The 57671-nt window shown below is 53.2% G+C and carries 49 protein-coding genes, 1 tRNA gene and 1 other RNA gene (1 of these 51 running past the window's edge); 35 read left to right on the forward strand and 16 right to left on the reverse strand.

Annotated features, from left to right (window positions below; all coding sequences use genetic code 11):
• Nucleotides 1–234 precede the first annotated feature (234 nt).
• Nucleotides 235–591, forward strand: coding sequence for a DUF4870 family protein (locus tag QWY30_RS09585; protein ID WP_290240484.1), 357 nt, complete (start codon nucleotides 235–237; stop codon nucleotides 589–591).
• A gap of 99 nt (nucleotides 592–690) precedes the next feature.
• Here QWY30_RS09585 and QWY30_RS09590 read toward each other — a convergent pair whose 3' ends face one another.
• Complete coding sequence (locus QWY30_RS09590; RefSeq protein WP_290240486.1) at nucleotides 691–1086, reverse strand: SWIB/MDM2 domain-containing protein; 396 nt, start codon at nucleotides 1084–1086, stop codon at nucleotides 691–693.
• A gap of 219 nt (nucleotides 1087–1305) precedes the next feature.
• Between QWY30_RS09590 and QWY30_RS09595 the strand changes: the two genes are divergently transcribed.
• Nucleotides 1306–2493 (forward strand): M20 aminoacylase family protein, encoded by a 1188-nt coding sequence (locus QWY30_RS09595; RefSeq protein WP_290240488.1) that lies wholly within the window; start codon nucleotides 1306–1308, stop codon nucleotides 2491–2493.
• Between the two features lie 64 nt (nucleotides 2494–2557).
• On the forward strand, nucleotides 2558–3613 hold the full coding sequence (gene pyrC / locus QWY30_RS09600) for a dihydroorotase (RefSeq protein WP_290240490.1): 1056 nt from the start codon (nucleotides 2558–2560) through the stop codon (nucleotides 3611–3613).
• Here the strand turns inward: pyrC and QWY30_RS09605 are convergent, their stop codons facing one another.
• Nucleotides 3614–5503: an ATP-binding cassette domain-containing protein gene (locus QWY30_RS09605; RefSeq protein WP_290240492.1), complete on the reverse strand. Its 1890-nt coding sequence runs from the start codon at nucleotides 5501–5503 to the stop codon at nucleotides 3614–3616.
• An 83-nt stretch (nucleotides 5504–5586) separates the two neighbouring features.
• On the opposite strand from QWY30_RS09605, the gene rnpB reads away from it, so the two are divergent.
• From rnpB to lpxC, 16 genes are all read left to right on the forward strand, one after another.
• Nucleotides 5587–5996: RNase P RNA component class A (gene rnpB, locus QWY30_RS09610), an RNA gene on the forward strand.
• Between the two features lie 231 nt (nucleotides 5997–6227).
• On the forward strand, nucleotides 6228–6656 hold the full coding sequence (gene mraZ, locus QWY30_RS09615) for a division/cell wall cluster transcriptional repressor MraZ (RefSeq protein ID WP_290240494.1): 429 nt from the start codon (nucleotides 6228–6230) through the stop codon (nucleotides 6654–6656).
• 3 nt (nucleotides 6657–6659) lie between these two features.
• Nucleotides 6660–7727: a 16S rRNA (cytosine(1402)-N(4))-methyltransferase RsmH gene (rsmH, locus tag QWY30_RS09620; protein WP_435433386.1), complete on the forward strand. Its 1068-nt coding sequence runs from the start codon at nucleotides 6660–6662 to the stop codon at nucleotides 7725–7727.
• Nucleotides 7727–8074 (forward strand): cell division protein FtsL, encoded by a 348-nt coding sequence (gene ftsL / locus QWY30_RS09625; RefSeq protein ID WP_290240496.1) that lies wholly within the window; start codon nucleotides 7727–7729, stop codon nucleotides 8072–8074. The genes rsmH and ftsL overlap by 1 nt, the downstream gene beginning before the upstream one ends.
• Nucleotides 8071–9801: a peptidoglycan D,D-transpeptidase FtsI family protein gene (locus QWY30_RS09630; RefSeq protein WP_290240498.1), complete on the forward strand. Its 1731-nt coding sequence runs from the start codon at nucleotides 8071–8073 to the stop codon at nucleotides 9799–9801. Before ftsL ends, QWY30_RS09630 begins: the two co-directional genes overlap by 4 nt.
• Nucleotides 9798–12629, forward strand: a complete 2832-nt coding sequence (gene murF, locus QWY30_RS09635) for a bifunctional UDP-N-acetylmuramoyl-L-alanyl-D-glutamate--2,6-diaminopimelate ligase MurE/UDP-N-acetylmuramoyl-tripeptide--D-alanyl-D-alanine ligase MurF (RefSeq protein WP_290240500.1) — start codon at nucleotides 9798–9800, stop codon at nucleotides 12627–12629. The genes QWY30_RS09630 and murF overlap by 4 nt, the downstream gene beginning before the upstream one ends.
• Entirely contained in the window at nucleotides 12619–13791 is a 1173-nt protein-coding gene (gene mraY, locus QWY30_RS09640) for a phospho-N-acetylmuramoyl-pentapeptide-transferase (RefSeq protein WP_290240502.1), read from the forward strand. The genes murF and mraY overlap by 11 nt, the downstream gene beginning before the upstream one ends.
• A complete protein-coding gene (gene murD, locus QWY30_RS09645) occupies nucleotides 13788–15320 on the forward strand; it encodes a UDP-N-acetylmuramoyl-L-alanine--D-glutamate ligase (RefSeq protein WP_290240505.1) in 1533 nt (510 codons plus the stop codon). The genes mraY and murD overlap by 4 nt, the downstream gene beginning before the upstream one ends.
• Entirely contained in the window at nucleotides 15317–16510 is a 1194-nt protein-coding gene (ftsW, locus tag QWY30_RS09650) for a putative lipid II flippase FtsW (protein WP_290240507.1), read from the forward strand. Before murD ends, ftsW begins: the two co-directional genes overlap by 4 nt.
• Nucleotides 16507–17583, forward strand: coding sequence for an undecaprenyldiphospho-muramoylpentapeptide beta-N-acetylglucosaminyltransferase (gene murG / locus QWY30_RS09655; protein WP_290240509.1), 1077 nt, complete (start codon nucleotides 16507–16509; stop codon nucleotides 17581–17583). The genes ftsW and murG overlap by 4 nt, the downstream gene beginning before the upstream one ends.
• On the forward strand, nucleotides 17580–18977 hold the full coding sequence (murC, locus tag QWY30_RS09660; RefSeq protein WP_290240511.1) for a UDP-N-acetylmuramate--L-alanine ligase: 1398 nt from the start codon (nucleotides 17580–17582) through the stop codon (nucleotides 18975–18977). The genes murG and murC overlap by 4 nt, the downstream gene beginning before the upstream one ends.
• Entirely contained in the window at nucleotides 18974–19930 is a 957-nt protein-coding gene (locus QWY30_RS09665) for a D-alanine--D-alanine ligase (RefSeq protein WP_290240514.1), read from the forward strand. Before murC ends, QWY30_RS09665 begins: the two co-directional genes overlap by 4 nt.
• A gap of 12 nt (nucleotides 19931–19942) precedes the next feature.
• On the forward strand, nucleotides 19943–20749 hold the full coding sequence (locus tag QWY30_RS09670) for a cell division protein FtsQ/DivIB (RefSeq protein ID WP_290240516.1): 807 nt from the start codon (nucleotides 19943–19945) through the stop codon (nucleotides 20747–20749).
• A gap of 4 nt (nucleotides 20750–20753) precedes the next feature.
• Nucleotides 20754–21980, forward strand: coding sequence for a cell division protein FtsA (gene ftsA / locus QWY30_RS09675; protein ID WP_290240518.1), 1227 nt, complete (start codon nucleotides 20754–20756; stop codon nucleotides 21978–21980).
• A gap of 168 nt (nucleotides 21981–22148) precedes the next feature.
• Nucleotides 22149–23309 carry a cell division protein FtsZ gene (gene ftsZ, locus QWY30_RS09680; protein ID WP_290240729.1) on the forward strand — a complete coding sequence of 387 codons (1161 nt, stop codon included), beginning with the start codon at nucleotides 22149–22151 and terminating at the stop codon, nucleotides 23307–23309.
• Nucleotides 23310–23471: 162 nt separating this feature from the next.
• On the forward strand, nucleotides 23472–24395 hold the full coding sequence (lpxC, locus tag QWY30_RS09685; RefSeq protein WP_290240521.1) for a UDP-3-O-acyl-N-acetylglucosamine deacetylase: 924 nt from the start codon (nucleotides 23472–23474) through the stop codon (nucleotides 24393–24395).
• Here lpxC and QWY30_RS09690 read toward each other — a convergent pair.
• The gene (locus tag QWY30_RS09690; RefSeq protein ID WP_290240522.1) at nucleotides 24334–24873 is read right to left on the reverse strand and encodes a DUF721 domain-containing protein; all 540 of its coding nucleotides are present in this window, start codon (nucleotides 24871–24873) and stop codon (nucleotides 24334–24336) included. The genes lpxC and QWY30_RS09690 overlap by 62 nt on opposite strands.
• 17 nt (nucleotides 24874–24890) lie before the next feature.
• Here QWY30_RS09690 and QWY30_RS09695 point away from each other — a divergent pair, with 17 nt between their 5' ends.
• The 3 genes from QWY30_RS09695 (at nucleotide 24891) to ydiK (ending at nucleotide 29836) form a co-directional block, all read left to right on the forward strand.
• Nucleotides 24891–25880 carry a M23 family metallopeptidase gene (locus tag QWY30_RS09695; RefSeq protein WP_290240524.1) on the forward strand — a complete coding sequence of 330 codons (990 nt, stop codon included), beginning with the start codon at nucleotides 24891–24893 and terminating at the stop codon, nucleotides 25878–25880.
• Nucleotides 25881–25969: 89 nt separating this feature from the next.
• On the forward strand, nucleotides 25970–28729 hold the full coding sequence (secA, locus tag QWY30_RS09700) for a preprotein translocase subunit SecA (RefSeq protein WP_290240525.1): 2760 nt from the start codon (nucleotides 25970–25972) through the stop codon (nucleotides 28727–28729).
• A 36-nt stretch (nucleotides 28730–28765) separates the two neighbouring features.
• Complete coding sequence (ydiK, locus tag QWY30_RS09705) at nucleotides 28766–29836, forward strand: AI-2E family transporter YdiK (RefSeq protein ID WP_290240527.1); 1071 nt, start codon at nucleotides 28766–28768, stop codon at nucleotides 29834–29836.
• Here the strand turns inward: ydiK and QWY30_RS09710 are convergent.
• Nucleotides 29824–30285 (reverse strand): Lrp/AsnC family transcriptional regulator, encoded by a 462-nt coding sequence (locus QWY30_RS09710; RefSeq protein WP_290240731.1) that lies wholly within the window; start codon nucleotides 30283–30285, stop codon nucleotides 29824–29826. The genes ydiK and QWY30_RS09710 overlap by 13 nt on opposite strands.
• Nucleotides 30286–30419: 134 nt before the next feature.
• Between QWY30_RS09710 and QWY30_RS09715 the strand changes: the two genes are divergently transcribed.
• Nucleotides 30420–31037 carry a cysteine dioxygenase gene (locus QWY30_RS09715; protein WP_290240529.1) on the forward strand — a complete coding sequence of 206 codons (618 nt, stop codon included), beginning with the start codon at nucleotides 30420–30422 and terminating at the stop codon, nucleotides 31035–31037.
• Here the strand turns inward: QWY30_RS09715 and mgtE are convergent.
• From mgtE to QWY30_RS09730, 3 genes are all read right to left on the reverse strand, one after another.
• Nucleotides 31029–32495, reverse strand: coding sequence for a magnesium transporter (gene mgtE / locus QWY30_RS09720; protein WP_290240530.1), 1467 nt, complete (start codon nucleotides 32493–32495; stop codon nucleotides 31029–31031). The two genes, QWY30_RS09715 and mgtE, sit on opposite strands and share 9 nt — an antisense overlap.
• 19 nt (nucleotides 32496–32514) lie before the next feature.
• Nucleotides 32515–33558 carry a YeiH family protein gene (locus QWY30_RS09725; protein ID WP_290240531.1) on the reverse strand — a complete coding sequence of 348 codons (1044 nt, stop codon included), beginning with the start codon at nucleotides 33556–33558 and terminating at the stop codon, nucleotides 32515–32517.
• A 75-nt stretch (nucleotides 33559–33633) separates the two neighbouring features.
• Nucleotides 33634–34830, reverse strand: coding sequence for a M20 aminoacylase family protein (locus tag QWY30_RS09730; RefSeq protein ID WP_290240532.1), 1197 nt, complete (start codon nucleotides 34828–34830; stop codon nucleotides 33634–33636).
• Between the two features lie 86 nt (nucleotides 34831–34916).
• Here QWY30_RS09730 and QWY30_RS09735 point away from each other — a divergent pair, with 86 nt between their 5' ends.
• From QWY30_RS09735 to QWY30_RS09755, 5 genes are all read left to right on the forward strand, one after another.
• Nucleotides 34917–36587 carry an AMP-binding protein gene (locus QWY30_RS09735; protein ID WP_290240533.1) on the forward strand — a complete coding sequence of 557 codons (1671 nt, stop codon included), beginning with the start codon at nucleotides 34917–34919 and terminating at the stop codon, nucleotides 36585–36587.
• The gene (gene mnmC1, locus QWY30_RS09740; RefSeq protein WP_290240534.1) at nucleotides 36584–38290 is read left to right on the forward strand and encodes an FAD-dependent 5-carboxymethylaminomethyl-2-thiouridine(34) oxidoreductase MnmC1; all 1707 of its coding nucleotides are present in this window, start codon (nucleotides 36584–36586) and stop codon (nucleotides 38288–38290) included. Before QWY30_RS09735 ends, mnmC1 begins: the two co-directional genes overlap by 4 nt.
• Before the next feature lie 48 nt (nucleotides 38291–38338).
• Nucleotides 38339–40507, forward strand: coding sequence for a glycoside hydrolase family 31 protein (locus QWY30_RS09745; RefSeq protein ID WP_290240535.1), 2169 nt, complete (start codon nucleotides 38339–38341; stop codon nucleotides 40505–40507).
• Between the two features lie 125 nt (nucleotides 40508–40632).
• Nucleotides 40633–41934 (forward strand): amidase, encoded by a 1302-nt coding sequence (locus tag QWY30_RS09750; protein ID WP_290240536.1) that lies wholly within the window; start codon nucleotides 40633–40635, stop codon nucleotides 41932–41934.
• Nucleotides 41935–41979: 45 nt separating this feature from the next.
• Nucleotides 41980–42056: transfer RNA gene (locus QWY30_RS09755), tRNA-Lys, on the forward strand.
• 51 nt (nucleotides 42057–42107) lie between these two features.
• Here QWY30_RS09755 and QWY30_RS09760 read toward each other — a convergent pair.
• Together QWY30_RS09760 and QWY30_RS09765 are read right to left on the reverse strand one after the other, a co-directional pair.
• Complete coding sequence (locus tag QWY30_RS09760) at nucleotides 42108–42419, reverse strand: addiction module antidote protein (protein WP_290240537.1); 312 nt, start codon at nucleotides 42417–42419, stop codon at nucleotides 42108–42110.
• The gene (locus QWY30_RS09765) at nucleotides 42420–42566 is read right to left on the reverse strand and encodes a type II toxin-antitoxin system RelE/ParE family toxin (RefSeq protein WP_290240538.1); all 147 of its coding nucleotides are present in this window, start codon (nucleotides 42564–42566) and stop codon (nucleotides 42420–42422) included.
• Nucleotides 42567–42947: 381 nt separating this feature from the next.
• On the opposite strand from QWY30_RS09765, the gene QWY30_RS09770 reads away from it, so the two are divergent.
• Nucleotides 42948–44444, forward strand: coding sequence for an acetate and sugar kinases/Hsc70/actin family protein (locus QWY30_RS09770; protein ID WP_290240539.1), 1497 nt, complete (start codon nucleotides 42948–42950; stop codon nucleotides 44442–44444).
• Nucleotides 44445–44456: 12 nt separating this feature from the next.
• Here QWY30_RS09770 and QWY30_RS09775 read toward each other — a convergent pair whose 3' ends face one another.
• Nucleotides 44457–45617: a nucleoside hydrolase gene (locus QWY30_RS09775; protein ID WP_290240540.1), complete on the reverse strand. Its 1161-nt coding sequence runs from the start codon at nucleotides 45615–45617 to the stop codon at nucleotides 44457–44459.
• Nucleotides 45618–45927: 310 nt separating this feature from the next.
• Here QWY30_RS09775 and QWY30_RS09780 point away from each other — a divergent pair, with 310 nt between their 5' ends.
• Complete coding sequence (locus tag QWY30_RS09780) at nucleotides 45928–46839, forward strand: Bug family tripartite tricarboxylate transporter substrate binding protein (RefSeq protein WP_290240541.1); 912 nt, start codon at nucleotides 45928–45930, stop codon at nucleotides 46837–46839.
• A gap of 33 nt (nucleotides 46840–46872) precedes the next feature.
• Nucleotides 46873–47781 (forward strand): allantoinase PuuE, encoded by a 909-nt coding sequence (locus QWY30_RS09785; RefSeq protein ID WP_290240543.1) that lies wholly within the window; start codon nucleotides 46873–46875, stop codon nucleotides 47779–47781.
• 4 nt (nucleotides 47782–47785) lie between these two features.
• On the opposite strand, the gene QWY30_RS09790 is transcribed toward QWY30_RS09785, so the two are convergent.
• From QWY30_RS09790 to QWY30_RS09800, 3 genes are read right to left on the reverse strand one after another with little or no spacing between them, the layout of a single operon-like run.
• The gene (locus QWY30_RS09790; RefSeq protein ID WP_290240545.1) at nucleotides 47786–49117 is read right to left on the reverse strand and encodes a ClC family H(+)/Cl(-) exchange transporter; all 1332 of its coding nucleotides are present in this window, start codon (nucleotides 49115–49117) and stop codon (nucleotides 47786–47788) included.
• Entirely contained in the window at nucleotides 49114–49995 is an 882-nt protein-coding gene (locus tag QWY30_RS09795; RefSeq protein ID WP_290240547.1) for an SMP-30/gluconolactonase/LRE family protein, read from the reverse strand. Before QWY30_RS09795 ends, QWY30_RS09790 begins: the two co-directional genes overlap by 4 nt.
• Nucleotides 49992–51152 (reverse strand): NADH:flavin oxidoreductase/NADH oxidase, encoded by a 1161-nt coding sequence (locus QWY30_RS09800; protein ID WP_290240549.1) that lies wholly within the window; start codon nucleotides 51150–51152, stop codon nucleotides 49992–49994. Before QWY30_RS09800 ends, QWY30_RS09795 begins: the two co-directional genes overlap by 4 nt.
• 221 nt (nucleotides 51153–51373) lie before the next feature.
• Here QWY30_RS09800 and QWY30_RS09805 point away from each other — a divergent pair, with 221 nt between their 5' ends.
• Nucleotides 51374–52369: a Bug family tripartite tricarboxylate transporter substrate binding protein gene (locus QWY30_RS09805; RefSeq protein WP_290240551.1), complete on the forward strand. Its 996-nt coding sequence runs from the start codon at nucleotides 51374–51376 to the stop codon at nucleotides 52367–52369.
• Nucleotides 52370–52434: 65 nt separating this feature from the next.
• On the forward strand, nucleotides 52435–53409 hold the full coding sequence (locus tag QWY30_RS09810) for a Bug family tripartite tricarboxylate transporter substrate binding protein (protein WP_290240553.1): 975 nt from the start codon (nucleotides 52435–52437) through the stop codon (nucleotides 53407–53409).
• On the opposite strand, the gene QWY30_RS09815 is transcribed toward QWY30_RS09810, so the two are convergent.
• Nucleotides 53396–54289, reverse strand: a complete 894-nt coding sequence (locus tag QWY30_RS09815; protein ID WP_290240555.1) for a LysR family transcriptional regulator — start codon at nucleotides 54287–54289, stop codon at nucleotides 53396–53398. The two genes, QWY30_RS09810 and QWY30_RS09815, sit on opposite strands and share 14 nt — an antisense overlap.
• Before the next feature lie 95 nt (nucleotides 54290–54384).
• On the opposite strand from QWY30_RS09815, the gene QWY30_RS09820 reads away from it, so the two are divergent.
• Nucleotides 54385–55209, forward strand: a complete 825-nt coding sequence (locus QWY30_RS09820; RefSeq protein ID WP_290240557.1) for a TauD/TfdA dioxygenase family protein — start codon at nucleotides 54385–54387, stop codon at nucleotides 55207–55209.
• A complete protein-coding gene (locus tag QWY30_RS09825) occupies nucleotides 55206–55943 on the forward strand; it encodes an SDR family oxidoreductase (protein WP_290240558.1) in 738 nt (245 codons plus the stop codon). The genes QWY30_RS09820 and QWY30_RS09825 overlap by 4 nt, the downstream gene beginning before the upstream one ends.
• A 120-nt stretch (nucleotides 55944–56063) precedes the next feature.
• Here the strand turns inward: QWY30_RS09825 and QWY30_RS09830 are convergent, their stop codons facing one another.
• Complete coding sequence (locus QWY30_RS09830; RefSeq protein ID WP_353958801.1) at nucleotides 56064–57038, reverse strand: Bug family tripartite tricarboxylate transporter substrate binding protein; 975 nt, start codon at nucleotides 57036–57038, stop codon at nucleotides 56064–56066.
• Between the two features lie 160 nt (nucleotides 57039–57198).
• A protein-coding gene (locus tag QWY30_RS09835; protein ID WP_290240562.1) for a Bug family tripartite tricarboxylate transporter substrate binding protein crosses the window boundary here: on the reverse strand, nucleotides 57199–57671 show its final stretch. Its footprint extends 538 nt past the window's final position; only the last 473 of its 1011 coding nucleotides appear in the window; the start codon falls outside the window, past its right edge; its stop codon occupies nucleotides 57199–57201.

The following is a 57671-nucleotide window of genomic DNA, read 5'->3' on the forward strand; positions in this document are numbered from 1 at the left end:
CCGTGAAACACCTTAGCGCCGATGATAGTGGACGTACGTCTGTGAAAGTAGGTCATCGTCAAGCTCTTACCCTCAAAACCCCTCAGGCCTCGCCTGAGGGGTTTTGTCTTTGCTGCTTTGTCTTTGAGCGCGTGTTTCAGAATCGTTCTATACACTACGCCAATCATGTAAGATTCTCACCGTGGGTTGATACGTACTCGCACTCGCTGGCTGATCATCAAAGGAGCACTTTAAATGTCAAACGAACAGAGTCCTGAAGGCAAATCACCGATCGATTTGCGTACTCTTACACATGTGGCATACGGACTTTTTGCGCTTGGTCTGCTGAGCGGAGGTGTATTCGGCGTGGCGACTGTCGCAGCGATGGTATTGCTTTATGTCAAGCGTCCAGATGCAGCCGGGACTGTTTATGCCTCACATTTTGATTGGCTGATGCAAACTTTCTGGTGGGGCTTGCTTGCTTTGGTGATAAGCGGAATCGCGACCTATATTTACATTGGCTGGATTGGGGTCTTGGCAACGGGAATCTGGATTTTGTACCGTTTGATCAAAGGCTGGCTTGCGTTGCTTGAGTGGAGCGCACCGAATTAAAAGCTTAAAGAAGTTAATTAAAAAGGGCACTCACAGAGTGCCCTTTTTTGTACTGATCATTTGAAAAATCTCAAATGTTTTCTTCAGCACGAAATCTCTTTACTTCAAGTGACCGCTCACGATTTTGGTCAGTTCGAACATTGAGACTTGAGCTTTGCCAAACAGAGGCTTGAGCTTTTCGTCAGCATTGATGTTGCGACGATTCTTTGGATCCTGGAGGTCGTGCTTTTTAATGTAATCCCAAATTTTCTTGGTCACTTCAGTGCGTGGCACAGCGGCGGCACCAATCACGGCAGCCAACACAGCGCTCGGTGTCAACGCTTTCATAAATGCGGCATTGGGTGTACGCGCCACTTTTTTAGCAGCGGGTTTTGCTGCGGCAGTTTTCTTAACCGCAACTTTCTTCACTGCGGGTGCCTTCTTTGCAGCAACTTTTTTTGCGGCAACTTTTTTGACAGCGACTTTCTTTGCGGCAGGTTTTTTGGCGGTGGCCATGTGGGCTCTCCTAGGGAACGGATTAATGTGCACAACGGGCGCAGCATAACGCTTCTCAGAGTGAAAGACAAAGAATTTATATAGAAAGTCGCGAAATTGTCTCAAATGGCGCAGTTTTATCTAACACGGGTAAACTCACGAAAATGATCCAGGATGAGTAGAAAGCTGATGTAGCACACTGGATTTCACTTGGTTTTATCCTTTTTAATATCAAAGATTATGTACCCAAGATCTCCGCTTGCAGCGATCCAACAATTTCACAAAGAACTCGTCGCTGTCCGTCGAGATTTGCATGCCAATCCTGAAATTGGCTTTCAAGAGTTGCGAACCTCCGGGATTGTCGCGGGCGCTTTGACCGCACTTGGCGTCGAAGTCCATCGAGGGATTGGACGGACCGGCGTGGTGGGTGTTATCAAAGGTCAGAAGACTGACTCCGGAAAAATGATCGGTCTACGGGCGGATATGGATGCCTTGCCGATGAGCGAGGAGAGTGACGTTGAATATTGCTCGACGGTTCCCGGGATGATGCATGCGTGTGGCCATGATGGACACACAACAATATTGCTGGGCGCAGCTAAATATTTGATGCAGAACAGAAATTTCAACGGTACCGCCGTATTGATTTTTCAGCCTGCGGAAGAAGGTCTTGGGGGAGCCCAGGCCATGGTGGAGGACGGCTTATTCGAGCGTTTTCCTTGCGATGCCATTTATGCGCTCCACAACTGGCCCGGCTTGCCCGCTGGCATGATTGGCATTAATCCGGGTCCGATGATGGCGGCTTCTGACAAATTTGAGATCACAATCAAAGGTCGCGGTGGCCATGGCGCGCACCCGTACCAGACCATCGACCCGATCGTGGTGGCAGCAAACTTAGTGACTGCGCTTCAGACGATCGTATCCAGAAATGTACATCCTTTGGAGGCGGCGGTTTTGTCTTTTGGCCATATCAATGCGGGCCATGCCACGGCAGCAAGCGTGATCCCCGGTCAGGCAAAACTTGTAGGTACAGTTCGTACTTTTAGTGATGCTGTGCAACAACTCGTAGAAACGCGGATGCGTGCTTTGATACATTCGGTGGCCGAGGCGTTTGGCGCCACGGTGGAGTTTCACTATCAGCGCAACTACCCCGCGACCATCAACACAGCTGCCAACGCCCATTTTGTGGCGGATGTGGCGACTGAGCTTTTCGGATCGGAGCGCGTGGTGCGTGATATGACGCCCTCCATGGGATCGGAGGATTTTTCTTTCATGTTAAAGAAAGTGCCCGGTGCTTATTTCAGGCTTGGCCAAGGCGGAGCGGAAGACGGCAGGTATCTGCATAATCCGAGATTCGACTTCAATGACGAGGTGATTCCCGTCGGCAGCGCAACATTTGCCGCGCTTGTTGAGCGAAGCATGCCTTTGTAGAGCACTATCAATCTTCATAGCGCCCTCAGCCATCACAACAACCCACACCTCATAAAGCATCAGCATGACACAAAATACCCTCACGATCACACGTCCTGACGACTGGCATTTGCATTTGCGCGATGCCGAAGCCCTCAAGGCTGTCGTCGGTGATACTGCTCGGCAGTTTGCGCGCGCAATCATCATGCCCAACCTCAAACCACCCGTCACGACCGCAGCGTTGGCAGTCGCTTATCGCGAGCGTATCGAGCAGGCGTTAGCCGAAGTCGGTGTGGCACCGGGCGTTTTTACACCTTTGATGACCTTGTATTTGACCGACAACACGCAACCCGATGAGGCTGTTCGAGCTTACGAATCGGGTGCCGCAGTGGCGTTCAAGCTATACCCAGCCGGCGCGACCACGAACTCTGATGCTGGCGTGACGGACTTGCTGGCACGTTGCAGCGCCGTGCTAGAGGCGATGCAACGCATTGGCATGCCACTGCTGGTTCACGGTGAGGTCACCGATCCATCTGTGGATGTGTTTGATCGCGAGGCTTTGTTCATTGATCGCGTGATGATTCCCTTGCGAAAATCTTTCCCCGCCTTGAAGGTCGTCTTTGAGCACATCACCACCAAGGAAGGCGCGGAATATGTGCGTGATGCAGAGGGACCTGTGGCGGCAACGATTACCGCGCAACATCTGCTTTACAACCGTAATGCGATTTTTCAGGGTGGCGTACGACCGCATTATTACTGTTTGCCTATTTTGAAGCGCGAAGTGCACCGTCGCGCGTTGGTCGAGGCTGCTACGAGTGAGAGCCCACGTTTCTTTCTAGGTACCGATAGTGCGCCGCACTCCAAAGGCCTCAAAGAGCATGCCTGTGGGTGTGCGGGTTGTTATACAGCGCACCATGCAATGGAGTTGTATGCAACGGCTTTTGATGCCGCAGGGAAAATCGACAGACTCGAGGCTTTCGCAAGTTTCAGAGGTCCGGATTTTTATGGGTTGCCGCGCAATACTGGCACCATGACTTTGGAGCGAGCGGATTTCACGATCCCAACGGAACTCCCGTTTGGAAAGGAGACGATTGTTCCGCTCGCCGCAGGTGAAACGCTGAAGTGGCGCGTGAGAGCCTAATCAGGATTGTCTGGCTTCAAGCGCTTCCCAGCGCGCGAAGTGCTTGACCAGCAGGGCTTCGATTTCGGTCAGCCGAGTCTGAATTGTTGTCAGCTTGGCTGGATCGTTTTTGTAAAGCTCGCTGTTGCCCATTTCCGCAACGAGGGCTTCTTGCTCTTGCTCAAGCTGTTGAATTTCAATTGGCAGCTGTTCGAGCTCTTTCACCTCCCAGGGCGCAAGCTTGTTCGGACGCGCTTTGCTACTGGACGTCGCTGCAATGCCCGGAGCGGCTTGACTTGAGCCCCCCCGAGGCTGATTGGCGGAACCTGTCGCCACAGGCGTTTGGTCGGGAGCTTGACTGGATGGTTGTGGCGCAGCTTTCAGCTGGGCAATGGCGGAAGGGCCTTGCGTGGTTTTGCGCTGACGTTCCCAATCCGCGAATCCACCTACATAATCTTTCCAGCGGCCATTTCCTTCGCTGGCGATAGTTTGTGTCACGACGTTATCCAGAAAGGTTCGGTCATGGCTGACTAGCAGGACTGTGCCCGGATAGTCTTGCAAGAGCTCCTCGAGTAATTCGAGCGTTTCGATATCAAGATCGTTGGTCGGTTCATCCAGCACCAGAATATTGGCCGGGCGGGCGAACAGTCTCGCCAGGAGTAATCGGGCGCGCTCGCCTCCCGAGAGGCTTTTCACAGGTGAGTGGGCGCGCGCAGGCGCAAATAAAAAATCACCGAGATAGCTCATGACATGTTTGCGTGTACCACCGATTTCAATCCATTCGCTTCCAGGGTTGATGACATCGGCCAGCGATGCATTCTCATCGAGCTGACTACGCATTTGATCGAAATATGCCACGCTCAGATTGGTGCCGAGTTTGACTGTGCCGCTGTCGGGCTGCAGGGTCCCAAGAATCAGCTTGAGGAGCGTTGATTTGCCCGCACCGTTGGGACCAATCAAGCCAATGCGGTCACCGCGCATGATGGTGGTCGAATAATCACTCACTACGCACCGGTCGCCAAAGGACTTGCTGACGTGCTCGAGTTCGGCGACGAGTTTTCCGGAGCGTTGTCCGGCGTCAAGTGCGAGCTGAACATTGCCTTGGCGGTCACGTCTGTCGGCGCGCTCGCGGCGAAGCTGTTCGAGTCTGCGCACGCGACCCTCGTTACGTGTTCGGCGCGCTTCAACGCCTTTGCGTATCCAGATTTCCTCCTGAGCCAGAAGCTTGTCGAAGCGGGCGTTTTCCAGACGCTGGGACTCGAGCCATTGGGCTTTGCGAACTTGCCACTCTGAAAAATTACCCGGAAAGCTCAGCAGCGCGCCCCGATCGAGCTCAACGATACGCGTGGCGATTGCATCCAGAAAGCGCCTGTCGTGTGTAATGACAATCGCGCTACCTGGCCATTGCTTGAGTGTGTTTTCGAGCCAGTTGATCCCGTCGAGATCCAGGTGGTTGGTCGGTTCATCCAAAAGCAACAGACTGGGCTCATTGGCCATGGCGCTGATCAGTGCCACGCGCTTGCGCATGCCGCCCGAAAGGGTGCCGACGATCGCTTCAGGAGGCAGCCCCAGTTTGTCGATGAGGGCGCGTACGCGAGAGGCCCGATTCCAGTCTTCACTATCCGGATCGTATTCTCCAAACACTGCTTGTTCGATTGTGAGGGTCTCGTCGAGTTCTGGCTCTTGTTCGACCGTCGCGACTTTGACATGTCCTGCGATATTGATGGTGCCATCATCCGGTTGTGTGCGGCCGTCGAGCAAACGAAGTAGTGAGGATTTGCCGGCGCCATTGCGCCCAATCAAGCCAATGCGTTCGTGCGCGTGAATGGCTAGATCCGCTCCGTCAAGAAGCGGGTGGTGACCATAAGCGAGGTGAACGGCGTTGAGGGTAATCAGGGCTTGGCTAGACATGTTTGATGCGGCTGGAAAAAGAAGTTGAGTCCGCTATTGTCGCAGGAGTTGGCTTGGCCGGTATGGCCTTACAATGCAAGCGCAAGACAGATCGGGCAATCGCGGTGCTTCGTGCATCGAGGAAGGTCCGGACTCCACAGGGCGGGATAACGGTTAACGACCGTCCGTCGTCCCATGCGCAAGCGTGTGGACGGCGAGGACTAGGGCCACAGAGACGAGTCTGCAGTGAGGGTGTGCCGCAAGGCGCGCACCGCCACGGTGTAGCCGTGGTGTAGGGTTCGCTTGTCGAGCCTGGCATTGCAGGGTGAAACGCGGCAACCTCTATCCGGAGCAACACCAAATAGGCATGCGTGTGGTTTCGGCCACGACGGGCGGCTCCGTCCAAGTATGCGGGTAGGTGGCTAGAGCATTTCAGCAATGAAATGCCCAGAGGAATGATTGCCGACCCATGCAAATGGGTTTACAGAATCCGGCCTATAGATCTGTCTTGCACTTCTCTTGCACTCTCCTCGGGGTTATCCCTATGTTAAGTGTTGATATTCAACATTTACTAGATGTCCCAATCGCATGATTTATTTGATTATTTCGTTTTTGTGACTTGTGCAAAAACGACTCTAAGTCCTTGTCGCCATTGAAAAAAATCCTATTTCCAGCTTGACCAGAATTAATCATTCACTTAGAGTGGTGAAAAGTGCATATTTGTGCAACTAAGTGGGGTAATTCGGTGTTTCAAGGAAGTAGTGCGCTCACGCTGGATGCAAAAGGTCGGATCAATATCCCGACCCGGCATCGCGACGCTCTGGTCGAGCAGGCGCAAGGCTGTCTGACGATTACACGACACCCCGACGGTTGTTTGCTGGTCTATCCACGGCCCGAGTGGGAGCAAAAGCGGGAACAAATCGCCGCATTTCCCATGTCGGCGCGTGCGCTTCAGCGTTTGCTGCTCGGTAATGCTCAAGACGTCGAGATTGATGGCTCTGGGCGTGTGCTTGTGGCGCCTGAGCTCAGGCTGGCAGCGGGTATGTCGCGTGACGTCATGTTGTTGGGGATGGGTGCGCACTTCGAATTATGGGATGCCGCTGCTTTGACGCGCCGAGAGGCTGCTGATTTGTCGCAAGGCATAGGTGATGTTTTAAATCAGTTTTCGTTTTAGTCCGTGACTGTGTTCAGCCATCGGCCCGTGCTGCTCGAGCCGACTGTCGAATCCTTGGTGTTGCCTGAGTATGGTAAGCGCGCATCGAAGACTTCGGCCAACACGGATTTCCAGACGACACGATTGTCTGGGATTTTTGTTGATGGCACGTTCGGACGTGGCGGGCACTCGAGATTGTTGCTGGAAAAGTTAAATCCGGACGCAAGGCTGTTTGTATTTGATAAGGATCCGCAGGCTATTGAGGTGGCGCAAGAGTTGGCTCGTCAGGATCGTCGTGTGACGGTCATCCACGAGGGCTTTGGTGACATGTTGAGTGCCTTGTCGGCTCTGGGCGTGAGTGAAGTAGATGGGGTGATGTTGGATCTGGGGGTTTCTTCACCGCAGATCGACGATGCCGCAAGAGGGTTTTCTTTTATGCGCGAAGGTCCGCTCGATATGCGGATGGACACGACGCGCGGTGAGACAGTGGCGCAATGGTTGGCGCTGGCTAGTGTTGATGAGATGCGGGAGGTCATAGTTCGATATGGCGAAGAACGGTTTGCTTTTCAGATTGCAAAGGCGATTGCTGCTCGCCGCGCAACAAGTCCGCTGCTTACCACGCTCGACCTCGCCGAGCTCGTGTCAAGCACCGTTCGCACGCGCGAAAAGGGCCAGCATCCGGCTACACGCACCTTTCAAGCTTTACGGATTTACATCAATCGGGAGCTCGAAGAGCTCGAGGGCGCCCTCCAGGCAACTCTGACATTATTGAAAACAGGCGGACGTATGGCCGTGATTAGCTTCCACTCTCTGGAAGATCGCGTCGTCAAGCAGTTCATCACCGCAGCATCCCGTCCGGAAGCTGCGTACGCCCGCCTCCCCCTTCGCGAAAGCGAAATGCCTCAGCCTGTACTGCTCGCCTTAGCGCGTGTGCTGCCTTCGGACAGTGAAATCAGTGAGAACCCTCGTTCGCGTTCTGCTGTTTTGCGCGTGGCTGAGCGGACTTCAACGGCTTTGCCATCAGGTGGCGCGGCGACCTTTTCGCCCGCACCGATCGAGTCGGGCTCTCGACACAAACGGGGAGGACGCTGATGGGTCGAGTCTGCGTCCTGGTTGGTCTGGTCTTGATGGCGTCGGCTTTGTCTCTCGTGACGGCTCGGTATCAGGCCCGGCAACTCTACGATCAACTTGATCGCTACAAGGCGCAGTCGCGCGAACTTGAAATCGAATGGAGAAGACTCCAGCTGGATCGCGCCGCCGAGTCGAGCAATTCCAAGGTCGATCGTCTGGCGCGCGAAGAGCTCAAGATGACGGGGATTGTGCCTGACCGCACTGTTTATGTGTCGCAGCCTTCGCTCGGTCAGTCGACTCATGCTGCGCCAGCAAGAAGTGCCGAACAGAACAACGCGCAGACAAGTTCGCGTGGAGGCGTGCGATGAAACGTATGCCTTTCTTTAAGAATCCAGTGCTTCAGATCAGCTATCCGATGTGGCGCGGACGGTTGTTGCTGATTTTGTTTGGCATAGGATTTTTGGCTTTAGCCGGACGCGCGATTTACTTGCAGGGCATTACAACGGAATTTTTGCAGCAACAAGGCGAGAAGCGCTACGAGCACACACTCACCCTGCACGCAAGCCGTGGAAAAATCCTCGATCGCCATGGCGTCGTGTTGGCGGCCAGTATTCCGGCCAACGCTATTGCGTTTCAGCCACGGCAATACCGCGAGGCTTCTGCCGCAAAGTTGCAAAGCCTCGCTGATTTGCTTGAGATGCCAGTCGCTGAATTACGCAAAAGAATCGCTGACGAGAAAAGAAACTTCATCTATCTCAAGCGACAAGTTCCGCTCGATGTTGCTAAAAAGATCGAGAAACTCAATATCGCGGGGATCAGTCTGCATCCGGACAATCGTCGCTTTTATCCAGAGGGAGTGGTGACGGGAAACATCGTGGGCTTGAACAACCTCGATGACAAAGGACAAGAAGGCGTCGAACTCGCTTTTAACGATCAGCTTGCTGGGCGCGCGGGAAGCCGACGCGTCATGAAAGACAGGATGGGTCGAAATATTGACGATGTCCGCGAAATCGATACTCCCGAAGATGGCCGTGACATTAAGTTATCAATCGATACCCGAATTCAGTATCAGGTCTATCGCGCGCTTCAGGACGTAATGGCCAGCACAAAAGCCAAAGGCGCCGCAGCGGTCGTGATCGATGTCAAAACAGGTGAAATACTCGCGCTTGGAAACATGCCGACCTATGATCCGAACAAGCGTGAATCTTTCCGAAGCGGAAACATGCGGAATCAGGCGCTGACCGATACCTTCGAGCCTGGTTCGATCATGAAGCCATTCACGGTTGCGTTGGCTCTCGAGCTCAATCGTATTACGCCGACGACTCAGTTCAGAACAGGCAACGGAAAGTTCGCCTATCAGGGCTCGACAATCAGCGACGTCAAACCAAATGGTGTGCTCGACACGGGTGGTGTGTTGTTGAAATCGAGCAATATCGGCATGACCTTGATTTCCGAAAAACTCGAATCTCGTGAAATGTGGGCGCGCTTCAATGATCTGGGACTTGGTCAAGTTCCCCAGACAGGTTTTCCCGGTGCTGCGGCGGGTCGACTCAGACCCTGGGAGAGATGGCGTTTGATTGAAAAAGCCACCATGTCTTATGGCTATGGCTTGTCGGTTTCATTGCTGCAGATGGCGCGCGCCTATACCGCTTTTGCGCGTGATGGCGATATGGTCGGTTTGTCTCTGGTCAAGCGTGAGACACCTCTCGCGACGACGCGGATTTACACGCCTGATGTGGCCAAGAAAGTGCGTTTGATGCTCGAGGCAGCAGCTGGACCTGATGGCTCCAAGGCCGCCGCCGTTCAGGGTTATCGTGTTGCGGGCAAAAGCGGTACCGCTCGAAAAATCGTCGATGGACGGTATAGCACGAGCAGATATCGCGGTTCGTTTGTGGGTTTTGCACCAGTTTCTGATCCTCGCATCGTAGTGGCCGTGACGATCGACGAGCCGAGCGCCGGTGTCTACTACGGTGGCTTGGTTGCTGCACCAGTGTTTTCCTCGATTGTGGGTAGTACGCTCAGAATTATGGGCGTACAGCCGGACGCGCCGTTTACTTCTGCGGTCGTCGCGACAGGTCAGGGAGGCGCACGATGACACGCTCCGTGCTAATCGATGATCGCACCTCTGACGAGAACCTGATTGCCCTGCTGCGACGGACGGTTGAATGTGGCGCGCACTTGCATGCCGACTCTCGCATGGTGTCGCGTGGCGATATATTTGTGGCATGTCCGGGCAGAAAAGGTGATGGCCGCGCTTTTATCGAAGCGGCGATTGAGCATGGCGCTGCGGCCGTTTTGATGCATGGCGATACAGTCGAGGGCTGGCAGCCCTCTGAATATGCGGTCCCGCTTTTTGTCGTGCAGCACTTGGTCAGACGTTTAGGTACGCTGGCGGACCTTTGGTATGAAAAGCCCTCGGCCAGTTTGACGGTTTTGGCTGTCACGGGCACAAACGGCAAGACAAGCTGCGTGGATTGGGTCTCGCAGGCTTTGAAGCATGATGGTCAACGCGTCGGTGTGATTGGAACGTTAGGCGTGACTTATCCGGATGGACGACTTGTTCCAGGTCAGTTGACGACACCTGATGTGATTTCGCTTCATCGAACATTGGCGTTGTTGCGCGAAGAAGGCGCAACGCATGTGGCGATGGAGGCTTCATCCATCGGTATCGACCAAGGGCGTCTCGAGGGTGTCCGGATCCACGTTGCAGGATTTACGAACCTGTCGCGCGATCATCTTGACTATCATCAGACCATGCAGGCCTATGAAAGCGCTAAAAGCAAGCTTTTCGCATGGCCTGGCTTGCGTTTCGCTGTGCTGAATCTTGACGATCCTGTCGGTGTACGGCTTTCCCACAGCGTGAATTGTCAGGCACTGACTTACAGTATTTCCAAACAGGCGGACTCGGCAACACTTACAGCGAGCGAATTGAGGACCGAGGCAGCGGGCATGTCTTTCTTGCTCAAGTCACAAGGCTTGCAGAAGCAGGTACAGAGTCACGCTTTAGGTACCCACAACGTTTCTAATTTGCTTTGTGTCGCCGGCCTTTTGCAAGCGTTAGGCTGGAGCTTGGAAAAAATCAGCCGAACAATTGAACAACTCGCCCCTGTGGATGGAAGACTCGAACGTGTCTTGCCTGTCATGCAAGACGCTCCTGTCCCCCTTGTGGTGGTGGATTACGCGCATACGCCAGATGCACTTGAACGCGTACTCAGGACGCTGCGTCCAATCGCGCAGAGCAGACAGGGAAGACTCTTGTGCGTGTTTGGTTGCGGTGGAAATCGTGATGCCGGCAAGCGCCCCATCATGGGCACGATCGCTCAGCGCTTGGCCGACCAGGTGATTGTGACCAGTGATAATCCTCGTCAAGAGGATCCCGCTTCTATTGTGGCGGATATCATCGCAGATATTCCCGGCCAATCACAACATGTACGGATCATTCAGGATCGGGCCGAGGCAATTCTTCAGGCTATTTTTGGCGCAGAGCCTTCGGACGTCATCCTGATTGCTGGAAAAGGACATGAGACCTATCAGGAAGTGCGTGGTGTTCGTCATGCGTTTGATGATAGGCAGTGGGCTCAGGCCGCATTTGTTCTGATGCAAGGCAGGCCGGTACAGACTGATTCACGCAAATTGGACTCCGGCGCCGTATTTGTTGCCTTGCGCGGCGAAAATTTTGATGGACATGCGTATTTGAAGCAGGTCGCCGAGGCGGGCGCGTGCGCAGCCATTGTCGACGCGGTCGACGCATCAGTCGACTTGCCTCAAGTTGCGCTGGGAGATACACGTGCGGCCTTGTTGGCGCTCGGTCATGCTTGGAGAATGCAATTTTCCATTCCGATGATCGCGGTGACAGGCAGTAATGGGAAGACGACCACCAAGGAAATGATCGCGGCGATTCTAGCTGCCTGGCTGGGAAATGAAGGTCGTCTGGCCACTGTGGGTAATTTGAATAATGAACTGGGTGTGCCGTTGACACTGATGCGTTTACGCAAGAGTCATCAGGCCGCTGTCATTGAACTCGGGATGAATCACCCCGGAGAAATCGAAGTGCTTGCTGCTCTTGTTGAGCCGACGGTTGCGCTTGTGAATAACGCGCAGCGCGAGCATCAGGAGTTCATGGAAAGCGTGGAGGCCGTCGCGCGAGAGAATGCTGCTGTGTTTGGTGCATTGCGTGCAAAGGGTGTGAAAGTTTTTCCTGCGGACGAGGAGTTTTCGCCCCTTTGGGAAAGTCTCTGCGCACAACACGCTTGCCTGCGGTTTGGCATGAGCGCTCAGGCCGATGTCTGGCCGAGTGACGTTGAGGCCGATGCGTTGGGTTCGTCTTTTACGCTGAACATTCCAGGCGGATCGTGCCGGATCAGTTTGCCAGTGCCCGGCTTGCATAATGTACGTAATGCGCTTGCTGCTGCGGGGTGCGCCCAGTCAGTCGGTGCGCCCTTGCAAGCGATTGTTGACGGGCTCAATGGATTCCAGGCTGTATCGGGCAGGATGCAAACACATCGGTTGTCCGGGCAACGGGTTTTAATCGACGACACTTACAACGCCAATCCGGATTCAGTACGTGCCGCCATTGATGTGTTGGCCAGCTTGCCTGCTCCGCGCGTACTCGTACTGGGCGATATGGGTGAAGTCGGTGATCACGGACCAGAAATGCATCGGGAAGTGGGTGCCTATGCGCGTGCGCGCGGCATTGAACATCTGTTCACGTTGGGTGAGGCCACGCGGGAAACCGCGCAAGCTTATGGTGATGGCGCGATCATTGGCACCTCGGTTGAAGCACTCTGCGAACAACTGTGCGCGCTATCTGCTGCAAGCGTCTTGGTGAAGGGTTCGCGATTTATGCGCATGGAGCGCATCGTGAAAGATTATCTAAAAGCAACAGGGGTCAACCCCGGGGAAGTGGTGAAGCATGCTGTATGAACTGTTTGGCTGGATCGCCGACAACCACGTACGCAGCTTTGCGGTGTTTGAGTACATCACTTTGCGCGCGGTGCTTGCGTGCGCCACATCTCTTTTGATTGGCTTGATTGCGGGTCCGTATGTCATTGGTCGTTTGACTTCACTCAAAATTGGTCAGGCTGTGCGTGCGTACGGTCCGCAGACTCATTTGATCAAAACGGGGACACCCACGATGGGTGGTGCCTTGATCTTGATTTCAATTGGCGTGAGCACTTTATTGTGGGCAGATTGGACAAATCGTTTTGTCTGGGTCGTGTTGCTCGTGACCTTCGGGTTTGGCTGGATTGGCTGGGTGGATGATTACAAGAAGGTTGTGCATCGTGATCCAGAGGGAATGCCTGCCCGTAAGAAATTCTTCTGGCAAGCGCTGATCGGTTTTGTGGCTGCGGTTTATCTGACTTTTGCGGTCTCCGCGCCCGCCACCGCCAATGTCTGGCCGCTGATGCGCGACTGGGTGATGAGTGGTTTCACGCTTGATTTGCCGACGCGTACTGATCTGATGGTTCCGTTCTTCAAGACAATCACCTATCCACTGGGTGTGTTCGGCTTTGTGGCTTTGAGCTGGTTTGTCATTGTGGGAACGAGTAACGCAGTCAATCTGACCGATGGTCTGGATGGCTTGGCGATCATGCCCACGGTCATGGTGGGATCCGCGCTGGGCGTATTTGCCTATGTCGTGGGTCGTGTCGACTATTCAAAATACCTTTTGTTTCCCTACGTTCCGGGTGCAGGAGAGTTGATGGTGCTTTGTGCGGCACTGGCTGGAGCGGGTCTCGCTTTTCTCTGGTTCAACGCACATCCAGCCCAAGTCTTCATGGGGGATGTCGGGGCACTTGCTTTGGGTGGCATGCTCGGCACGATTGCGATCATCGTGCGGCAAGAGATTGTTTTGTTCATCATGGGCGGAGTCTTTGTTGCTGAGACTCTGTCGGTCATGATCCAGGTGTTTTGGTTCAAGTACACCAAGCGCAAATATGGCGAAGGCAGACGTGTGTTGCGGATGGCTCCTTTACATCATCATTTTGAAGTGGGCGGCTGGAAAGAAACTCAGGTCGTCATTCGTTTTTGGATCATCAGCATGATGCTGGTGTTGATTGGTTTGTCTTCTTTGAAGATTCGATGAGCGATATCGTTTCCGCCTCCAGTTTCCCGACACGCGTCCTGATTTTAGGACTCGGTGAGACTGGTATTGCCGCAGCGCGTTGGTGCGCGCGCAATGGTGCGCTGTTGCGTATCGCGGATACGCGTGCAACGCCTGCCGGACTTGAGGCACTGCAAGCCGAGCTGGACCCATCGCGCGTCGAGTGGCATCTTGGTTGCGACACCTTCGCTGAGACTTTGCTTGATGAAGTCGATCAGCTCGTGTTGAGTCCTGGTTTGGCGCCGGGAATGTCACCTGTACGTGAGCTGCTTGAGGCTGCGCAGTCTCGCAATGTTGAGATTACAGGCGAGATCGAGTTGTTCGCCCGCGCGCTTCAGGATTTGAAGTCGTCGCAAGCGTATTCGCCAAAAGTGCTTGGTGTGACGGGTACAAACGGCAAGACCACCGTGACGGCACTCACGCGTCGCATGCTCGAGGCGTCTGGACTGAGTGCTAAGGCTGCGGGCAATATTAGTCCTGCGGCGTTACATGCGCTGATGGAAGCCTTGGACCATCGGGATTTGCCGGAAGTCTGGGTCCTTGAGCTCTCCAGTTTTCAGCTTGAAACGACACGTAGCCTCGATCTCGCGGCTGCGACAGTCTTGAATCTCACGCAAGATCATCTGGACTGGCATGTCACGATGCAGGCATACAGTGATGCCAAAGCCAGAATTTTTAGCATGGCACAGCAAATCGTCCTGAATCGTGACGATGCGAATGTGATGGCGCTTGTTTCGAATCAAGGCGCGATGAATGTGCGTAGTTTTGGACGCGATGCGCCTATGTTGACAGGCGATCTCGGCATTGAAACCAGTCACGATGTCATGTGGTTGTGTTCTTCCGAGGCGACCGAATTTGAAGACGATCTGCCAGCGCCGGTTCGACGCAAGAAAAATGCGCCTGCGCCTGAGCGCCAAGCGGGTCGGATGGTGCGCTTAATGCCCGTTGAGGCATTGGGCATCAAGGGGTTGCATAATGCGCTGAATTGCCAGGCGGCGCTATTACTGGCTCGCGCTTGTGGCGCCAAGTGGGCGCCTATGCTGCGCGCAGCGGGTGAGTATCAAGGCGAACCTCATCGCATGGAATTTGTGCGCAGCGTCCGCGGCGTCGATTTCTTTAACGACAGCAAAGGTACCAATGTCGGTGCGACGGCAGCCGGACTTGAAGGTCTGGGTCGACGAATCGTTTTGATTGCCGGTGGCGTGGGCAAAGGTCAAAATTTCGAGCCACTGATTCCAGTTGTGAAAAGACACGTTTGCGCAGTCGTTCTGATCGGACAAGATGCAACGATTCTGGCACAAGTGCTCGCACCTGCTGAAGTGCCAATCGTGTTCGCGGCAGACATGGGTGAAGCTGTCACACAAGCATTTGCCAAGGCACAGGAAGGCGACGCTGTTGTCTTGTCTCCGGCCTGCGCAAGCTTTGACATGTTTCAAAATTATCCGCATCGTGGTCAAGTATTTGTCAGCGCAGTCACCGATCTCGCGCTGGATCAAGGGGAGGTGGTATGAGCCTCTTCGCTGAACTGACTGGAAGCGTCAATGCCGTATCGCCTGGCCGCACAACCATGCGCAACTACGATTTGCCCTTGGTGATTGCGACCAGTATCTTGGTCGGTTTGGGCATTTTGATGGTGTATTCGGCTGCGATCGCGCTGGCCGATGGTCCGCGTGCAGGTGGATATGGCCGCTATTCCTACGTATTGCGCCAATCCGCCTTTGTGGCGATTGGCATGTTTATCTGCGCGATGGTGCTGACTGTGCCGATGAATGCCTGGCGCAAATTGACGATTGGCATATTTTGTTTCGCAGGTATTTTGTTAGTACTGGTCATCATTCCAGGAATTGGAAGAAAGGTGAACAATGCGATGCGCTGGATACCCATTGGACCGGTCGCATTTCAGCCATCTGAGTTGATGAAGTTCGCAGTGATACTTTTTACCGCTGATTACGTGATTCGTAAAAAACTCTATCTGCACAGCTTGTTGAGAGGCTTTTTGCCGATCGCGGTGATTTTGGGGGTGGTGGCTTATCTTTTGCTCAAAGAGCCCGACCTGGGTGCGTTGATGGTGATCGTCGCGATCTCGATGGGCATTCTATTTTTGGGTGGAATTAATGCCCGGATCTTTTCCTCACTGGCCGGCATTTTGTTGTTAGGATTTTCTCTGATTATCTGGCTGTCTCCATGGCGCCGTGAGCGCGTGTTTGCATATCTTGACCCTTGGAATCCAGATTATGCGCAGTCCACCGCCTATCAGCTTTCGCATTCACTCATGGCTGTCGGGCGTGGTGAGTGGACGGGCGTCGGTCTGGGTGGAAGTGTTGAAAAACTGCATTACCTGCCCGAAGCCCACACAGACTTCATCGTTGCGGTGATCGGCGAAGAGCTTGGCTTTGTTGGCATCATGCTTGTCATTACCTTGTTCGCCGTGGTCGTTCAGCGCTGTTTTGAAATTGGTCGGCAAGCGATCGCGATGGAAAGGGTCTTTGGTGGTTTGGTCGCACAAGGCGTCGGTTTGTGGTTTGGCGTCCAGTCATTCATCAACATAGGCGTCGTGCTCGGCTTACTACCAACAAAAGGCTTGACCTTGCCCATGGTGAGCTACGGTGGTTCCGGCTTATTGATGAATATGATCGCGGTGGCTGTTGTGCTGCGCGTGGATTTTGAAAATAGAAACTTGATGCGGGGAGTCCGGACATGACGACATCCCCGACGATTTTGATCATGGCTGGCGGTACGGGCGGACACATCATGCCGGGCCTCGCAGTCGCTGATGTCTTGCGAGACCGCGGTTGGACGGTACGTTGGCTTGGCCATCCGGAAAAAATGGAAGGTCAAATCGTGCCTGCTCGTGGTTATGAGTTGGCGCCACTGCGTTTTGCGGGACTCCGTGGTCGTGGTTTGCGTGCCAAAGCAGTCGCGCCATTCTTGCTGATGCGTGCCCTGTGGCAGGCTTGGGGCCACTTTTCCAAGATCCGTCCGAATGTTGTGCTGGGTATGGGCGGTTATGTTTCATTTCCCGGTGGTGTCGTGAGCGCCTTGCGCGCTCGGCCTCTGGTGCTGCATGAGCAGAACGCGATTGCTGGTATGGCAAATAAAGTGCTGGCCAGGATTTCAAAGCGTGTCCTGGCTGGTTTTCCCGGCGCTTTGGTGGGCGCGGAGGTTGTGGGTAATCCTGTGCGTCACGAGGTTGTCGCCCTGGAAGATCCTCTCCAACGCTACTCACAGCGGACCGGAGCATTACGTCTGCTAGTGGTAGGCGGAAGCCTTGGCGCCACAGCGTTGAACAATATGCTCCCTGAGGCGATTGCCCGTTTGCCTGAGTCGCGGCGTCCAGAGATCTTGCATCAGTCAGGCGCGCAGCATCTGGATGCGCTCAAGCTCGCTTACCAGCAAGCCGGTGTGCGCGCAGAGTGTGTGGCTTTTATCGACAATATGGCTGATGCGTTGGGCCAGGCGGATATCCTGATTTGCAGGGCGGGGGCCATGACTGTGGCCGAAGTGGCCGCGGCCGGTGTCGCAGCCTTGTTTGTGCCGTATCCACACGCAGTGGATGATCATCAAACAGCGAATGCAAGGTTTTTAAGTGACGATGGTTCGGCCTGGTTGATGCAGCAAGAGAGCATGACGGCAGCGGGCTTGTCTGAATGGCTCGGATTGCGCAATCGTCAGGAGCTTGCCGCAGTTGCTCAGCGCGCGCGTGTCCATGCACGTCCGCTCGCTGCACAGCGGATCGCGAATATTTGTGAAGAGTTAGTCGGAGTGGTGAAATGAAGCATCGTATCGAGCATATCCACTTCGTGGGAATTGGTGGTTCCGGAATGAGCGGAATCGCTGAGGTATTGCTCAATCTTGGTTACCGAATCTCTGGCTCAGATTTATCCCAGTCTGCGGTCACGCAACGCTTGGCTTCTCTCGGTGCGACGATCTCTCTTGGTCATCAGGCCGCGAATGTCAAAGGTGCCGATGCGATTGTCACGTCGACTGCAGTCGCGAATAACAATCCTGAAGTGATTGCGGCGCGTGAAGCGAGGATTCCTGTTGTGCCGCGTGCGGTCATGCTGGCAGAGCTGATGCGTTTAAAACGTGGTATCGCGGTGGCTGGAACGCATGGAAAAACCACGACCACCAGTTTGGTCGCGAGTGTCCTCGCGGCGGGTGGACTGGATCCAACATTCGTGATTGGCGGCAGACTGAACTCGGCGGGCGCAAACGCGGGGCTTGGACAGGGCGATTTTATTGTTGTCGAAGCCGATGAATCCGATGCTTCATTTTTGAATTTGTTGCCAGTGATGGCCATCATCACCAATATCGATGCAGACCATATGGATACTTATGGTCACGACGTCGCCAAGCTCAAGAGCGCTTTTGTCGAGTTTACACAGCGCTTGCCTTTTTATGGCAGTGCGATTGTGTGTTCCGATGATGCGAATGTTCGCGAGATTTTGCCGTTTGTGTCTAGGCCTGTCACGACCTATGGGATCAATAGCGATGCTCAGGTTCGTGCGACTCACGTGCGCGCGACAGGCACGCGGATGTTGTTCGATGTCGAGAGGCAATCGCGCCACGGTGCGCTACCCAAGATATCCGTCGAGTTGAATTTGCCCGGCATGCATAACGTTCTGAATGCACTTGCAGCCATTTCGGTTGCGACAGAGCTGGGTGTGGACGATGCGTCGATTGTCAAGGCGCTGGCTCAGTTCGGTGGTGTGGGCAGACGATTTACCCAAGTGGGCGACTTCCCGGCCAAGGGTGGCGGAAAGTTCAGTGTGATCGACGATTACGGACATCATCCAGTTGAGATGGCGGCAACATTGGCGGCCGCGCGCGGGGCTTGGCCCGACAGACGGATTGTCCTGGCGTTTCAGCCGCATCGCTATACGCGGACCAGAGATTGTTTTGAAGACTTTGTGAAGGTCTTGAGTTCTGCGGATGCGGTGTTGTTGACCGAAGTCTATGCCGCAGGTGAGCCCGCCCTGGTCGCGGCGGACGGTCGAGCCTTGGCTCGCGGAGTCCGTGTCGCAGGCAAAGTCGAACCTGTTTTTGTCGAGGACGTTGCGGCCATGCCAGAGGCGATTTCAAATTTTGCGCAAGATGGCGACGTCGTGATTGTCATGGGTGCGGGGTCGATCAGTAAAGTCCCGGAGCAACTAGGGAGCATGCGATGAGCAGCCACGGTTTCGGTAAAGTCGGTGTGTTGTATGGCGGCAAGTCAGCCGAGCGCGAAGTGTCTTTGATGTCAGGCACGGGTGTGCATGCTGCGCTATGCAGCTTGGGCGTCGACGCGCATCTGTTCGACACAGGCACGCGCAGCCTTTCCGATTTGGCGCAGCAAGGTTTCGAGCGAGTCTTTATCGCATTACACGGTCGTTACGGCGAAGACGGAACCCTTCAAGGCGCACTGGAGTTGTTGGGGATTCCCTATACGGGAAGTGGTCCGATGGCTTCAAGTCTGGCAATGGACAAAATCATGACAAAGCGCGTCTGGCTTGAGGCGGGTTTGCCTACGCCGGGCTATGCAGAGTTGACCCATGAGACACAGGTCGCGTCAGCTGCAGCAAGCTTGGGCTTGCCAATGATGATGAAACCCCCGCATGAAGGTTCGACCTTGGGTATTGTCAAAGTGAGCGAGGCCTCGGCGTTGCTTGATGGTTATAGACATGCGTCAAAATTTGATGAAGTCGTGCTTGCAGAGCAGTTCATTACAGGTCGAGAGTTGACGGTGGCACTGCTTGGTAGAGGCGCGACAGCCCGTGCGCTGCCGCTGATCGAGATTGTGGCGCCTGGCGGTAATTACGACTATCAGAACAAGTATTTTTCGGATGACACACAGTATCGTTGTCCGGCACCGATTTCATCAGCGTTGGCGACGCATATCGCCGAGCTGAGTGTACGAGCCTATCGCGCGCTGGGTTGCGAGGGTTGGGGACGCGCGGATGTGATTCTGGATACGCAAGATCGTCCCTGGCTCATCGAGATGAATACCTCGCCCGGAATGACGGGGCACTCGTTGGTGCCGATGGCTGCGAAAGCAGTGGGAATGGACTATCCGGAATTGTGTATGCACATATTGAAAGATGCGCGTTGCAAAGTCGGACGCGCCGGTCAGGCTCAAGGATAAGCGGAGTTATTTGTGTGGAACGAAGCCCGTACGATCAACCGACTCGCCAACACCCTCGCGGTGCTGGCAGTGCTGGCCATGCTGGCCGGAGGGATCTATTGGCTGATTCAACGACCACAGTTCGATTTGCAGGCGATCGAAATCGAACCGGCACCCAATACGACTCTGCATTACGTGACACCCGCGAGCATCCAAAATGCGATTGCCGGCAATCTCACGGGCAACTTTTTCACGATCAACCTCGCCGAGGCGCAGCGCGTATTCGAAGAGGCGCCTTGGGTACGATCGGCTTCCGTGCGTCGTATTTGGCCCAATGCGATCAGAGTGACGATCGAAGAGCAGCAGCCATTCGCGCTCTGGAACGACAGTCAGATGATCAATACGTGGGGGCAGGTGTTTACGGCCAACCAGGGCGAGCTCGACGACGATGTGGCGCTTCCTCAGTTCGAAGGTCCCGAGGGCAAGGAAGGTCTGGTTGTCAATCGTTATGCGGAGCTCGAGCGCTGGTTTGCGCCTTTGGATGTCACCGTGCAAAAACTTTCGCTCAGCGACCGCTTGGCTTGGCAGGTCACGCTCTCGAACGGCATGACCTTGGCGCTTGGACGCGATCCGGGTGCGGATGCGCCGGATCCACAAGGCGGCATTCCAGGTGCCTTGCCATTTGCGGCTCGCATTCAGCGTTTTGTTCAGGCTCTGCCTCAGGCCACTCAAAAAATTGGCGATCGTGCGGTCACGCACGCCGACCTGCGCTATCCCAATGGCTTTGCACTCACACTTGCAGCCTTACCCGAAAACCCTCAACTCAAGAAGAAACGATAACGCCATGACCCGTGACATCAAGGATCTGATCGTCGCCCTCGATATCGGCACCAGCAAAGTAGTTGCTGTGGTAGCCGAGGTACTGCCAGAGGGACGTTTTGAAGTGCTTGGCTTGGGCCAACATGAGTCCAGAGGCATGCGCAAAGGAGTGGTGGTCAATATCGAGACCACTGTGAACTCCATTCAGCGCGCGCTCGAAGAGGCTGAGCTCATGGCGGACTGCAAGATTCGGGATGTGTACACCGGTATCGCCGGAAGCCATATCCGCAGCTTTAACTCGAGTGGCATGGTTGCGGTCAAGGACAAAGAAGTGACAGCGACTGATGTGGCGCGCGTGATTGAAACCGCGAAGGCTGTCAATATTCCTACAGATCAGCAAGTCTTGCATGTGTTGACGCAAGAATTCATCGTGGATGGACAAGAGGATATCCGCGAACCGATTGGAATGAGTGGGTTGCGTCTCGAAGTCAAAGTGCACATCGTGACAGGTGCTGTAAGCGCTGCTCAAAACATTGTGAAGTGTGTGCGTCGCTGCGGATTGGAAGTTCAGGATTTGATTTTGCAGCCCCTGGCTTCGAGTCTGGCGTGTTTGACTGCGGACGAAAAAGAATTGGGCGTTGTGCTGATTGATATCGGCGGCGGTACGACAGATGTTGCGATTTATACAGGTGGTGCTATTCGTCACACCGCAGTATTACCGATCGCGGGCGATCAAATCACGAGTGACATCGCGGCGATGCTGCGTACGCCAACTCCAGATGCCGAGGACATCAAGCTGCGCTTCGGTGTCGCCAAACAAGTGCTCGCCAGTCCCGACGAGGTGGTCGAGGTGCCCGGACTCGGTGATCGCGGTCCGCGCCAGGTCAAACGTCAAGCGCTGGGCGCGGTCATTGAACCTCGCGTCGAGGAACTGTTCGGCCTAGTCCAGCAAGTGATCCGCGAGTCGGGTTATGAAGACTTGCTGTCCTCCGGCGTCGTGCTGACAGGCGGCACGTCGATGATGCCCGGTATGGTTGAGCTGGCAGAAGACGTCTTTTTAAAACCTGTGCGCGTAGCGGTTCCCGAGTATGACGGCAGTTTGGCCGATGTGATGCGCAGTCCCAGATTTTCAACGGTGATGGGTCTGTTGGGCGAGGCACGCATGCAGCGTTTGCGGGGTCGAAAATTTACGCAGCAGTCAGGAAGTTTTAAAGCTATTCTTGCGCGCATGAAAGAATGGTTTATGCACTGAATTGATGTCTTCGGACATCAAACAAGTCGATGAGCAATATTGCGATTCGGCCTGAGGAGGAGATGTTTCAAGCCCGGTGCGGACGCCGTCGGCACCGAGTTTGAAACGATTTCTAAAGGTAGTTTGGGGAATTTAGAAACGTTTGAAGTTTAAGACTTGAGGGAGTCAATCATGATGTTTGAAATGTTAGATAACGCAAATAAAGGCACAGTGATCAAAGTGGTCGGTGTCGGTGGCGCGGGTGGCAATGCTGTCTCGCATATGATTCGTTCTGGTGTTCAGGGCGTCGATTTCATTTGTTGCAACACGGATGCGCAAGCATTGGCTGCCACAAATGCGCCTGTTCAGATCCGTCTGGGTCGCACTGGTTTGGGCGCGGGTGCCAAGCCCGACCAAGGTCGCGCAGCAGCAGAGCTGGCGCGCGAGGAGATCCGTGCGGCACTCAATGGCGCCAATATGGTGTTCATTACCGCGGGTATGGGTGGTGGCACAGGTACGGGCGCAGGTCCGGTGGTTGCCGAGGTCGCCAAGGAGCTGGGAATTTTGACAGTCGGTGTCGTGACCAAGCCTTTCTCTTTCGAAGGCGCCAAGCGCATGAAGATGTCCGAAGACGGCATCAATGAATTGTCAAAGTATGTCCACTCACTGATCGTCGTGTTGAATGAAAATCTCTACGAGCTGATGGACGAGGATGCCACCCAGGCTGACTGCTTCAAGGCTGCGGACGATGTCTTGCACAATGCTTGCGCCGGTATCGCCGAAATCATCAACGTTGAAGGTAACGTGAACGTCGACTTTGAAGACGTCAAGACGATTATGGGTGAGCAGGGACAGGCGATGCTGGGCACTGCGATGGCCTCTGGTCCGGATCGTGCCAAGATTGCCGCCGAACAGGCCGTGGCATGTCCATTGCTCGAGGGCGTCAACTTGAATGGTGCCCGCGGTGTGCTGGTCAACATCACAGCAAGCAGCTCGCTTAAGATGAAAGAGACGCGCGCGATCATGGATCACATCAGCGGCTTTGCCTCGCCAGAAGCGACAGTGATCTTTGGTACGGCTTATGACGATTCGATGGGCGACAACCTGCGTGTGACAGTTGTGGCGACTGGATTGGGCCGTGCGCAAAGCCGTCCCGTTCTGGTGTCTGAGCCGATGGAGATGCAGCGCACGGGTACTGACAATATGCCGGTTGGCAATGGTCAGGATCTTGGCGTGCCATCCGTGTTGCGTAATCCACGCACACAGGCGACAGCCCAAGTGCGCGCTCTGGAAACGGCTGGAATGGAGCACTATGACATTCCTGCTTTCTTGCGTCGTCAGGCAGACTAATCGGGGATAAAAACTGACTCCCTATGCCTAAAGCCTCTTGAGGGTTTTGGCGTCGCACCCGGGCTTCCCCAAGCTCGGGTGCATTGTCGTCTGAAAATTGCAGTGCAACAATCGACAAAAACGCTACAATAGTGCTAGTTTTCAAGGAATTAGCTTCGATTTATGTTTCGCCAACGCACGCTTAAAAATCTCGTTAAGACGACTGGTGTCGGTCTGCACTCTGGCCGTCGGGTCGAGCTGACGCTGCGTCCAGCTGCGCCGGATACGGGGATTGTCTTTCACCGGGTAGATTTGCCCGAGGTGGTTGATATTCCCGCTCAGGCGGCTATGGTGCGTGATACGCGCATGGCTTCCGTGCTCGGAGAGGGCGCTGGCAGGGTATCCACGGTCGAGCACTTGATGTCTGCACTGGCAGGGCTGGGAATCGATAATCTCCATGTCGATTTGACCGCCGAAGAAGTCCCTATTATGGATGGCAGCGCTGCGACTTTTATTTATCTCCTGCGCTCCGCAGGTATCGAAGAGCAAAACGCACCGAAGAAATTTTTGCGCGTCCTCAAGACTGTTGAGGTGAGCGAGGGAGAGGGGCCTCAGGCCAAATGGGCCAGGCTTGAGCCATATGACGGCTTTGCTCTCGCTTTTTCGATCGATTTTCGTCATCCCGCCATCAATTCAACCTCGAATTTTGCGGAAATCGATTTTTCGACGCAGTCTTATGTAAAAGAGATCGCACGCGCACGCACGTTTGGTTTCGTCAACGAAGTTGAAGCATTACGCTCGATGGGTTTGGCGCGTGGCGGAAGCCTTGATAACGCGATTGTGATGGACGAGTACCGCGTGCTGAATTCGGATGGATTGCGTTACGACGACGAGTTCGTCAAACACAAGATATTGGATGCTGTGGGCGACTTGTATTTGATTGGCAAGCCTTTGGTCGCGCGTTATGTCGCCTGCAAGTCAGGTCATGCGCTCAATAACCAGCTTGCTTTGAGTTTGCTCGCGCAAAAAGATGCCTGGGAAATCGTTACTTATTCTTCTCAGGCGGATGCTCCGGCTGCGTTTCAACAGGAATGGAAGCTGGCTTAGTGCCCTGATGGTGTCTTAATAGCTTGGCGACCGCGTTTGCGAGGGGGCCAGGTCTGAGCGCTGAACGTAACTCCTCGAACGCTTTCAAGTCCGTTTGATCAAGTGTGCGGGCTTCTCTTGGTGGTTTAACGACCTCGGGTAACCCGAGGCCTCCTTGAACTTTTAACTTAATCTCGGCAATGTTCCAGCCCGCCGTCTGCATATGCAGAGTCACCCTGGGGGCTAATTGACGGAACTTTGCAGCAAACGCAGCACTCGAAACCATCAGTGTCAGCACTTGGTTCTCGAGTTTGATGATCTCGAACGCGCCGCGCATGTTGGCCGGCAGAGCGCCGACCACCGCACTGCGCATTTTGAGATGCATTTGTGCAGTCGCCAGTACGCTGGCAGATTGCGAGTCGTGACCCAGCCACCCGATCAAATGGGTGCTGCCAGATTGCCCGGAGGTGCGCGATCGGCGAGTTGGGGGAGCGACCATGTGTAAAGGATTGTCAGATGAAGTTGATTATTATGCCTTCACGGCAGGGGCAGTATGCGCCCATCACGATTAGTGTAAGCCGACTGATCCTGATAGTAGGCCTTTTATTGGTGGGAGCACTGGTGCTGGGGGCGGCCTTGCAGCGATTGGTATGGACTGCCCGTCCCGAGGTTCAGCCTCCTCTTCAAGTCTCGTCCGTTCCCCCGTCTTCTGCCATTCCTGACGCCCAGGCGATGCGTCAGCTCGCCACCAAAGTGGGTGAACTACAGGCGACTGTCGCGCGACTCGATGGTCTGGGTCAGCGTGTTGCCAAAGTCGCGGGACTTCCAGATCAGGACATTACGATCGTTCCGGAGTCACCTGAGGCGACAGTTGTGCTGGACGATCTCTGGGTGCCTGCCTCTGAAACGAGGGCGCCCCCATTTTCACAACTTGAGGGCGAAATAAACTGGTTGCAAAAAAGCCTGTCCAGGCAGGGAGACTATTTGTCGATGCTGGATTTGGCCGTGACGCAGCAGGCGGCGAGCGTTGCCCGTTTGCCCACAGCAATGCCCATTGAGTCCTACCCTTACCTGAGTTCCTCTTATGGTTGGCGCCGTAACCCCTTTAATGGACAGATGAGCATGCACGAGGGGCTCGATTTCAGTGCTCCCCACGGTACGCCCATTCGCTCTGCTGCGGGAGGCGTTGTCCGCACGGTGACTGTGCACCGGGGCTATGGAAATATGGTTGAAATCGATCACGGGGAAGGGCTGATGACCCGTTATGCCCACGCCAAGGTCGTTCTGGTCAAAGAAGGCGAAGTGGTGACGCGCGGGCAACTGATCGCACGTGTGGGTTCGACAGGCTTGTCGACAGGACCGCATTTGCATTTTGAAGTGCGCAAAGACGATAGGCCTCTGGATCCGAGGGCTTTTCTTGCAGGGCAGCCGATGAACGCCCCTGTTGCAACAGCACGCCCGGTAACAGGGTCATCCTCGATTACATGGCAGCCACGCGTGCGTTAAACTCGAAGGCTTATTAGGCATACATTGCCCTAACACTTTCTTAGTCAGCCTCGCGTCGCAAGGTGCGGGTCCGAACAGGTCCTATTCGCATGTTTTCTTTGCTTAAAAAAATCTTCGGTAGTCGTAACGATCGTATCCTCAAGCAACTAAAGCGTCAGGTCGAGCAAATCAATGCGCTTGAACCACAGATGCAGGCGTTGTCAGATGATGAGTTACGGGCAAAAACGGACAGTTTCCGGGAGCGCATCAAGTCAGGTACCTCCCTAGATGCTCTGATCCCCGAGGCCTTTGCTGTGGTGCGCGAAGCAAGTGTGCGTGTGTTTGGCATGCGGCATTTTGATGTGCAAATGATTGGTGGCATGGTGTTGCACAGCGGAAAAATCGCCGAGATGCGCACCGGAGAGGGTAAAACCTTGATGGCGACGTTGCCGGTGTATCTGAATGCGCTGACTCAGCGCGGCGTGCATGTTGTCACGGTCAACGACTATCTGGCAAGACGCGATGCGGGCTGGATGGGGCGTCTCTACAACTTCCTCGGCTTGTCCGTAGGGGTTGTCGTGCCTCAGCAGAGCAACGAAGAAAAAATCGCCGCTTATCGCGCAGACATCACGTACGGCACGAACAACGAATTTGGCTTTGATTATTTGCGCGACAACATGGAGCACCGCGTCGAAGACCGCCGTCAGCGTGGCTTGGTGTTCGCGATTGTTGACGAGGTGGATTCGATCCTGATCGATGAGGCGCGTACGCCTTTGATTATTTCAGGACAGGCTGAAGATCACACCGAGATGTATGTGCGTGTGAATGTGGTGCCTGCGATGCTGCAGCGGATGGCGACAGAGCCCAAGCCACAAGAGCCGGAGCCCGAAGGGCATTTCTGGGTGGATGAGAAAAATCATCAGGTGTATCTCTCGGAGTCCGGGCATGAGCGTGCCGAGGAAATCTTGACAGAGCTAGGCTTGCTGCCGACTGGTCAGTCTTTGTATGAGGCCCGCAATATCACGCTGATGCATCACCTGATGGCGGCCTTGCGCGCACACAACCTGTTCCATCGCGACCAGCATTATGTCGTGCAGGATGGCGAGGTGGTGATCGTGGACGAATTCACAGGTCGTCTGATGGCGGGCCGCCGGTGGTCAGATGGCCTGCATCAAGCTGTCGAAGCCAAAGAAGGCGTGCAGATTCAAAACGAGAATCAGACGATGGCGTCGATCACGTTCCAGAATTATTTCCGCATGTACGAGAAGCTTGGTGGCATGACGGGTACGGCCGACACCGAAGCATACGAGTTTCAGGAAATTTACGGATTGGAAACCGTGATTGTGCCGACCAATCGTCCGATGGTGCGTGCCGATCAAAACGATCAGATTTTCAAAACAGCAGCTGAAAAGTTCAACGCGATTTTGGCTGACATCCGTGACTGCCAGGAGCGCGGACAGCCGGTACTCGTCGGCACGACTAGCATTGAAAATTCTGAACTTCTCTCAGGTTTGCTGACCAAGGCTGGCTTGCGTCACGAGGTGCTCAATGCGAAGCAGCATGCGCGTGAAGCTGAAATTGTTGCTCAGGCGGGTAAGCCCGGCAACATTACGATTGCGACCAACATGGCTGGCCGCGGCACGGATATTGTGCTGGGTGGCAGTATCGAAAAACTGATTGAAAATGTCCGTGAAAACGCAGCGCTGAGCGATGCGGAAAAGACGGCGCAGATCGAGACGATTCGTGCACAGTGGTTGCCCTTGAACGAGCAAGTCAAAGCAGCGGGTGGTTTGCGCATCATTGGTACGGAGCGTCACGAATCTCGACGAATCGATAACCAGTTGCGCGGTCGTGCCGGACGCCAAGGTGATCCTGGTTCGTCACGTTTTTATTTGTCGCTCGAAGATCCTCTCATGCGGATTTTCGCGGGCGATCGCGTGCGGGCGATTATGGATCGCCTGAAGTTGCCAGAGGGTGAGCCGATCGAAGCGGGCATGGTGTCGCGCTCGATTGAAACCGCTCAGCGCAAGGTTGAGGGCCGCAACTTCGATGTGCGCAAGCAATTGCTCGAATATGACGATGTGGCGAATGACCAGCGCAAAGTCCTGTACGCGCAACGCAACGAAGTGCTTGAGGCGCAATCGATCTCCGAGACAATTGATAACTTACGCAACGGCACCTTCACCGATCTGGTGGCCCGTTATGTGCCGGCAGGTTCTGTCGAGGAGCAGTGGGATATTGACGCGCTGCAAATGGCGCTTGAGGCGGACTGGCAAATCGTTTTGCCACTCAAGGATATGATTCGCGAATCCAAGAGTATCACCGAGGAAGATATTCTTGAAAAAGTCCTAGAGGCCGCTCAAGCTTCGTATCAACAGAAAGTTTCGGCGGTTGGAGCGGAGTCGTGGGCGGGCTTTGAGCGTTCAATCATGTTGCAGGTGATGGACACTCAATGGCGCGAGCATCTGTCCGCGCTGGATCATTTGCGTCAGGGTATTCATTTGCGTGGCTATGCGCAAAAGAACCCCAAGCAAGAATATAAACGCGAAGCGTTCGAATTATTCTCCGGTATGTTGGACCGTGTGCGTGACGATGTCATGAAAGTCCTGATGACTGTGCGCATCCAGACCCAAGAGGAAGTTGAACAAGCTGAGCGCGAGGCGGAGCGTGCAGCCCAGATGCAGAATATTCAGTACCGGCATACTGATTACGCAGAGGCGCCCTCTGAGGAGAGTCAGACCTCGAGCAGAGCTGTCGCTGAAGAGCATCCAGGCACTTTGCGTAATACGGCACCCAAGATCGGTCGCAATGACCCTTGCCCGTGCGGCAGTGGGAAAAAATACAAGCACTGCCATGGTCAGTTGACTTGAGCTAATGACAATCTATTATCGCCAGGGTTGGATTCAATGCAACATGACTTAACACGCAACATTCTGGCGGCCATTCTGGTAGTGGGTCTGATTGCGCTCTGTTTTTGGGTGCTTCGACCTTTCTTGGCCGCGACGGTGTGGGCGACGATGATTGTGGTGGCGACCTGGCCTTGGCTTAAGGCTCTGGAGCGCCTGTTTGGCAATCGGCGCAGTCCCGCTGTTCTCGTCATGACGATTGGTATGTTGTTATTGTTGGTGATGCCGCTCTGGTGGGCGATTAGTACGATCGCTGAACACTCTCATGACTTGATGGAGTTTGGACAGGGGTTGTCCAACAAAGGTCTGCCTGCGCCACCGGAATGGGTTGTTCACATTCCACTCGTCGGTGAAAAGATTTCAGAGTTTTGGCAGAAATTGAGTTCAGGCGGGTTTAATAGTTTTGTCGAATACCTGAGCCCCTATGCGAGTTCGGCTGGCAAGTGGCTGTTAGGACAGTTTGGTGGTTTGGGTGGCATGTTGTTGCAGTTTTTCCTGGTTGTCTTGATTGCGGCCATTTTCTATAGCTCGGGCGAGGATGCTGCGCAGATGGTGCGTCGTCTCGGACGTCGTTTGGCAGGTGATCGTGGAGTGAGTTCGATCGTGCTGGCAGGTCAAGCCATTCGCGCGGTTGCGCTGGGTGTTGGTGTGACCGCCATTTTGCAGACAGGACTGGGAGGACTGGGCCTGGTGATTGCGGGTGTGCCCTTCGCCGCGGTCTTGTCCGCACTGATGTTGATGCTGTGCATCGCGCAGGCTGGACCAAGTCTCGTACTGTTTCCCGCAGTTGCCTGGATGTACTGGCAAGGCGATCATGGTTGGGCGATATTTTTGCTCGTCTGGAGCATTGTCGTGGTCTCCATGGATAACTTTGTCCGCCCCATGTTGATTCGTCGAGGTGCTGACTTACCCTTGCTATTGATCTTTGTTGGTGTGATCGGCGGTTTGCTCAGCTTTGGTTTGATCGGTATTTTTGTCGGACCAGTCGCGCTTGCAGTGACGTATACACTCGCGCAAGCCTGGGTATCAGAGCTTCCAGAAGATCAAGCTGAAAAAGATCAGCTCGCATAGTCCAGCGGCAGTGCCGTGGTGCATTTGATGGTTTCCATCGCAAAGGCAGAGCTGACATCCAGCAGTTCAACGGAGCGTATCAGCCGTTTGTACACACTGTCATAGCGATCGATATCCGGCACGACGATCTTGAGTAAATAATCCGCATCCCCGCTCAAACGGTAGATTTCCACGATCTCGGGGATGCTGGTCGCACCATCCACAAACCGTTTCATCCATTTTTCATTGTGCTGACTGGTTCTGATAGTGACGAAGGTCGTCAGTCCAATGTTCAGTTTACGCGCGTCGCAAAGCGCAACCTGCTTTTTGATAATGCCTTCTTCTTGGAGCTTTTGAAGTCGCCTCCAGCACGGGGTCGGTGTCAGATTCACAGCGCTTGCCAGCTCAGCGAGGGAAATGCTTGCGTCTTCTTGCATCAGACGCAGAATTTCTCGGTCTTTCTTATCTATTTGCATGATTAATCTAAATTTTCAATAATTTTTAGAAACTATTACTAATTTGTAATAGTTTGTGAGATAAATAGCAAATATTTTCTCAGTCTGAGATCCTATGATGAGAGATCTTTTTATCTAGGCCAGAACTCATGCTGATTTCGTCCTCGCTTCAGACCGCGCCAGTGTCCAGAACCTTTGTTCAGGCAGAGTCCACTGAATCATTGCTGGACTTGCATGTGGCGGGGCTATCCACAGCGATTCAGACGGCTTGCCTCGGTGAGGCGGATCTCGTTCCCTATCGTGTGCGCCAGGCTTTAAATCATGCCTTAAATCCCGTTGTGACCGAACGACTCGTGTCCAAAGTTCTGTCCATGCCCTGCTCCGCACAAACTTATACACGTCATGTGTTGCATTCTGATCCGTCGGGTATGTTTACGGTTGTTGCGCTGCGCTGGGAAGAGGGTCAGGCGAGTCCAGTGCATGCACATTACACCTGGTGCGCGTATCGGGTACTACAGGGTGCTTTGGTCGAAGGCCACTTTGAGTGGGACCGGTCAGTTGAGCAGGCTTACTTGTTCAATCGAGTCGATCGGCTCGCAGGTCAGAGCGTATGCGGTCATGGTGGGATGGACTTTATCCATCGCCTGGGCAACGAGCAAAAGCCAACGGCGGTATCCATCCACGTGTATGGCATCGATGCCGCGCGCATCAGCACGCATGTGAACCGCAAGCTGGCGGTCAAACTGGAAGTCAACGCGTCAAAGTAAAAACAGCGTTGCCAGACCCAGGAAAATAAAGAAACCCAAAGAGTCCGTTGCGAAAGTCAGCAGCACGGAAGACCCCATCGCAGGGTCTTTGCCGAAGCGGGTACGCACGATGGGGACGAGTACGCCAATCATGGCGCCGATCAGCATATTGCAGATCATGGCGGCCATCATCACCAGAGCAATCGCAATCGATCCTGAAATCGCCCAGGCGAATACCGCGGCAATCGCGCTCCCGACTAAACCGACCATGAAGGTCACGAGCAATTCGCGCTGAAACAGTTGCCAGACGTTTTTATCCGTGATGCGACCCACTGCCAGTGCGCGAATAATCAGCGTCATGGTTTGATTGCCGGAGTTGCCACCGATACCTGCAACAATCGACATCAGGAACGCGAGGACGACGATGGTACTCACGGTATCTTCGAAGCGCGAGGCGACGAATGAAGCGGTCGCCGCAGTACAAAGGTTCAGCAGCAGCCAGGGGGCGCGGTTTTGTAATGCGCGGGTAACAGGTGCGAAGATGTCTTCGTCCTGCATACCGGCACGGGACAGGGCTTGCTCGTCGGAGTCTTCGCGGATCACGTCCACGACTTCGGCGATGGTGACGCGACCGATCAAACGACCGAGCTCATCGACAACCGGCGCGGACACCAAATCATAACGTTCGAATGCGCCAGCCGCATCGGCATCGGAGTCGAGAGGGTTGAGCGACAGGTAGTCTGTACTCATGACCTCACTCACCTGGGACTCAGGCTCGTTGACAAGCAGGGAGGAAAGGCTCAGCGTCCCTAAAAGCTTGTCTTGACGGTTGACGACGAAGATTTGGTCCGTGTGGTCGGGTAACTCTGGCAAGCGTCTGAGATAGCGCAGCACGACCTCGAGGGAAACGTCTTCGCGCACGCGAACCATCTCAAAGTCCATGATGCCGCCGACGCTGTCGTCGGGGTAACCCATGGCCTCGATGAGGCGGGCGCGCTCTTCAACAGTCAGGCCTTTTTGAACCTCGGCCACAACATCGGGCGGCAGATCCGGAGCCAGATCTGCGAGCTCGTCCGCATCCATGCTCTCGGTCGCGGCCACCAGATCCTGACGGTCCATGGCCTCGATGAGCGACTCTCGCACCCAGTCATCGACTTCAAGCAGCACGTCCGCATCGTGTTCAGCGCTGACCAGACGCCAGATCATCTGGCGTTCTACGTTTGGAACGGAACCCAGGATAAAAGCGATATCGGCTGGATGCAGGTCATTGACCAGAGCGGTCAACTCGGCTTCGTGCTGTCTCTGAATGAGGCTTTCAACTAATTCCGCACGCTGGTCGTCGCCTTCTTGGCGATGGGCGAGGTTTTCAACGAGTTCGTGTCGATGTAATAAGTCCTGAACCTTGGCGAGCGCAAGCTGGGCATCCTCGGGATCAAGGCGCCTAACAGTTGCTGCGGACTCGACAGGTGTTTGCGTCATGTGAATGCGCCATGATGGTTCAGGTGACGAGCTTCACTAACGCGTAGCCGCCGAATGCAAGCAGTATAAACAGGATCACGCCCAATGCCACCACACGGGGACCCGCTTGTCGGATTTGAGCAAAGCGGGTTTCGATACCAAGCGCCGTCATTGCCATCGTCAAGACGAAAATATCGAGCGTGCGCAAGGCTTGCAACACGGCTGGAGGAATAATGTTTGCTGAGTTGATCAGTGCGAGAACTAAAAAGCCAATCGCAAACCAGGGGATGGGGAGCTTGGGTCGTGGCGCACCGGCTTTAGCCTGTGCGATCGCCGCGCGTTGAAGCCAGATGCCCAGAATAATTAGCACTGGGACGAGTAAGGCGACACGCGTCATCTTGACGATTGTGGCGACCTCTGTTGTAGCCGCATCGATATTGCTGGCGGACGCGACGACTTGAGCGACCTCGTGAACTGAACCACCTAGAAAAATACCAAAAGCGCGTGGATCCAGATCAAACCAGCCCGCCTGGTAGAGAATTGGATAGAGGAACATCGAAATCGTGCCAAACAGCACGACAGTCGCTACAGCAACAGCGGCTTTATGAGGGGCGGATTTAAGTGTCGATTCGAAGGCGAGGACAGCGGCGGCACCACAGACGGCGCTGCCCGCAGAGGTCAGCATCGCGGTGTCTCGATCAAGCTTGAGCAGTTTGGTGCCGACCAGTGTGCCGATGATCAGCACACCCAGGACGATCCCGACCGAGACAACGAGCCCGGGCAATCCGACCTCGATGATTTGTTGAATGCTGACGTTCAGGCCATAAAAGGCGACAGCGACGCGTAGCATGCGTTTGGCCGTGAAGTGAACGCCTACGCCCCATTCAGCAGGCATTGTGCCTCTCAGAAAGTTGCCGTAAAGCATGCCACAGACGATACCGACGACAAGGGGACTAAAACCGAGGGCTTTGACAAAAGCAATGCCGGCGAGTTGGGTCACGGCTGCGGCAAGCAGGCCAACAAAAAGAACGCCGTTAATCCTGTCGCGCCAAAGGGAAACCACGGTAGTTGCGGGGTGAGACATACCTATCCGGCCAGCTGATTGAAAGTGACCGTGATACTAACCCGATACATCTACCCTTACCAAGTGATCGTTTGATTACTTTCGGGCGAACCAGTTTTCGGCGAGTTTGACCCAGTAGGTCGCACCCAAAGGCAAGAGCTCGTCGTTAAAGTCATAGGAGCCGTTATGCAGCATGCAGGGTCCCAGACCATGGCCTGCGTCTCGATGCTCACCCAGTCCATTGCCAATCCAGACATAGCACCCTGGGATTTCCTGCAACATAAAGGCGAAATCTTCGGCACCCATTGTGGGGGTGACGTGATCATCGACTTGCTCGGCACCCACGATCTCGCGCAGTACTTCGGCGCAAAACGCCGATTCTTCGGGATGATTGATCGTTGGAGGATATTTGCGCACAAACGAAAAGTCCGCTTCGGCGCCCATCGCGGCTGCAGAGTGTTGGACTACCTCACGCATGCGCTGTTCGATCATGTCCAGCGTTTCGATTGAAAACGTCCTGACAGTGCCGCGCATTTCCGCTTCAGTCGGAATCACGTTGTCCGCACTTCCTGTGTGGATCTGGGTAATGCTCAGCACGGCCGCTTCGAGAGGATGTCGATTACGCGTCACGATGCTTTGCAGCGCTTGGGCGATATGAACGGCCGTCATGACGGGATCGATGCCCAAATGTGGCATCCCACCGTGCGCGCCTTTACCCCGAACTTTGATGAGAAATTGGTTGCTTGAGGCCATGATCGGGCCGGCTGTCAGACCAAATTGGCCAACAGGCAGTCCAGGCCAATTGTGCATGCCGAATACGGCTTGCATGGGAAACTTTTCGAACAGGCCGTCCTCGATCATCTTTTGCGCGCCCGCACCGCCTTCTTCGGCAGGTTGAAAGATGACATAGACAGTCCCGTCGAAATTTTTATGTTGAGCCAGGTAGCGGGCAGCGCTCAGAAGCATCGCCGTGTGGCCGTCATGACCGCAACCATGCATTTTCCCGGGATGCCGGCTGGCGTGGGCGAAAGTGTTGAGCTCTTGCATGGGCAAGGCATCAAGATCCGCGCGCAGGCCGATCGCCCCAACGCCCGGGGATCGTCCCGCAATGATCCCGACGACGCCTGTACCACCTAGTCCGCGATGCACAGGGATGCCCCATTTTTGGAGCGCTTCGGCCACGACATCCGCGGTACGGTTTTCCTCGTAACAAAGCTCGGGATGGGCGTGAAGATCTCGGCGAATTGCTTGAATTTCGGACTGCCAGTTGAGAAAGGGCTCTAGAAGTTTCATGCAAATCACTTTAAAAAAGTATGTCTAACGGTATTATCAATCTAAACAGTTGGCACTCATGAATAACCCTCACCAGCAACCCGACTATGCAATATCCCTGGCTTAGGCAATATCCTCAAGGCGTACCGGCTGAAGTGCCGGCGCATGACTATATTTCGCTGGTTGACCTGCTGAATCGGGCGTGCAAAAAATATGCCAGTCGACCCGTTGCCAGTTCCTTTGGGGTTGAGCTAAGTTTTAATGAGCTTGACCGCCAGGCGCAGGCCTTTGCGGGGTGGTTGCATACCCTTGCGTTACCAAAAGGCTCCCGCATTGCCTTGATGATGCCTAACGTTTTGCCATATCTGGTCGCGTTAGTGGGAATTTTACGTGCCGGGCATGTCATCGTGAACATCAATCCGCTCTGTACGCCCCGGGAGCTGACGGTACAACTCAATGATAGTGGTGCATGCACCATTGTGGTGCTTGAAAGTGTCGCTGGCACCCTTGAGTTGGTGACGGATTGTCCTCACTTGCAGCATCGCGTCGTGGTGCCTCCAGGTGAGATGCTAGGTCCTATCAAGGGAACCTTGATCAATTGGGGTGCAAAGTATTTGCGCAAGCTTGGACCCCAAAAACCACTGCCAGGGGCTTGCTCTTGGGCCTCGGTCATCAAGCTGGGAAGTCAGCAACATTGGGTTGAACCTGAGCTGGATCTCGATGATCTGGCGGTTCTGCAGTACACCGGTGGCACGACAGGTCAGCCCAAAGGGGCAATGTTGACGCATGGCAATCTTGTGGCCAATGTGCTTCAGGTGGAAGCGGTTGCGCGCCCGGCATTACATGACCTGCTTGCAGGTTCGTTGACAATGCTGACCGCACTCCCGCTTTACCATGTGTTTGCGATGACGGTTTGCGGGTTTTATGCCATGCACGCTGGGATGAAAAGCGTATTGGTGATCAATCCAAGGGATCGCGCCTCCTTGATTCAGGCGTGGCGAGAAGATCCACCCCATGTGTTTCCAGGTATCAATACGCTTTTCAATGCGCTGGCTCACGATGAGCGATTTGCGAAACTCGATTTCTCAGCTTTGCGTCTGGCTTTTGGTGGTGGGATGGCGATTCAGCGCGCAGTCGCCGAGCGCTGGTTCAAGATCACGGGACGTCCTTTGATCGAAGGTTATGGGTTATCTGAGACCTCGCCCGTGGTCGCAGCCAATCCCACCAATGCGACAAAGTTTTCAGGAAGTATTGGTTTGCCTTTGCCCTCCACCGAAGTCTGTATCCTCGATGAGCAGGGTCACCGCCTGGCAATCGGTCAGGAGGGAGAAATTGCCGTACGCGGACCACAGGTGATGCGGGGTTATTGGCAGGCGCCAGTCGAGACCGCGATGGTGATGACCGATGAAGGTTTTTTACGCACTGGCGATATTGGACGAATGGATGAGCAGGGCTTTGTTTACATTGTCGATCGCAAGAAAGACATGATTCTTGTGTCTGGCTTTAACGTGTATCCAAATGAGATTGAAAGTGTGGTGTGTGAATTGCCCGGGGTGCTTGAGTGCGCCGCGGTGGGGGTGCCTGATCCACAATCAGGCGAAGTCGTGAAGTTGTTTGTCGTGCCGCGCGATCCTCTGTTGGATGAGGCCACGATCCAAGCTTGGTGTCAGCAGCAGTTGAGCCGTTATAAGTGCCCTAAAAATATTGAATTCAGGGACGAGTTACCTAAAAGCACGGTTGGCAAGATTTTGCGCCGAGCGCTTAGGGATGCTGCATGAGTGTGTATGAACGTCTTGGGTTACCGCATTCCTGGCGCTTCTTAACTCACTACACCGTGTTGCAAAGTGACTTTGAAGAAGGGGCTCCTTTTATCGGGTTGTGGGAGCGCTGGAAGCGTGATCCGGCACGTCCACAGCGTTTGCATGTGGTGGCGCTCACCCGGACTCTTATCGACGCACAGGCTTTGCGGACCAGGTTACGCGCGCAAATTTTGCCAGAGCAGCATGCGCTGGTTGAGCAGTTAGTTGCTCAGTGGCCCCTCAATCTGCCAGGGACGCATCGTCTGGATTTTGAAGGTATGGCGGTGACGTTGACGCTTGTGGTCGGTCCGGTTGAGTTGACGCTGCCACGTCTGGCTGTATGGGTAGATGCTGTTTTATTCAGCGATCTTGTCCCGCATTTGTATGGTGTGCACGACCGTGTCTGGCATGACGCCTTAGTGCGAATCGCGCGTGATCCCGCACAAGTCTTGCTTGCCCTGCCTGATGGCCAGACTATACGTGGGTGTCATGATCAGGATCCCGCCAAGTTTGTGCGCAGCCCGACTGACAGGATGGTGCAGCAGTTCCAAGTGGATCCAAGATTAAGACATGCCTTGGTTGTAGGCGCAGGGATCGCAGGGGCGGGGATTGCCCATGCGCTTGCTCTGCGTGGTTGGCGCGTGCAGGTACTGGATGTGCGGCAACGGCGCACTCAACAGCATGGTGGGCATCTCGCTGCCGCTCTGACTCCGATGGTGACACGTGACGATGATGTCCGGGCACGCTTGTCCCGCGCCGGCAGCTTGCGCGCGCAAGCTCGATGGTCTCATGTGGGGCAGGATGTGTTGTGGCGCTGTGGTGCCTTGCAGCTCCAGCGCGTGAGTGGACGAATTGTGGATTTGGCGGCGCTGGCAGATGGACTTGGCTTTCCCTCTGAGTGGGTGCGCTACGTCGAACCCGCGGAAGCAAGCGAGATTGCCGGCATATCTCTCAATCGGGGTGGGCTTTATTTTCCGACGGCTGCGCGCATCAGGCCCGAAACGCTCATTGACGTGCTGCTGGAGACGCCGAATATAGAGCGTCTGGATGTTCATGTGGAGCGCTTCACTCGACGCAATGGCCAATGGGAGGTGATGGATGCGAACGGGGAAGTGGTGGCTGCGGCGCCCCAATTGATTTTGGCTTGCGCTATGGGTGCTCAGGGTCTCTTACGGCGTAGCCAGCTCCTGGAGTCGGGGGAGCGGCTCGCGGGGATGCATGCGCTAGGTGGTGAAATCACGCTGCTTCCCCAGGAGGCTCTTGTTGGTGGGCCTCGTTGCATTGTGTCGGGTGACGGGTATGTTTTACCTGCTGTGCAAGGGCATTGCATCGTCGGAAGCAGCTATGTTCATGGCGCTCAGGTGATTGAACCGAGCCTAGAGGGCGCTTTGGACAATATTGCTCGCGCCTCCAGCTTGTTGGGCCAACCCAAGCTGCCGGCGACATTGAACGATACCCTAGCTGCCAACACGGCCGGTTGGGCGGGTTGGCGCGCGGTGCTGCCGGGACGTCTGCCTGCCGTGGGTCCGTGGGTGCAGGCAGAGGGCCTGTGGGTCGCGGCGGGTTTTGCTTCGAGAGGCTTGACTTGGTCGAGTCTGGCAGGTGATCTGATCGCGGCGGCCTTGAGCGGCGAGCCCTTACCTTTGGAACGGGATATAATGGACAAAATTAGTCAAACCTAGACAGAATCCAAAATAGCGCCCTTAGTCGCTTTTTCATACGCGCTGAACATGCACCTAGAATCGCTAAAACTTGTCGACACGTTTCCTTCGAAGGTCGTATTCGACGCGGGTGCGGGGATGAAACTGGTCATCGAGCCTCATGCCCCGGGTGTATTCCGAATCCGTTGCGGGCTTGCCGAATCCGTTGCTGCTGATATTTTGCCAGGCAACCGTGCGCGAGCGCACGCAGACGTCCTTCTTGCGCGTCCCGAAGCAATTGGCGAAGCTGTTTTAGAGCCTTTGTCTGGCTCAGTCAAAGGCTGGCGCCTGGTTCAGGGCGATACAGCACTCGACATTTCGCTCAACCCTTTCAAGCTCGAAGTTCAGCGTCTAGGTAAAAAAGCACTGTCACTTTGCGACAACGGTATCGCCCTTCATGAAGCGTTGTGGACAGTCGGGTTTGAGCTTGCACGCGAGGAAAAGATTTTTGGTTTGGGCGAGACCTCCGGAGATCTCGACCGTCGACGCGAGACCATTATTTCCGATGCGCCCGATCATCGCGCACTGCCTCTTGCCTGGGGGCCTTCTGGCTGGGGTGTTTACGTCAACACGCTTTCGCGAGTCGAGCATGATTTGGGGGCGGAGTCCGCTTCCCAGTACCTGATCGCGATCGAAGACAAAACACTGGACTTGTTTTTGTTTGCCGCCGAACCAGGCGAAATATTAAATCAGTACACTCAACTTACGGGTCGCGCGGGGCAGCCGTCTCTTTGGTCAATGGGTGTCTGGGTCGAACAGCACGACACGCACAGCGCTGCACAGACTGCCGAACTGATCGCCGAATTCCGCAAACAGAACATCGCAGTCGATGGCGTGTTGTTGTTGCCACCCTCTGCCTGGACATATCAGGACTCCAAACTCTTACCTGAGTGGGATGCCGAGCGCTTTCCCAGTCCAAAACAAGCGATTGATTCTTTTGTTAAACACGCCACCCATCTTGGGATGCATACTCTCCCAGCGGTCGCGATTGATACAACCACATTTGGTGAGCTTGAGGATCGCGGCTGGTTGCTTTGCAACGAGAGTGGTGAGGCCCATGTGTTTCCCGGTGTAGCTGCGACGGCAGGAAAGCCTTTCGCCTTGCTTGATTTGACTCATCGCGATGTGCTGAATACTTGGTCCGAGCGTCATCGTCATCTGGCCGAAGAGGGTGTTGGGGCGACCGCCTGTGATGTCCAATTCGATATCCCCGACAATGTCGTGGCACGAGGTGGTGAGAGCGGCGCAGTTTTGCGTTCTTTGTATCCCGCGTTGGCACGACGCGCTCTGTTCGAAGCTGTAGCAGGTCACAAGGTGCCACCCGAGGGTGTTGTCTTTAGTTCAGATTTATTTCCCGGTGCTCAACGCCTGCTGTGGCAAAGCGCTCCGCGTGTGCCCAACACTTGGGCAGGTCTGCAGGAAACCTTGCGTTCAGCACTCTCGATTGGTGCGAGCGGTTTGCCCGTGCAAATGCATGCGCTCGGCAACGCATTGGCGCCTGTGGAGTCCATGACACCGGAGTTGTATTTGCGCTGGTTGGGGATGGCTGTTTTTTCTGGAAACTTTGCGTTTCAGGCACACCCACAGCTGGTTCCCACCGCATTTGATGAAGAAACGCGCGCGCACGTCCAAACATGGCTGCAGTGGCGTTACCGCTTGATTCCTTACGTACTGGGTGCAATTGAGGATGCCGCACGCACAGGCTTGCCCGTGCAGCGTTCGATGGCCCTGTCATTCCCGGCTGATCGCGAAGCGCATCGCTGGGACACGCAGTATCTGCTTGGACCCGCCTTGCTGGTCGCGCCTGCGATGCAACCCGGCCAAGACATTCAGGTTTATTTGCCCGAAGGAGAAGCCTGGTGGGACCTCAATACGGGTTGGCGCTATGAGGGTGGTGCCGTGTTGACTGTGACCTGCGGACTGGGCACTTTGCCCGTTTTTGGTCGCGAAGGTCACATGCTCTGTCTCGGCCCGACAGCGAACCATACGGGCGAGTTCAACTCAGCCCGTATTCTGGACGAAGTCTGGATGTTCGGGATGCCGGTGCACAACCCAGTGGTCATGCGTAACAAAATACGCGTGATGCAGATGCAAGGTTCGAGCTATATCAAAGGGCTCGAGGGCTTGAGGATTTCTCCCTCTGAGGGTCTCGAGGTCAAGCGACGTGGCGCGGAAGTTCGTATCTCTAGAGCCAGGTAGTTGTCGTCGACCTTTATCGTCTTCACCCTCCACTTAATCTGTAAGTAACCTGCACGTAACCTCTTGCCATCAGCGCAATCTTCGTGTCTGATGGGTTTCAATATTTTTATTTGGAGCCCAACGACATGTCGACCATCCCCAACGCAGATCCCAAGGCACTTTACGCTCAAACTGTGACGGAAACGTCAGCACGCATCGCGCGTGGAGAAGTGACGCACGAGCAAGTTCTTGAGTCGCAGCTTGGCCGAATCGCGGCGCGCGAGCCCTCGGTTCATGCTTTTAAATGGCATGATGCGGATAACGTTCGGGCTCAGTTGGCTGCCGTTTCGGCCCGACCAGGAAAACTCCCACTCGCTGGCATCGCGATTGGTATCAAAGACATCATCGACACAGCGGACATGCCCACCGAGTACGGTTCTGCAGCATTCGTGGGGAATCGTCCCGGCAAAGATGCCGCAATCGTGACGCAGCTTAAGGCTGCGGGTGCCTTGATGATGGGCAAGACGGTGACGACGGAGTTTGCGAGCCAGTTTGCAGGTCCAACAGTCAATCCACATAATTTTGCGCATACGCCCGGCGGCTCGTCGAGCGGCTCGGCTGCGGCTGTGGCCGATGGGATGGTGGCATTGGCGTTGGGCACACAGACAGCTGGCTCCACCATTCGTCCGGCAGCTTATTGTGGCATCGTAGGCTTCAAGGCGACTCGTGGAAAAATCTCGCTCGAGGGGGTCAATCCTCTGGCATCCACACTCGATACGATGGGTTGGTTTGGTCGTTCGGTCGAGGACGTGAAGTTGCTAGCTTCGGTATTGCTAGGTCCCTCATCGGTTGGTGAAAAATCTGGAACGATCCGAATTGGCTGGTTCCCAGGTCCTGAAGCGCAACAGGCTGATGCGGATGCTCGCGAAGCGCTTGAGCGGGCCAAGCAGTCACTGAGCAAGCATGGTGTCGAGTTCGTGAATGTTGAGTTACCTCCCAAAGACTTCATCGCTCTGGGCGAGTCCAATCGCATGATCATGAGCTATGAAATGAGCCGTTTCTATGAAAAGCTCTACAGAAACAAAGCGCCGCTGGGGGATTTGACGGTTGCCATGATCGAGTTTGGTCTGCAGATCACGGCTGAACAGTTCAAAGCTGAGCGCGAGCATGCAGAACGCTGCCGACAGATGTTCGCACAGGCCACCAAAGGCCTCGATGCAGTGTTGACGCTGGCCTCTCCTGGTGAGGCGCCGCTTACCGAGAATGGAACTGGGTCGCCGATGTTCAATCGCACCTGGACAACGATTGGTGTGCCTTGCCTGGGATTGCCTTTTGGAAAAGGTGATCAGGGCTTGCCGCTTGCCGTTCAGTTCGTAGCGGCTGAGGGGCAGGATCATCAATTATTGGCTTTGGGAAGCAAAATTGAAGCTTTACTGGCCCAAGCCTAGCTCGTTTGACAGGCGATTCTGAAAAAGTCATAATGTCGGGCTTGGGGGTCGGTAGCTCAGTTGGTTAGAGCAGCGGACTTTTAATCCGTTGGTCGCGAGTTCGAGTCTCGCCCGACCCACCAAACTTTAATTAAGCCTCGCTTCTGCGGGGCTTTTTTATTTTGTAAAGTCTCTTAGGCGCGGATAGTAATTCTCATACCCAAGGCACCAAGAACCTTAGATACAGTGTCAAAACGGGGTTTTGTATTAGGCTTTAGTGCCTTATATAAGGCTTCTCTTGTGATGCCGGTTGATTTAGAAATCTCGGCCATACCTTTTGCTCTGGCAATATGTCCTAAAGCAGCCGCTAATTCAGCATCGTCACCATCAGCAATGACTTGATTTAAATACTCAGTCATCGCACGCTTACTTTTCAGGTGGCGAGTCATATCAAATTCAGCTAAATCACTGACTTTTATTTTTTTTTCTGTACTAACAGCTTTCATTTAATCCTCCAATAACTTGGCTAATTTTTTTGCTGCTTTAATATCGCTGGCCTGACTGGATTTATCTCCACCGCCCAACATCACAATAATCGTTTTACCCCTAACTACGTAATAGATACGCCAGCGTGGCCCAAACACTTTATTCATGAATTATTGTATTCGATCGATTACAAAATATCAATGAATCATATGTGCGATATCTAAACAGTTCAGATCCAAAGCGTATATACATCCCACCGCCGAACGTCCTGCACCAGTTGAGACTCTTACTGAGGTCGCACACTTGGACGTATGAGATCAAAAACTTACAAATAACGACATTAAAAGACATAAAGAAATCATTGGATTTGGCGACGATTAATATCGAGTCAATTTCGGCATTGCTGATTGTCTTATTCCCAATAGCGAGATCCAATGATGAATACATTTTTCAGCACTTTCCGCAAACAATTATTGTTAGCTGCTAGCTGCGTCCTTGCGATCAGTCTCGTGGCATGTGTGAGCGGAGTGGACTCAACGCGTTAGAGTTTGCCTGTCTATGAAGCGATTTTTGATGCCGGTAGTAGTGGAACGAGACTCGTTGTCTATAAAGTGATTCCTGCTCCTGGCGGATATCCCAAGATCACAGCACTGGGTGCCCAGGAATACGATGACAACGGCATCAATGATTTTTTGAACGGTCAGGGCACGATTACATTAATTAAAAACGGCAAGAGTGTGCTTCCCGACGGTGCGCGACCCGTCAATTGCACAGGCGGTAAAAAAGAGATCACGAAAACGAGTGCCGGTCTGGATGTTGTCATCAAAGATCTTGGGCAAACCGATGTCAGCCCATGCGTGCTTGAGCCGCTGCTGCTTTCTCTTGACCCGAGACTTTCAGCCAATCATTTAAAAAGATCCAATGTCAATATTCAGCTGTTCGCGACAGCCGGAATGAGAACAGAAGACAGCCATAACGGTGGGGCTTGGACGGCTGAACAAATCAAGCGCTATTACGATTTGATGAAAACATATGTTGCCAATCTTGGATTCAAGACGGGGGAATTCAAAACGATCAATGGCAATAGCGAGGAAGGGGTTTGGACCTGGGTCAACTTCAATGATTACTACTTTAATTCCTTTGGCGGCAATCCTACAGTCAGCAAAAATGTCCAAGCCCCAGTGGGAGATTTTGAAGTGGGTGGCTCATCCATGCAAGTGGCTTTTCCCACCGACAGCAGCCCAAGCGATGCGGATAATGTCTACGCAGTTTCGATTAATGGACATTCCTTTAATGTATTCAGTAAAACATTTTTGGGTCTTGGTGGTGACGATGCTCGAAAATTTGTCAAAGCGATCAGTTATCCAAATAATGATGGCGCGAAAAGCTGCTACGCAAAAACTGCAACACCTTTCAATACGGCGGAGGAGAGTGACATACAACTATATCCCTCCAACCAAGTGTCAGGTATTTCGTCTTTTACGTATCCTTTTAATGGAAATCTTGGCAACGCTATCACCCCATGGGCACGGGTTCCAAATGTTTCCACAAAAGGGGTGAATGGATCCTTGTTGCTGAGGGGCGCACCTGAATTTAATTTCAATGAGTGTTCCAGCGGCTTTACCACGGTCATCGATCAGGTGACATCTTTGGATAGAAATAAGTACGGAACGTTTCAAGATGGTGATCGCGTCACCATGAATTCATTCAAAGAAAAATTACGTTCAAGCCGTGCGCCGTTTATTGGGATTGATAATTTCTTTCGAACGGCTAACTATCTGGGTTACAAACCCTCTGAAGGATTTAGTCCTGGTCGCTTTATGAGTAAGCTTGAAGAGTATTGTGCTGGCAAAGTCGTAGATGACAGATATATGCAAAATGTCTGCCCAAATGGAGTGTTCATGTATACGTATCTGTTTGGACCCGCCGGATTGTTTACAGGCAATACAGCTCAATTTGCAGGCGTCATGGATCCGAAGAACGCGGCAGGTGAAGGTGTGCTCACCTGGACACGAGGATACTTGCTTATGAAATATTCGAATTAACGAATTGGACGATTAATTTGGCTGAACGATATATTTAACCGATTTATTCGTCTCTTGTGTCCAAAGCTTGCGCAGTCTTTGTATGGTTTGCGCGTGTGAGTTGTTCAATAGCGTTGGCTCGTAATGCTTTCCCCCCAGGGATGGATTCTCGGGGGGATAGAAAAGTGAAAAGAGCTCTGGATACAGTAAAAATAATGCCGCTGATTGATCCCAAAAAAGCATTTCTCCGCCCGGACCTTTTTTGACGACTTCTGGCACCCAGGTGGACTGAGATAAACAGACCGTATCTTTTACATTAGGCATATTTGCTCCGGCAGGCCAGTTGCAGGGCGTATTGTTGAGAAGTGCCTGCTTTAATCTGCCAGGTAATCCATCAGAGATCAAACCCGCAGACTCCCCACCACCTGCCACCATCTCATAGCTAGGGCTGTAACAGTCCGGGTGCAACGGATTGTGATGACACAAATCCTCAAAACGAGGAATGTCTACGAAATATGCCTGTAAACCTTCGAGTTTGGTCATGGCTGTTTGGCATGCGGCAAAATCGTAATTGCAGTTGAAGGATTCTCTGCCTGGTGTAGCTGACTCATCGCCGATAGGTTGCCCCATGATGACGACTCGATCGACTTTATCTCTGATCAAGTCGATGTAATGGATAAAGGAAGTGTATGTGCCGATCACTAAGATTGAAACTTTTTTGCATTCTGTAACGGAATCAACGACTTTTTGTACGTAGTTCAGGTCAGTTGACTTCGGAGCGGGCAGGTTAGGTAGTAGCCCGTTCGATACATTCATCATGGCCCTGAAAAAAGGAATCCAGTTCCACTTGGGATCCAGATCGCGACCATGGATGCCTTGCTTGCCACCGACAATGATGGGAATTTTTCTTTGGTCGACTTGATCGGGAAGCCGATTGACGAGCTGTTCAATCGCCGCTGCACCCTGTTCCGGGAATGTGTATCCCTCAGACTGGATAATCGCCACAACGTATTTGTTACCAATAACAAGCGGGATGGCCATCATGTCATCAATGTCGTAATCGTTATCGATTAATACGCACGAGGATGGCTGGGCGCTTGCGTTGTTGGCCCCTAGGATGGCAAGTGTCAGAGTGATCAATACTATTGATAAAACTTTAACAGGCCAAATGAGCAGATTGAGTTTTATGTACATGCTGTTTCGCTATAGATTCGTTAATCAAAATTTAATCTATTGCCGAACCCACAAAAACGACTAATTCTTACAATTTGCGTATACGCTTCACTTATTTGGTGACTACAAAATATTTTCTTCAAACTTTGTTTACGAGTTTTTAATGCTATTGGTGATTTTTGATTCAATCGCAACCGTTCCTGTGTTTATGGAGGTCTCATATGAACTCACAATTGTTAAAAAGGAGTGAGACAACATGTTCGTTCAAACGTTACATAAGCGTATTGCATTATTTTTTCTATCTGTATGTAGTCTGTCATTGAGCGCTTCCGTGTTTGCACAGACTGATGCTTATCCTCAGCGGTCTGTACGAATTGTCGTACCGGTTTCTGCAGGGGGTAGCACCGATAAAATCGCGCGTTTGATCGCGGAAAAACTCAGCACAGCCTGGGGCCAGACGGTTATCGTTGAAAACGTGACAGGTGCGGGTGGTGCGATTGGTGCAGCGCAGGTGGCCAGAGCCAAGCCGGATGGTTACACACTTGTGTTGCACAGCGATGCGATTGTCCTCAATACAATCCTCATCAAAAACCCACCTTACACGTTGAATGATTTAACGGGTGTGATGCGGTTGGTCGTGAACCCTCAGGTTCTGGTATCGAATCCAAACTTTGAAGCCAAGACTTTTAAAGAGTACATCGAGTACGCCAAGAAGCATCCTGGTAAGCTCTCTATGGGCTTGCCGACCAGTGGAGGCATTGCACATATTGCTCATGAAGTGCTGGCCAAGGCAGCTGATATCAAGGTCAACTATATCCCTTACAAGGGCGGAGCGCCTGCGGCACTGGATGCGATGGCCGGACATATCGATGCCACGGTGATCACTCTCGCTGCGGTTACAGAACAAATCAAAGCAGGCAAGCTTCGAGCGTTGGCAGTCACGACGGATTATCGTTCGCCCGTATTTCCTGATGTGCCGACGATGGCTGAGTCAGGTTATCCTGCCGTTAATATTGAAAGCTGGCAAGGCATGCTTGCGCCGAAAGGTACGCCTAGTGCCATCTTGGAAAAAATAAACAAAGACGTTGTTGCGATCGTGCGTGATCCCGCGAACGTCAAGCAAATCGAAGCTCTGGGATTTAGCGTGTCGACCAATTCAGTCTCTGCATTCAATACGATGTTGCAGGATGTTCGTAAAAAATACGCTGAAATTATCGCGCAAGCTGGCATAGTTCAACAGTAAGTTGACCCGAGAAAATACAAAGCAGGAGATGTCATGAGCTGGCAACCTGAACGAGATTTTGTTGGATATGCCAATCAACCACCAGACCCGAAGTGGCCGAATGGCGCGCGTCTGGCAGTGAACTTTGTCCTCAATTATGAGGAAGGCTCAGAGCCCTCGATTCAGGACGGAGAGCCCATGTCTGAAACCGGGTTGACTGAAGCGCACGGATCAAATCAAGTCAAAGCAGGACGGGATTTGGCGGCCGAAGGAATGTTTGAGTATGGAAGTCGCGTTGGCTTTTGGCGGCTGGTCAAACTTTTCGAAGATAGAGGACTGCCTTTGACAGTGTTTGGATGCGCTCTTGCACTGGAGAGGAATCCTTTAGCCTCTGCGAAAATCAGGCAAATGGGCTATGACGTTTGTTGCCATGGCTGGAGGTGGATCAAGCATTTTGAACTGACAGAAGAGCAGGAACGAGAGCATATCCGTCTTGCAATTGCGTCGCTTAAAAAGACAATTGGTGAAAGACCGCTCGGGTGGTATTGCCGTTATGGTCCAAGCGTGAATACTCGCAGGCTGATTGCGCAGGAGGGTGGATTTTTATACGACTCAGACTCCTATGCCGATGAGCTGCCTTTTTGGCAGGTTGTAGAAGGCAAACCGCATTTAGTTGTGCCATATTCTCTGACAAACAACGATGGTAAATATGCGGGAATTGTTGGCACCTCCGAGGAGTGGTTCAGTTTTGTCAAAGACGCCTTTGATACCCTTTACGAGGAGGGAAACACTCAACCAAAAATGATGTCCGTAGGTTTGCATATGCGTCTGATCGGTCACCCGGCACGTGCTGCCGGGCTGCGACGTTTGCTGGACTATATTTCGACCAAACAAGATGTGTGGATCACACGCAGAATTGATATTGCGCATCACTGGATAAAGGTACATCCTTATCCAGAATGAAAAATTAAGGGTGTTGATTCATCCGTGCGCGTAAGGAGTCATAGATGGGCTCTCCCCGCATCAAACTTGCGACCAAGCATGCGGCCACACTTGCCGTGATGAGCGGGGCGACAAGGGTGACACTACCGCTCATTTCAATAATCAGCAAAACGCCCGTGAAGGGCGCTCGTACCACCGCGGTGAAAAAGGCGGCCATGCCGACTAGCGCAAAAGCGATCGGATCAAGTACAAAGGGTGCTGTGACGATAAAGTTAATGCTCGTGGCAAAGAGTGCGCCTGAAGTGGCTCCCACCAGAAGCAGAGGGGCAAACAAACCACCGGGTGCACTCATTGAATAGGAAAGTGGTCCGAGCACCCAGCGCACGAGTAGCAAGATGATGAGCGCGTTCAGACTGAGCTGTCCCGCGAGGACCGCATTGACCTGCATCTCGCCGCCACCGACCCAGTGAGGCTGCCAATAGGCGACAAGACCAATAAAAGCGCCAACAATGCAGGCTTTGGCGATGGGTGAAGTATTTGGGGCGATATTGCTGAACAGATTGAGGCCTAAAAGAACACTTTTGTTGTACATCACACCAAGCGCGCCGATCCATGCGCCTAACAATCCATAAGCGACCAGCTCTGGGATGGTGCCGGGCAAAAGGTTGCCGACATTGAATTCAACTGCATTACCAAAGTAGCTCCGGTAGACAACGATTGCCGTGGCCACAGCGATGAGGGTGGCGAGTAGTCGTCGCATGGTGATGCGATGCGCGACCTCTTCGACGACAAAGGCAACGCCTGCAAGCGGGGCGTTAAACGCGACAGAAAGCCCCGATCCTGCAATGGCCGTGTAGAGTAAAGAGCGGTCTCCGCGGGCGAAGCCGAACCACTTGCCGCACTGGGTGCCAATGACGGCTGCCATCTGTATGGTAGGACCCTCGCGCCCCAAGGCAAGACCGGGGACCATGGCGAGTAGACCGCCCAAGTACTTGATTGGTAAAACCCGAAAGGAGGCAGGTGTCGCCTCCTCGCGCATGACGGCCTCGACATGCTGCACACCACTGCCCGCAGCGCTTGGGGCGAAGGTGACGAGCCAGCGCGCGGCACCTACGCACAGACCGACAACAATCATGGCGATCAGCCAGCCGGGAAGACCAAGGAAGCCACCCGATTTCCATTGCACCAATAGGTCTGCAAAGCTTTTGCTGCCGTGTACGAGTAGCCAGTGAAAACTGCCACCCACCAAGCCGACCAAAGCGCCTGCGAATGCAGAGACGAGAAGGAGTTGGGCTAGCCCCTGAGTTGTTTTCTCTGAGAGATCGTCGTCGAGAATTTGTTCGCTAATAATATTCATCTACCAAAAAATGGTTCTGGCACGCCAGTGACGCCAAGACCGTGAATTTCAAAAAGAGATCCTGCAAGAGGCTGCTGGATCTTTTGTACTTCATTCAGAAATACAGTGCCAGAAGTGACATACAAAATATCGAGATTTGGACCGCCAAAATTACACATGGTGGGGTGTGTTACCGGCACTCGTATGACTCGGTCGAGTCTTCCATCAGGATCATAACGTCCAATAGAGCCATCCCCGACCAAAGCACACCAATAATATCCCTCAGAATCAAAAGTCGCACCATCGATACGCCAAGGAACGCCGGTCGTTGAGATGTACACGCGCTTGTTGTGGATTTCGCCGCTATCCGGATCGAGATCGTATTTCCAAACCGTTTCGCCTCTTGAGTCACCAAACACCATGGTTTTGCCATCCGGGCTAAAGGCCATGCCATTCGAGACGATGAATCCACTGTCCATTTTTTTGCAAGAATAATCTGGATTCAAACGATACAGTGAGCCGCCAGGATTCGTGTCGGAGGGATCGCGGGATCCACACCAAAAGCGACCTTTGGTATCGCATTTTCCATCATTGAGCCGATTTTCAGGAAGATTGGGCTCGGGGTCAACAATAATTTCCACAGCGCCAGTTGCGAGATTGATTTCGCAGAAACCATTTTTCAACGCACCGATCAAGTGACCATTGCGGCGAAAGACGATCGACCCAATGTTCGTGGGCATATCCCAGACTGTCACGGATCCGTTTGCTTCCAGTCGCTGAATGGCAGGGCGTCGCGTATCAACCCAATAAAGTTTTTGCTCTGTAGGGTGCCAAAGCGGACATTCACCGACGAGGTCATGACCGTGATGCGCAACTTTGATCTCATAGATTTTTTTCATTGATTGATCCCGGATTTCCAAGTGGAGGTTTTATGTTGAAAGCCGCTACTCGCGCGTTTTTCTAACCAGTATCCATAGTTGGCGGGGATAGTGGAAAAGATATTTTCCTCACCCAGTTTGTCAGCGGCATCAAGCACCCAGTTTGGATTGTGTAACAGTTCGCGTCCAACAGCGATCAGATCCGCCTGGCCATTTTGCAGAATGGCTTCGGCTTGGTCCGCATGAATGATTAAACCGACTGCCATCGTCATGATCTCTGCATCTCGTCTGATGCGTTCTGCGTGTGGGACTTGGTAACCGTAGTCCGGACGCGTGACGCCACTCACAATCGAGTGCTCAGACATGCCACCTGTACTGCAGTCGATCACATCGACACCCAGTTTCTTTAATTCCCGACACAACACGATGCTGTCTTCGATCGTCCAGCCTGCTTCATCGATCGAGGAAGCTCGGAAAAATAAGGGCTTGCCTGCGGGCCAGATCGTGCGCACATGCTCGACAACTTCAAGCGTAAAGCGGAGTCTGTTTTGTAAGGAGCCGCCGTATTTGTCAGTGCGTTGATTCGCGCTCGCAGATAAAAACTGATGCAGGAGATATCCGTGTGCACCATGGATCTCTAGCACGTCAAAGCCCGCGAGATCAGCGCGGCGGGCGGCATTGCCCCACAAGAGGATTTGTTCCTGTATGTCGGCGACTGTCATTTCTTTTGGAGTTTCAGATTTTGAGCTACCGGGGATCGCGCTTGGTGCGATCAGCTCCCACTCTTCATCGTGATCGACGCCTTTTTGCTCGCGTCCCAAAGGATGTCTGCCTTCCCAGGGCAAAGAGTTCCTCGCCTTGCGTCCGGAGTGTCCCAGTTGAATCCCGATCGCAGCGCCGCGTGAATGCGCGAACTGTATGATTTTTTTGAAGGGTTCGATGAAATCATCTTTCCACAGACCCAGGTCGCGCGGGGTTGTACAGCCTCTGGGATCAACTTTGGTCGATTCAACGAAGATCAGTCCAACCCCACCGGTCGCATATTTTCCATAGTGCGCAAAATGCCAGTCTGTGAGGTGTCCATGATCCGCCTCGTAGGTCAGCATTGGGGATAGAACAATTCTGTTCTTGAGATGGAGGTCGCGTATTTGTAATGGTGAAAAAAGTTTTGTTTTCATGTTGTCTCCTGTGTGCGACGAGAATAATCAGTATCACAAAGAAGATGTTGAGCCGCAACTTAATCCGTGGGTTGACGCTTGATTAGGTCGCGGGGGATATCTCCATATCTCACAATGTGGGCAAAGGCTAGACACTGGAACAGAAACGCAGTATCAATCAACTAATAAAAATTAAATGAATCCAAAGACAATTCAAATCGTCTATTGACCGGAGGAATGACATGATGAGTATTCGCAAATGGAAGCTGGCGCTGGCTTGTTTATTGACCAGTACATCATTGATCGCACAGGCTCAGGGAAATGAAGCAGCAACCTATCCTAGCGGCACCGTAAAAATCGTGGTGCCTTATACGCCTGGTGGTTTGACAGATATTCTGGGTCGGGCGCTTGCATCACAGCTTGAAAAAAAATGGGGTAAATCCGTCATCGTTGAAAATAAGCCCGGGGCCTCTGAGGCGGTGGGGGCCTCAACGGTTGCACGCAGCAAGCCTGATGGTCTCACGCTATTTATCGGTAGTGATGCGGCCTATGTCGTAAATGGTTTACTCAAGAAGAACCTGACATATAACCCTGACAAAGATTTAGAGCCGATCACGCGACTCTCAGAGGGATTTGCTGTGTTGCTTATTCGTCCGGACTTGGGAGTGAAGACACTCAAAGAGTTTTTGACGCTTGTTCAAAAAAATCCCGGCAAACTGACCTTTGGTTCTGAGGCTGTTGGTAGCGCCTCCGAATTCAGGATGCGGATTCTTGGGGATGAGTCCGGTGGCTACAAAATGAACCACATTCCCTATAACGGTATGAGTGCAATCATGTCGGATTTATTGGGTGGGCGAGTGGATAGTTCATGGATGCCCTCACATTTAGCTAAACCACAAGTCGAGGCTGGCAAACTGATTCCCGTTGCCGTCAATATTCCTGAACGGACTTGGATGTTTCCGGACGTACCGACTTTGAATGAATCTGGCTACGTCAATGCGAACGTGACATTTAAAATGATGATGTCCGCGCCAGCCGGGACGCCCAAGGCAATTATCGATAAGATTGCGACAGATGTCAGGTCGATCATGAAAGATCCTGCTTTTTATGAAAAGTCAGTCAAGCCGCTCGGTCAAATTGTGATTGCTGACACCCCTGAACAATTTAAACAATATATTCAGAAAACCAAGGCCACGTTATCTAAGGTTGTCAAAGAGGCAAACTTCAATATTGAGTGAATGCGTATTAAGATGGTGGTCTTAAGCAGGCCACCACCATAAAAACCATAGCATTCGGAGATAAGATGTTCAAAAATAAGCTTAAAGCCCTGACTGCAGGGCTGTCGTTGTCTTTAGTCATGACAGCCACGGTTGCCCAGGACTTTCCCCAGAAACCCATTACCCTTGTGATCCCTGTGGCTGCGGGCGGGACGACCGACATTGCAGGACGAGTATTGGCGAATCAGCTCAAGGACGTGCTTGGCCAGATGGTGATTGTGGAAAATAAACCCGGCGCAAGCGGAGGCATTGGCAACTCATACGTCGCGCGCGCAAACCCAGACGGCTACACGTTGGTGCTTGCCTACGAGGGCTTTAATACAGGTAATCCGGCACTGACTAAAAATCTGCCTTGGGATCCTGTGAAAAGCTTTACACCGATTGCCGAAGTGATCAGGGGGCCGCATCTTGTACTCGTGCCCAAGGATTCACCCATCAATGATTTAAAGGGTTTGGTTGAGTACGCGCGTGCCAATCCTGGAAAGTTGAATTACGCGTCTTCAGGCGTGGGGTCCATCCAGCATCTTGGTGCCGAATTGCTCCAGCTTAAAACAAATACCAAGATGGTCCATGTGCCATACGGCGGTGCCGCGCCTGCCATGAAGGATTTGTTGGCTGGTCGGATTGATTTGTTCATTACCACGCCACCGACTGCGATGGGTCATCTCAAGGCGGGTACTTTGCGTGCCTTGGCGATCACCAGTCAGCAACGTCATCCAATGTTGCCTGACGTCCCGACAACAGCTGAGGCAGGTTTGCCCGAGTTTCAGTTAGACGCCTGGTTTACAGTGTTCGGACCTGCGAATATGCCTGACGCCGTCGTCAAGAAGCTGACGGACTCAATGAAGACTGTCATCACCTCGCCACAGTTTGTGAAACAAATGAATGAGCAAGGTGCAACCGCCAGCTATCGTTCACCAAAAGAAGTGGCTGATATTGTCAATGCTGATTTGAAGAAATGGGCTGATGTTGTGAATGCTGCGGGCATCAAGCCTGAGTAAAAAATGTCAATGCAGCTTTTTTGAAATCTGCAACGAGCGCTGTTGAATGATTTTCCCGCCACGCCAGTCCTACGGACAAGCGTGGCGGTATTTCTTTGAAGCGGTGATATTTGAGCCCGGGAAATTGCATCGAGGTCTGAGACTCGGGAACAGGTGCGCAGCCTAAACCGGCTGCGACAAGCGCCAGAGCGGCATGCATGGTTCTGACCTCGATAAAGTCCGAGGGCTTGACCTGATGCCGTTGCAGATAATCCCGAAACAAGCTGCGTGTACTGCGCTTGTCATCATGGCTTGGATACCCGATAAGAGTTTTTTCGTGAATGCTGCTGACTGAGATAGGTGTCGAGCGTGCGAGTCGCCACTCCGCGGGCGCGGCGAGTGCGTATTGTTCAGTAAATAGCCTGACGGTCTTGAGTGCGGGATGGTTGACCGGCTCCCGAATCAATCCAACGTCCACCTGATCGCCTAGCAGCGTATCGACTTGCTCTCGGGTCGTGTACTCAAGCAGTTCGATGCGTATGCCGGGTTGCGCCTGTAGATAGTATCTCAACAGATTTGGTAAAAAAGTATAGGTATGCGCATGCAGAATCCCCAGACGCAAGACTTGCTTCTGCTGACTGTGAGATTGTTGGATCACCTGTGCGCATTGATCAATATCGACGAGTATTTTCCTTGCGTGCAGAAGAAGGGCAGTGCCCTCTTGGGTGAGACTCACGCGTCTTGTTGTACGGTGCAGCAGTTCGGTCTGTAGCAATTTTTCCAGCTGTTGGATATGGTCGCTCAAAGGTGGCTGGCTGATCCCGAGTCTTGTCGCCGCACGACCAAAATGTCCTTCTTCGGCGACTGCGACAAAATATCGAAGTTTTTTAATATCAATCATTATTCTGATTTTCAAATTAATAATGGATGAATAATATATTGGACGCGCCTAATCGGGCTAGGTAAACTTGATTAATTCAGTGTGAGGAGCACCCCATGGAAGTCAAAAAACTAACCGGTACGATTGGCGCGGAGCTTTTGGGCGTCGACCTTTCCAAAGATCTTTCTGCCGCGACGATCAAGGATATTCGTCAGGCTCTGCTTGATCATTTGGTGATATTTTTCCGAGATCAGACCTTGACCCCTGAGCAGCAAATTGCGTTCGTGGAAAAGTTTGGACCGATTAGCACAACACCTGTTTATCAGACGCATCCCCAGTATCCTCAAATCATGCCCGTCGTGAAAGAAGCGACCGACAAAGACGTGATTGGTGATACTTGGCATACTGATGAGACGTATCATCCTCAGCCCCCAATGGGCTCAGTGCTCTATGCACGGGAGATTCCAAAAGTTGGCGGCGATACCCTTTGGGCGAATCAGTATCTCGCATATGAGCGTTTGTCAGACGCCATGAAAAAGCAGCTTGAGGGTTTGTATGCGATTCATTCAAATGATTTTCTCAATGCAAACGCGAGATTGCGCAACAGTACGCGTTCAACGAAGTTACGTGAGGATGTGGGACGCATCGATAGCCGTCATCCTGTTGTGCGTACGCATGAGGAAACGGGACGCAAGAGTTTGTTTGTGAACCAACCTTTTACGTTCTGCTTTGAAGGCATGACGCGCGATGAGAGCTTGCCGTTACTTCAGTATCTATATCAGGTCAGCAGCAAGCCTGAGTTGACCTGTCGTTTTCGCTGGCAACCCGGTTCGATGGCTTTCTGGGATAACCGCTGCACCATGCACTATGCCATTAACGACTACCCAGGTCAGCGCCGCGAAATGCATCGCATCACTATCCAAGGCGTGAGTCCAACATGAGCGCGGGGCGTTTTGCGGGAACCGTCACGTTGATCACGGGCGCGAGCAAAGGAATTGGGTTGGCAACAGCCCAACGCATCGCCAAAGATGGTGGTACCGTGATTGGTATCGCGCGTTCGACGGGTGATGTGAATTTTCCCGGCCCTTTTTTTACGGCCGATCTTATCTCCGAGTCGGAGACCGCGCGCGCTTTGGCACAGATCACCGAGCAGTTTGAGGTCGATCATCTCGTCAATAATGCGGGCAAGACGACGTCGAGTTTGCTGACCGAGACAAGCTCTAAAGAGTTTGAAGAAATATTGCAAATTAATATGCGTGCGCCGATGCAGTGTTTGCAGGCTTGTCTACCTGCGATGGTACGTAAGGGTCGCGGACGCGTCGTCAATATTTCCAGTCGTGCGGCGCTGGGGATGATGAAAAGAACCGCCTATGCAGGCGCCAAAAGCGGTTTGATTGGTATGACGCGAACCTGGGCGCTTGAACTTGGTGCACAGGGTATTACTGTGAATGCGGTTGCACCGGGACCTGTTGCGACAGAGCTCTATTTAAAAAACAATCCAATGTCTCCAGAGGCGCGTGAAGCTTTTGCCTCGCGTATCCCGCTTAAGCGGGTGGGCACTCCGGAGGAAATCGCGGGCGCGATTACCTATTTCTTGTCCGACGATGCGAGCTTCGTGACCGGACAAGTTCTGTATGTTTGTGGCGGCCTGTCTGTGGGCGCGACGCCCGTTTGAAAGATAAACGCTCTGAGGTGTGACACGTTTAAGTAAAAAGTCCTGTCTCAGATGATCTGGACAGGACTTTTTATACTTGCTTCACGAGTACTGCTGAGGAGGCTTACTGAGCCCTCAAACTTAGTCGAGCGTGATATTGGATTTCTTGATCACGGCCGACCACTTGCTGACTTCATCTTGAGTCATCTTGGCGAGCTGCTCGGGTGTGTTTGGAGCAGGGGGGAGTTCAAAGCCACCACTTTCATAGGCTTTCTTGAGCTCTTCTGTCGCGAGGGCCTTGTTGACCTCTTTATTCAGCATATCGATGATTTCTTTCGGTGTACCTTTCGGGGCATAAACAGCGAACCATGCCGATACATCAAAGCCAGGAACACCTGACTCGCTGACGGTTGGCGTGCCGGGTGCGAAAGGTGTCTGTTTGGCTGAAGTCACAGCTAAAGCACGCAGTTTGTCAGAGCGTACCTGACCAATAGCCGAGGGCAAGTTATCAAACATGGAGTCTACCTGGCCACCCACGAGGTCAATCACTGCCGGGCCGCTACCTTTGTAAGGAACGTGCAGCAGGTCGACGCCAGCCTGGATTTTGAAGAGCTCACAAGACAAGTGAATGGATGAGCCCGCGCCAGAGGAGGCACAGGTCACTTTGCCAGGATTTGCTTTGGCGTAGGAAATGAATTCCTGAACGTTTTTAACGGGAAGCTTTGGATTGACAACTAGGATGTTTGCAATCGTCGTGAGTGTGACGACGGGTGCAAAATCATTCAGTATGTTGAAGTTCAGCTTTTTGTATAAAGTCTGGTTGATCGTGTTAGAGACCGAGCCCACAAAAAGCGTATAGCCGTCTGGCTTTGCTTTTGCGACGAGTTCTGCACCAATATTGCTGTTTGCGCCTGCGCGATTTTCAACCACAAAGCTTTGTTTGGTTTGCTCGGAAAGTGATTTTGCAACCAAACGGGCAACGCGGTCTGTTGCGCCACCAGGTGCGAAGCCAACTACGAGTGTGACGGGCTTGTTTGGGTAAGCCTGGGCGTGAGCAACGCCCGCGGTCAGTGCAAAAGTTGCTGCGACGGCGCTGACAATAGGTAGAAATTTCATCATTAACTCCAACAGTTAGGTGAACCAGCGCCAGCTTGGGCTAACAGGTCGTTCATCAACAAGCCGACCATACTAACCATTTCTGACACTTTCAACATTTGGAGTTTACCCTGTGGGTCAAGCCATCGCGATGATCTCCTGATTGGCGTCTATCACCTTGTTAATTGGCGGTAATTCCAGCTTTTTTCACAAGTTCTCCATAGATTTTGCTCTGGTTTTGGATGTATTCGCTAAAAGCCGCGGGTGTTGGACTTGCGATCATCTCGACGCCTTTTGATTTAAAGACCTCGATCACAGCAGGGGTTTTAAGGATTTTGGAGATTTCCGCGTGAAGTTTGTTCACGATGGCTGGTGGGGTACCAATCGGGGCAAAAATTCCATTGAATGTCGAGTCGTTAAAACCTTTGAGCCCTGATTCGTCAAAAGTGGGTACGTTGGGTAGGATCGATGAACGAGCCATGCTCGTCACAGCGATTGGATATAGCTTGCCGGTTTCGATATGTTTGGCTGCCGTACTGACCTGATCAAACATAATGGGTACCTGTCCGGCAATTACATCAATCACCGACTGCGCATTACCTTTGTATGGGACATGCAAAAGTGAGACACCCGCAGCGGTACTAAAAAGCTCTG

The organism is Zwartia panacis (assembly GCF_030410395.1).
GTDB lineage: Bacteria > Pseudomonadota > Gammaproteobacteria > Burkholderiales > Burkholderiaceae_B > Zwartia > Zwartia panacis.

Excerpts from the sequence above, each read along its gene's own strand:
- QWY30_RS09585 (WP_290240484.1), top strand. The coding sequence starts at position 235 with ATGTCAAACGAACAGAGTCCTGAAGGCAAATCACCGATCGATTTGCGT.
- QWY30_RS09590 (WP_290240486.1), bottom strand. The coding sequence starts at position 1,086 with ATGGCCACCGCCAAAAAACCTGCCGCAAAGAAAGTCGCTGTCAAAAAA.
- QWY30_RS09595 (WP_290240488.1), top strand. The coding sequence starts at position 1,306 with ATGTACCCAAGATCTCCGCTTGCAGCGATCCAACAATTTCACAAAGAA.
- pyrC (WP_290240490.1), top strand. The coding sequence starts at position 2,558 with ATGACACAAAATACCCTCACGATCACACGTCCTGACGACTGGCATTTG.
- QWY30_RS09605 (WP_290240492.1), bottom strand. The coding sequence starts at position 5,503 with ATGTCTAGCCAAGCCCTGATTACCCTCAACGCCGTTCACCTCGCTTAT.
- ftsL (WP_290240496.1), top strand. The coding sequence starts at position 7,727 with ATGGGTCGAGTCTGCGTCCTGGTTGGTCTGGTCTTGATGGCGTCGGCT.
- QWY30_RS09630 (WP_290240498.1), top strand. The coding sequence starts at position 8,071 with ATGAAACGTATGCCTTTCTTTAAGAATCCAGTGCTTCAGATCAGCTAT.
- murF (WP_290240500.1), top strand. The coding sequence starts at position 9,798 with ATGACACGCTCCGTGCTAATCGATGATCGCACCTCTGACGAGAACCTG.
- mraY (WP_290240502.1), top strand. The coding sequence starts at position 12,619 with ATGCTGTATGAACTGTTTGGCTGGATCGCCGACAACCACGTACGCAGC.
- murD (WP_290240505.1), top strand. The coding sequence starts at position 13,788 with ATGAGCGATATCGTTTCCGCCTCCAGTTTCCCGACACGCGTCCTGATT.
- ftsW (WP_290240507.1), top strand. The coding sequence starts at position 15,317 with ATGAGCCTCTTCGCTGAACTGACTGGAAGCGTCAATGCCGTATCGCCT.
- murG (WP_290240509.1), top strand. The coding sequence starts at position 16,507 with ATGACGACATCCCCGACGATTTTGATCATGGCTGGCGGTACGGGCGGA.
- murC (WP_290240511.1), top strand. The coding sequence starts at position 17,580 with ATGAAGCATCGTATCGAGCATATCCACTTCGTGGGAATTGGTGGTTCC.
- QWY30_RS09665 (WP_290240514.1), top strand. The coding sequence starts at position 18,974 with ATGAGCAGCCACGGTTTCGGTAAAGTCGGTGTGTTGTATGGCGGCAAG.
- ftsA (WP_290240518.1), top strand. The coding sequence starts at position 20,754 with ATGACCCGTGACATCAAGGATCTGATCGTCGCCCTCGATATCGGCACC.
- lpxC (WP_290240521.1), top strand. The coding sequence starts at position 23,472 with ATGTTTCGCCAACGCACGCTTAAAAATCTCGTTAAGACGACTGGTGTC.
- QWY30_RS09690 (WP_290240522.1), bottom strand. The coding sequence starts at position 24,873 with ATGGTCGCTCCCCCAACTCGCCGATCGCGCACCTCCGGGCAATCTGGC.
- QWY30_RS09695 (WP_290240524.1), top strand. The coding sequence starts at position 24,891 with ATGAAGTTGATTATTATGCCTTCACGGCAGGGGCAGTATGCGCCCATC.
- secA (WP_290240525.1), top strand. The coding sequence starts at position 25,970 with ATGTTTTCTTTGCTTAAAAAAATCTTCGGTAGTCGTAACGATCGTATC.
- ydiK (WP_290240527.1), top strand. The coding sequence starts at position 28,766 with ATGCAACATGACTTAACACGCAACATTCTGGCGGCCATTCTGGTAGTG.
- QWY30_RS09715 (WP_290240529.1), top strand. The coding sequence starts at position 30,420 with ATGCTGATTTCGTCCTCGCTTCAGACCGCGCCAGTGTCCAGAACCTTT.
- mgtE (WP_290240530.1), bottom strand. The coding sequence starts at position 32,495 with ATGACGCAAACACCTGTCGAGTCCGCAGCAACTGTTAGGCGCCTTGAT.
- QWY30_RS09725 (WP_290240531.1), bottom strand. The coding sequence starts at position 33,558 with ATGTCTCACCCCGCAACTACCGTGGTTTCCCTTTGGCGCGACAGGATT.
- QWY30_RS09730 (WP_290240532.1), bottom strand. The coding sequence starts at position 34,830 with ATGAAACTTCTAGAGCCCTTTCTCAACTGGCAGTCCGAAATTCAAGCA.
- QWY30_RS09735 (WP_290240533.1), top strand. The coding sequence starts at position 34,917 with ATGCAATATCCCTGGCTTAGGCAATATCCTCAAGGCGTACCGGCTGAA.
- mnmC1 (WP_290240534.1), top strand. The coding sequence starts at position 36,584 with ATGAGTGTGTATGAACGTCTTGGGTTACCGCATTCCTGGCGCTTCTTA.
- QWY30_RS09745 (WP_290240535.1), top strand. The coding sequence starts at position 38,339 with ATGCACCTAGAATCGCTAAAACTTGTCGACACGTTTCCTTCGAAGGTC.
- QWY30_RS09750 (WP_290240536.1), top strand. The coding sequence starts at position 40,633 with ATGTCGACCATCCCCAACGCAGATCCCAAGGCACTTTACGCTCAAACT.
- QWY30_RS09760 (WP_290240537.1), bottom strand. The coding sequence starts at position 42,419 with ATGAAAGCTGTTAGTACAGAAAAAAAAATAAAAGTCAGTGATTTAGCT.
- QWY30_RS09765 (WP_290240538.1), bottom strand. The coding sequence starts at position 42,566 with ATGAATAAAGTGTTTGGGCCACGCTGGCGTATCTATTACGTAGTTAGG.
- QWY30_RS09775 (WP_290240540.1), bottom strand. The coding sequence starts at position 45,617 with ATGTACATAAAACTCAATCTGCTCATTTGGCCTGTTAAAGTTTTATCA.
- QWY30_RS09785 (WP_290240543.1), top strand. The coding sequence starts at position 46,873 with ATGAGCTGGCAACCTGAACGAGATTTTGTTGGATATGCCAATCAACCA.
- QWY30_RS09790 (WP_290240545.1), bottom strand. The coding sequence starts at position 49,117 with ATGAATATTATTAGCGAACAAATTCTCGACGACGATCTCTCAGAGAAA.
- QWY30_RS09795 (WP_290240547.1), bottom strand. The coding sequence starts at position 49,995 with ATGAAAAAAATCTATGAGATCAAAGTTGCGCATCACGGTCATGACCTC.
- QWY30_RS09800 (WP_290240549.1), bottom strand. The coding sequence starts at position 51,152 with ATGAAAACAAAACTTTTTTCACCATTACAAATACGCGACCTCCATCTC.
- QWY30_RS09805 (WP_290240551.1), top strand. The coding sequence starts at position 51,374 with ATGATGAGTATTCGCAAATGGAAGCTGGCGCTGGCTTGTTTATTGACC.
- QWY30_RS09810 (WP_290240553.1), top strand. The coding sequence starts at position 52,435 with ATGTTCAAAAATAAGCTTAAAGCCCTGACTGCAGGGCTGTCGTTGTCT.
- QWY30_RS09815 (WP_290240555.1), bottom strand. The coding sequence starts at position 54,289 with ATGATTGATATTAAAAAACTTCGATATTTTGTCGCAGTCGCCGAAGAA.
- QWY30_RS09820 (WP_290240557.1), top strand. The coding sequence starts at position 54,385 with ATGGAAGTCAAAAAACTAACCGGTACGATTGGCGCGGAGCTTTTGGGC.
- QWY30_RS09825 (WP_290240558.1), top strand. The coding sequence starts at position 55,206 with ATGAGCGCGGGGCGTTTTGCGGGAACCGTCACGTTGATCACGGGCGCG.
- QWY30_RS09830 (WP_353958801.1), bottom strand. The coding sequence starts at position 57,038 with ATGAAATTTCTACCTATTGTCAGCGCCGTCGCAGCAACTTTTGCACTG.